Genomic DNA, 57,671 nt, shown 5'->3' on the forward strand with positions numbered 1-57,671 from the left:
GCTCCCAAACCTACTGGTTCGATGCCTCACAATATGTCCCGCCATCAGTCGACGAATCCCTGTATTTACTGCCCGCTTTCGATGAATACACGATCAGCTATAAAGATCGTAGTGCTGTTCTTTCTGCCGATGCTCATCAGATGGCGATTTCAGCTAATGGGATATTCAGCCCAATTATTGTTTATAATGGCGCGGTTATTGGGCTTTGGAAGCGAACCCTAAAAAAGGACAATGTGATTCTTGAACCCAGCTTTTTCGAAAAACCGACGCCGTCGATTCTGCGCCTGTTCGAAAAAGCAAGTGCCGATTTTGGCCGATTTCTCAACCGCAACCCTGAACTAGCCTACGAACAAAACAGCCCCGAAGCTTGACACTTCGGGGCTGTTGATGATAAGCCAGATCTTAGCATTCTACGGCTGAAGCCAGATCAACCGAAGGCGTTGATATGCTTCTGGAAGATCGCTTCATATTTATTAGCCGCAGCCGTTTGTTTAGCATCCTTACAGGCTTCAACAATCGTTTGCAGGATGTACAGATCTGAATCAGGACTGCCGAATCGATTGCCGTTTCCGCTTTTATCGTACGTCAGATTCTGGTCGGCACGCGTAGCCATGGTTTCGGCAATATCAAGGGCTTTCTTGGTATCACCTACCTCAAACAGGAACCGCACATAGTTTGACGAAATCTGGTCGTAGGGAATACTCTTGTCGGGAATCACCCGCAGCGAATAGTCGAGTACCTCACGCGCCTTATCTTTTTTGCCTTCCCGCATCAGTTGGTCAGCCAGTCGGAAGAAGGCAATCCGGGCCGAGATAACCGGCGGCCCTTTATACGTTTCGTCGTAATACGTGTTCGGATTATCAAAATCACGCCAGAAAGTTTTCTTCAGCATGTTATTGTACATGATATCGGAGTTCACGTATCCATCCGTTGCGCCCGGAATAGCCACCGGCATCAGACGATAAGCATAGCCTTCCAACTGCATGTAGTTTTTCAGGCTCAGGTAGTTATCGCTGGCCAGCGTGCTGGAGAAATAAATAGGTCGTTTCCAGTTGTTGGTAGCAATCATATCGAGCATGATCAGATCAGGCTTGTAGAGGTCCTTCTTGCCGATGGTCCACTGCAAGGTATCTTTCATCAACGGACGCAGATTAGCCGGAACGAAATTAGCCTGATCAACAGCCGCTTTGTCGATGGGCAGAAACAACACCGACGAGGGCAGAATGCTGGTCATATCACCACTGGTCAATGGCACCTGAATGGCCGGATTGTTGGTTTTGATGAGGCTGATATATTGCTTCAGATCAATACCATTCTTCACACCCGCCATTTCGTAGAAGGGTACAATGTCGTTTTTACCCTTGTTGAAGTTGTCGAACTCCAGCGAAATCGGTAGGGCATCCGACTCATACGTTTTACGTTTCATTTGCTGGATATACCATTCCGTGCCCAGCAAACTCAGGTTACACACCCGTACATCACGCCGGAAACCTTCTACCTCCTGAACGTACCAGAGTGGGAAGGTATCGTTATCGCCACCCGTAAACAGAACGGCATTGGGCGCACAGGAATTCAGCAGGTTTTTAGCAAAATCGACCGATTGATAGCGGTGATCACGGTTATGGTTATCCCAACTTTTGGCCCCCATCATAAGAGGCACCAACAAACATAGGCCAACAACCAGACCGTTTCGGGCCATATCAGATTTCAATGTATTGCGTATTCCTTCGGCTAATGCCATTACGCCCAGGCCAAGCCAGATTGCAAAGAAATAGAACGACCCTACATAGATGTAATCGCGTTCGCGGGGCTCAGTCGGTGGCGAGTTCAGGAAGACCTGTAGGGCAATACCCGTAAACAGAAACAGCAATCCGACAATCAGGAAATCACGACGCCGACGGAAATACTGGAACGCAATCCCAAACAAACCTAAAGCAAACGGTAGCATGTAGAAGTTATCGCGGGCTTTATTGGTCTTCAACAAATCGGGAGCACCGTTATCCGACGACCAGGGTAGCAGATACCCAGCGCCTTCTTCGTCACTCTCCCGTCCGGCAAAGTTCCACATCAGGTAACGCCACCACATGTGCCCCAGCTGATAGCTAAACAGAAACTTCAGGTTGTCGCCCATAGTCGGCTTCTGTCCTTCGGCCAATCCCAGCATCTGGCGATAGAGAGCCGGGTGGTTTTGCTGACTGCTATATACCCGTGGGAACAGCATTTCGTCGCCAGGAGCATAAACGTATTCAGGCTGATAGTCGAAAATAACGTACTTATTCGCTTCTTTTTTCCACATCGGTGCACCACGCTTCTGATCAATAGGACGCGATGTGAAGACGGGGCCATACAACAGTGAGCGACTTCCGTACTGCTCCCGTTTCAGGTACGACAGGAAGTTCAGAGCATCGTCAGGGTTGTTTTCGTTGATAGGCGGGTTAAAATCGGCCCGCACCAGCACCTGCATGTACGAGGCATAACCAATCAGTACGAACGCCAGGGCCAACAGAGAGGTATTCAAGACAGCGCGACGCTGCCGTACCGACCAGATGATTCCATACGTGATAGCACCAAGGAATATCACCGTAAAGAAAATAACCCCGGAGTTGAAGGGTAGGCCAAACGAGTTGACAAAGAGCCGCTCTACAGCAAACGCCATACTAGGCAAACCAGGAATGATACCAGCATTGATGATTCCCAGTATAACCAGCCCAATACCGGCCGCAATTACCCCACCCCAGAATGTTGGTTTCGGCTGCTTTTTGAAATAATAAATTAGCGCCAGAGCGGGCAACGTCACCAGGTTCAATAAGTGAACCCCGATCGATAAGCCCGTCAGATAGGCGATCAGAATAAGCCAGCGATTAGCAGCAGCCTCATCGTCGATACGCTCCCATTTGAACGCAGCCCATACGACAATGGCTGTAAAAAACGACGACATCCCGTACACCTCTGCTTCAACGGCTGAAAACCAGAACGTATCGGAGAAGGTATAGGCCAGTGACCCAACGGCACCCGCACCCAGAACCAGAAGCGTGTCGCTTGTCGTGTATTCACTTTCAGCCTTCCCAAATACTTTCTGAGCCAGCATTGTTATGGTCCAGAACAGGAAAGCGATAGTAAATGCACTGGCCAGTACCGACGCCATATTGACCCAATAAGCCACATTAGTCAGGTTGCCAAACGACAGCATCGAAAACAACCGTCCTAACAACAGGAAAAACGGAGCACCAGGTGGGTGAGGTACCTGCAGCTTGAACGAACACGCAATGAATTCGCCACAATCCCAGAAACTAGCCGTTCGCTCAACTGTCATTGCATAGGTGATCAGTGCAACAACAAATACGAACCAGCCTGTCAGGGTGTTCAGGCGTTTAAATGATTGCATACAAATGAAGATTAACGAATTACTTTTTGTGTAAGTAGGGTCTTCCAGACCGGACCAAAATTACACAAAAAGCGGCCGGGCCGGGTCATGAAGGGCTGTTAAAGTTTGTTAATGCACTTGTAATTAAACCCACTATTACAAGCTATAGAAAAGGGTAGATTACTACGTCGACATATAACCGTACTACTGAACTACCTCTTTTTTTATCAGCACAATTGCATGAAAGATAAAATTCGCAGTAAGATTTTATCGACAATCATTTAAATAAAATAATTTCAATTCAAGCCTATTCATCGTATCAAAAAAAGAGCAAATACTCAATAGTAATTTTAATAACAAATCACAGTAATTAAATAAAAAATCATTAACTTTTTACCTAAATGGACCTAATCATATATTCATTATTTATTTAATCAATATAGGCTCAAAAATAATCAACAATATTTAACAACAGTAAATTTATTTTTAAAAGCACAGAAAGCCTATATTTAGACTTTCTGTGCTTTTAAAAATAAATCTTATTCAACTAAAACTCTCAAATCAATTTCTTTCTGCAACAAAGCATCTTTTAGCTCTACATAATATTTCGGATACGATCTTCCGAACGAGTGCCAATAGTCTGGAGGTAGTTGATATAATAAATGCTGTATTGTAATATTTTCAACAGATACGGCCGTATCTATATGCCTTTTTATATCTAGAAGAAGTGTAGACCGTGTTACTGCTCTAAGTGGTAAATCGCGGATTTTCAGACGTTCATCGATAGCTAGCGTACGCTTTTGCCTACGGATTAATTCCTGATTGATAAGTTCCTGCATGATTAATAAGTTAGCCGTTGAGCTTGATTTTAATTGTTGATTTGTTTTCATAAATAGTGAGGGTGCGAAATTTTTTCTTTGATTAACTACACAAATAAAATCAATTTTTCTGTAACAAATTTCTTAGTATTTCAAGTATTATTTAGTTTTTTATTAAGCGTAATTTTTAAAATACAACAATATTATAAATTAAAAATATTACCCAAAAATAATATATATAAAATACAAATTTCAATAATAATAAAATAACATTTCACTTAACTATAATTCAATATTTCTATTGCAATATTTATATAATTCACACAAAATAATTTCAATTTATCATAAAGTGTTTTACATATTTTTATTTAAAATAATTTACGTAGTTCTGAATAAAATTCATTAAAATTTTCGCATTATCTACTATGCATTATTTAAAATATGACGATTTAAAAAATTAAAAAATCTATTTTCTATTTTCAAAAGTGTGAATATAAATTCTAAGCTAATACTGGTGAACACGCAATACTGAGCAATGGGATGCACATGCTTAGGCGCAAAACCTATCAGGAAAGAAGGAGGGTAACTTCGTGGAGGGTACTCAACGATGAACGATGTAATCCTATACAGGGCAGGACCCTAGCCACTATGACACGTCTAAAGTATGTCATCACCTGCCCAAGGGGTATTTCAAGAGAGGCTAAGACAAGACAAAACCCTAAAAATCAATAGATTATTCAATTTCGCACATTTCTATACCCATTCGCAGGAATCAGGCTAAGTCGGATAATGCGAGTGTGATAGATCGAGTTAACGGAATGTCTAGCTATTCTCGGATCGTTGTCTGAGAATCACCATTTGGCTTCTGGCAATGCATAAAAAACCCGACAGGATGCTATCCCATCGGGTTCAACCGGCTTACGCTATAAACTTCGTCTAATAGACGCAGATAGAATCTGAGCTGGCCTTATCTTAATAGATTTCTCCTCGCGCAGCTTTCAATGTGTTTTGCATCAGCGAGCATATCGTCATCAACCCAACTCCACCCGGAACGGGCGTGATGAAGCTTGTTTTCGGAGCGACTTCGTCAAATTTCACGTCGCCTTTCAACGCAAAACCGCTTTTCTTACTAGCGTCTGGCACACGTTCCAGGCCTACGTCGATCACCACAGCGCCTTCTTTAACCATGTCGGCCGTCACAAATTCGGGTTTGCCGAGAGCAGCTACCAGAATGTCGGCCGAACGGCATATTTCGGCCAGATTTTTAGTACGGCTATGCGTAAGCGTAACGGTACAGTTGCCAGGATAGGTGTTTCGTTGCATCAGAATCGACATAGGAAGCCCAACAATCTGACTTCGCCCAACCACAACACAATGTTTACCCGACGTTTCAATGTTATAGCGTTTGATCATCTCCAGTACTCCCTGTGGAGTCGCTGAAATATAAGCGGGTAAGCCCTTCGCCATGCGCCCAATATTGATGGGATGAAACCCATCTACATCTTTGGCAGGACTGATGGTTTCCATAACCCGGTCGGGATTGATATGGTCGGGAAGGGGCAGTTGCACGATCAGGCCATCCATATCCGGGTTTTCATTTACCTCGCGAACTTTATCCAGCAATTCGGCTTCTGAAACCGAAGGGTCGAACCGAATCAGGGTTGAGTGCATCCCAACTTCCTCGCAGTTTTTCATCTTCGAGGCTACGTACGTTTCAGAAGCGCCATTGTTGCCAACCAAAATAGCTACCAAATGAGGAATTTTGCCTCCTTTCTCACGAATCTGAGCGACCTCAGCCGCAATTTCCTTCTTTATTTGAGCAGACAGGAGCTTACCGTCTAACAGTTGCATAGGAATTAGTAATATCTGAAAATCTGGTGCGAAAGTACCACCTTATCCAGTATTCACCAGCACAAAGATTGAATAGTTTGTCGTTTATGATCTACAGTTTTCGGTATACGGTTTTCAGTACGCGAAGTGGGCATGCGCAGCCTACCAAACACCATACATCCTAAACCGAATCACCGACCATAAGCAAATTTGAGGATATAGCCTTTCTTGCCATCGCCTTCGCTGGCAATGTACAGATCGCCATTGGGCGCAAAACAGATGCCTTCGGGCTGACGAAACAATTTGGGGTCAAGTGGTTCTGAGTATTTGATTTTTGCCTGTCGGCTAGTAATGACTAATCGTTTTCCAGCCGACGTAAGAATATACCAGTCGCCCGTTATGGGGTGAACGGCAATACCCGATGGCTTGTAGGTTTCCGGGTCGATACCAGCCGCTTTAAGCTGCTCATCATTGAGACTCATATCCCGGAACACCGCTTTGTTCAACAGGTCGAACGAATAAACAGCTTTATCGGCCGATCCTTTTCCTTGTTTAACTGCAATCAGCAAGCGTTTCGTTTTAGGGTCATAGCCAAGCCCTTCGACTTCTGTTTTTTCGGGCAAATCCGTTTTTGTACGGCCTATTTGCGTCGATTCTGGTTTGAAGCGAAATAGATTGCCGTTGCTTTCGAGGACATACACTTCGTCGTTGACGTATTCTATGCCCTCAAAATCACCGTATCCACCGAAACCATAGTCGCTGGATACCTTACCTTTCTTCGTATCGAACACGTACACAACCGCTTCTTCATCCTGTACACACAGCAGTTTATCGTCTTTAAAATACGTCAGTCCCGATATTTCCTTTAATTCTTTAGGAAGGGTGTAATTCTCAGCAGGTTTGCCGAGTTCATAGGGAAGCTTGAAAGGTGCTTCGAGCGTTTCAGCCTCGGGTTTATCAGTCTTTTTTGAGGAGGGGCCGCAACTGGTCAGCAGAAGCAACAGTCCGATAATCAGACGATTCATAGTCGATCAGAATTTGAGAAGTGACAAAAATGCGCCATTTCCGACAATACCCTACAGTTTTACGACCCATTGCTGAATTTTTTGTGTGATCTTTCAAATTTTCGACCATATTGCAAGTACGAACCAAAACCGCTCTACCACGATTAATACCATTTACCTGTAATGCCCAATTTAGCTTCCGTAAAACGATTTCCAGGAGTTCTTTACGGCATAGTGATTGGCCTGCTGCTGGGGGCAATTAGTTATGCCGGTACGCTAGAGAGTGCTAATTTTCAGCAATATTATATTCTGGTCCAGGCACTTGCGCTGGGCATTGGTATCCTGCATGTGTGGTTAAGCCCCCGCTTTGCGCCCAATCTGGTTATGACGTTTGGCCTCGGGTTCATGACAACCCTGTTAATCCTGCTGGCAGGTATCGGCTTTGCCCTGCTACTCTATGCGCAAACGGGCTATCTGGGCAGCCGCTGGCCATTCGTTTCCAGCCTGTTACCATTTCTTATTCCATTTTTAGTCGTTCAGGCTTATCAGTATTTCATTCAGATTCCTCCTGCCCAATACAAAAAATGGTACTATCCGATCAATGGTGATATGCCCGATCTGGATCTGCTTGACCTCTCGAAGATTTTAGTGATTCAGTTTGAGTTCTTTAAAACGCCAGCCGATACGAACTACACCAATTTTAAAGCCAAAGCACCGGTAGCCATGTCGCTGGGCGATTTGTTTCTAGTGTTTATCAACGATTATAACGAACGCACACCCAACAGTCCCATTCAATATACCGATGCATCTGGCCGGCCTTATGGGTGGGTATTTACGAAGAAAACAGCCTGGTGGCAGCGTCCGGTGTATTTCGACCCGGCACTCGATTTTTCGCAGAACCAGTTGGTTGATAATGCCACGATTATTGCCCTGAGAGCCGAGTGATGGCCTGAGCGCTTACCGATAAAAAGAGTATCTCGTTTGCGTTAGCTCCCCCAACCAGAGCGCCGATTATTAGGACATTATGATTAATTAAGTTATTGACAATCATAATGCCCTAACAATCGGCGCTCTGGTTATTTTTACATAGACTCTGCCTGTTCCCTGCCGTATGAAACCCTTTTTACTGCTCGTTTGTGTCGTATTTGCCAGTTACGCCAAAGCCCAATCGCCTGCCAGCATTACCATCGGTAAAATTGACAGCCTTACATCCAGCATCCTGAATGAAAAACGGAAAATCTGGGTATACATTCCTGAAAGTGCAGGTGGAGATGTATTTGCGAAACCACGGTATCCGGTGGTTTACCTACTCGACGGCGATGCCCACTTCTCGTCTGTTGTTGGTATGATCGAACAACTGAGTCAGGTGAATGGCAACACTGTTTGCCCCCAGATGATCGTTGTGGGCATTCCTAATACCAATCGCACACGAGACCTGACGCCCACACACGTTGAAAACGATCCGCCTTTCATGGGTGGCGAATTTGCGAAGCCTTCGGGCGGAGGGAATGCGTTTCTATCCTTTATCGAAAAAGAGCTGATACCTCACATTGACTCGTTGTACCCTACGCAGCCGTACCGGATGTTGATTGGGCATTCTTTCGGTGGACTGGCCGTAATGAATGCGCTGATCAGTCGACCACAGGTATTCAATTCCTATATCTGCATTGACCCCAGCATGTGGTACGACCGCATGAACTTTTTAAAGACAACCGAAAAAGCACTCACTCAGCAAAAATTCGCAGGCAAATCGCTTTATCTGGGTATTGCCAATACGATGGGCGACGGCATGACACTCGCTAAATTACCGAAAGACACTTCGGCAACCAACCGCCATATCCGCTCCATTTTTGAACTGGACAGGCATATCAAGAGCAATTCGCAAAACGGTCTCCGCTATAAAAGCAGATACTATCCTGACGACACCCACAGTTCGGCTCCTCTCATTACGGAATACGATGGACTGCGGTTTATTTTTGATTCCTATAGCTTAAAACTCAGTTCAAAAGACTTTACTGATACCACAACTGCCCTGGCCGACAAATACGCTGCCCATTATGCCCGTCTTTCGAAGCAAATGGGGTACGCAATAAGCCCCTCCGAGGGCCAGATTAATGCATTTGGGTATCAGGCACTTCAGGGTAAGCATTACCGAAAAGCGGAAAGCCTGTTTAAACTCAACATCGCCAACTACCCCAATAGCTACAACGTGTACGACTCGTATGGCGATTTTTTCATGGCCTGTAATGACCCAAAGAACGCCATTCTGCAATTTCAGAAAGCCCTGTCACTGAAAGAAAATCCCGCGTCGCGGCAAAAGCTGGAAGCCTTGCTCAAACCCAAACCTTAGCCACGTATAAAACACCTGCATCTATCCCAGTCGTCGGCTTTTCTTAAACCTAAACCTTAATTTTTCATGAAACGCTTACTTCTCCTTATCGGCTGCCTGCTACTGGGGCGGATCAGCTTCGCCCAATCCAGTAGTACACTCATTGACGCAACGAATCGGTTTCTGTCTACGCTCAGCACCGACGAACAAGCCAAAACCCAATATGCTTTCACCGACAGTCTTCGGTTCAAATGGACCAACCTGCCTGTAGGTCTGGTGCCCCGGCCGGGTATTCAGTACGGCTCCCTCTCCGACAAAAGCCGTATGGCGTTTCACCGGGTTCTATCGGCGATATTGAGTTCGCAGGGCTATCTGAAAACGACCAGTATTATGCAACTGGACGACATTCTGAATACACTCTACCAACAGGCGTTCGATAGTGGCCAAATCGACCAGAAAATGCTTAAAATGATGCAGGATCTCAAATGGTCGCATGGCAACTACTATATTTCTGTATGGGGTAAACCGCAAGCCAGCGAACCGTGGGGGCTAAACTTTGGCGGCCATCATATAGCCCTGAATCTCACCTGCGACGGTCGTAATGTGTCAATGTCGCCGTATTTTATTGGCACCGATCCCTCTGAAGTCAAATCAGCGAAGTATGCCGGATGGCGGGTGCTCAGTAAGGAAGAAGATTACGGCTTTATGCTGATCAATGCGCTGAACGACACGCAGAAGAAAGTGGCGATTCTCCAACAGAAAATACCGGGCGATATTATTACCAGCCCGCAGAGTAACCAGCGCATTACCAGTTATTATGGCATTGCTGCCAGCCAGTTTACCAATGACCAGAAAGATTTACTGAAACTGCTCATTCAGGAATATACCCACAACTTCGAGCATCAGAAAGCCCATCAGCTTTTCAATAAAATTCTCAAATCGGGTATCGACAAGGTTTACTTTGCCTGGATCGGTAATCAGGAAGCCAACAAACCGCATTACTACATTATCAATGGCCCTGATTTTCTGATCGAATATGACAATGTGGGTTTTCAGAACGATGGCAACCATATTCACGCCATTCTGCGCGAAAAAGGTAGCGAATTCGGCGAGGATTTACTGAAGCAGCACTATTTGCAGAGTCATAAGTAATTGGTATACCGCAAGGACGCTAAGGCGCAAAGAGTAGGTTTATACGTCTTTGCGCCTTAGCGTACTCGCGCTGTAATTCAATGATACCTAAACTTACAATGAATATGATTTCAGATAAAACTGCGCTAAGAAATAACCACCACCAACAATCAGAAGCGGTACCGCCACAGCCAGCCAGATGACCGCCCAGCCGAAAGCGCCAAAATACGTCAGGATAACCGGATTTTCGGGATCGCTGGCCTGATAAACAATCGTTGCTTTTTCGCCTACCTCCCAATCGGGGGGCGAAGCAGCAAACATGTAGGAATGCCAAACTTCCTGACCACTCATGGTTTGGTATTTGAAAATGGGCCGGTAAGTGTATCCTTTTTTCGATTTTTCTTTTTCAAGCCGATCCACAACAGCCATGACCCGATGGCCCGACTGGATGAGGTTAATTGCTTTGGAAAACTTTGATACAGAGAGGATGAGCAGGCCAGCCCCAACCAAAAATGTGATTAAATAACCCATATCGTTTTTGTGTTGTGATTCGCCTGGCGACCTATTTTCCCAAAAATCATTAGTTCAGCATGATAACACCACCTTTTACCTCAACCATCGCATCGCCTTTAAGTGAAGTCTGCGTTCCCTGAAGCGAGAGTTGGCCGTTGGCCTTGACTTCGGCCGTAGCATCGGCTTCGGCACTGACCTGAGCGCCTTTGACCTCGACCTTAGCCGTTCCCTCAATCTTGACTTCATTGGTGGCTTTCAGTTCGATATTGTTCTGCGCTTCGAGGGTGATATTGTTCTGCGCCTTTACTTCAATGTCTTTCCCCTCAATATGGACAACACCCTGCGTTTCGATCGTAATTTTTCCGTCATCGGCGAAGGAGAGCAGAATGCGGGTGTCGCTCTTATTAACGTTGGTCAGTTCAATTTTTTCTTCGCCCCCCTTATCATAAAGGCTAATCTTGTTGCCTGCTTTCGTTTGTATGGTTTTCTGAATATTGTCGCGGTACGTATAGTCTACCCCATCTTTTTTCGGATACAGGCTAGTCATTACGTAGGGGTACTCGGCCAGGTTCGACTCATATCCAATCATAACCTGCGCATCAATTTCAGGAACGAACAGCATGCCTTCGCCATCGGATGTGTAGGCATGTGCCACCCGAATCCAGTCTGATTCCTTACTATCGCCCGGCCACATGAACTCCACCTTTACCCGACCCAGTTTGTCAGGATCTTCATTATCAACAACTTTGGCTAGTTCTGGCAGTCCGATAGGTAACCGAAACGAGGGATTGGGAGGTGGATACGCTACTGAATCGGGAACAGCCCGAAATGTATTGGAATAGTTGCCGCTGCTGTCCAGGGTATGCGATACGTGCGTAACCCGATAACTACCAAAGTTTTCTTCCGACGAGCCTCGTTCGGTTATGCGCGTGCCTTTCACCGAAATAACCGTACCGACCGACACATCAGGATTTTCGCCAAAACCCTGAAAATCGACCAGTCGGCTGGCTTCCATCGCCTTTTGCGTTTTGGTCACATCGTCCAGCTCTTTTTGGGCATACACAAGTTTAGGCAGCGGCACCTGCGATTCCTCGCTAAAAATCTTCTCCGACTCATCAAGAGTAAAGTCGCCCCACTGTCCCAACCCATCCACTTTCTGATCTTTGGAATGGCTCTGGTAGGTTTCGTCGGCCAGGTAGTCGTAGCGGTTGAAGAGGAATTTGGCGGGTTTCACGCGCAGGCTCATGGCAAACGTCTGCATACCGTCGACGTTGAAGTCCACTTTCTGATCATTGGGTTTGCCAAAAATCAACTGCTGACCGTCGTAAAAACACCACTCTCCATACTCAGCCGCCAGCCGCGCCAGAAACTCAAATGCGGTTTCGTCGTACTGAACCACGTACCGTAGTGAGTCGGAGTGCTTCGGCCTGATGGATCGTTTAAGCAGGTTACTAGGGTACGGGCTCAGCACTTTATCGACAATATCGGACAAGCCACATTCCAGAAACGACCGACGTAACCGACTATCTTCCAGCAGAATAGTTAAGCCATAGCCCGTCAGAACAAATACATTGGACGTATCGCTGGTATTCTTTAGCGCGAGTTCGGTAATGATTCCCTTAAACTTGAAATCGAAGGAGCCTTGTTCGAGCAGTGGTTCAAACGAGAACTGAATCGTTTTGCCAATAACATTTTTGTGCGACTCATGAAAAAACAGTTCGTTGGCATCTTCCAGGTCCTCGAATGGCACTGACAGGCTAAACTGATGATGGCCAAACAAGTCCTGCTCAATGCTCAGCGATCGAACGTTTTTCAGTTCTTTACCGCCTTCGAGTTCAATATGCGGGACAACCTGTTTCGCCATAGACTAGGTGTTTTGATGGTCAATACCATCCAGCTTAATTTTCTCCGCCGACAATCGGATCAATGTACAGTAGCTGCTCCCTGTTCGTTCCACGAAGTGTAACAGCCGTCTACGATTTGTAATTAATCGCGCCTTAAAATCATCATCATGCGGCCCAATATCCGTATTGACGATGTCCTCCACATCGGCCGAAATACTGGCATGGTCAAGGGTAGCTGCCGACATAAACTCACTATACATCGTAGCATAGGCATCCTCAAACTCAAGTTTTTGCAAGGTTGATTGCTGGTCGGTGCGGTTAAAGGTGATATCACCATTCTTTTTTGTGGTTGCCCCCGTCGCCCAGTCACCCAGCAGGTCTTCGTCGGAGCCATCCAGAATCAGTAAAATTGATCCCCCCCGTACCCCCGATGTTGGCCGACCACGATCATATTTTTGCGAAAGTGTATGCTGGCACTGCAACACATTGAAGGTTTTTCCTTCAACCGTTAATGTAGCTAAAAATGACATATCATTTGGGATAAAATCAGGTAACGCGCAGGGTCGCTTTATTAATAACCAGTTCTCCACCCGTTATCAATATTCGGGTATTCATGTAGTTCAGATCGGCCATAAAAAAATCCGAGTAATTGACACAAACCGACTGCTTGAATTCAATTTCCTTGAACGTGGCCGATTCATCAATTCGGCTCAGGATAACCTTTCCATCTTTCTGCATGTGCGGATCGATCATCCAGTTTTTAATGGTTTTATCATCCATCACATCCAGGCAAATCACCATTGCCCAGGAAGGTCGGGACGCCGGTTTACCCCGTTGGTCCTCCTTCCGACCAACTTCCAGCATCATCCAGTTGATGTTGTAGGGATTACCGTCAATATTTAATGTTGCTTCAAAAGCCATAGCGTACTCATTAGTAAAATTTGTGTCTGGAAATCAACACATTCCAGACACAACCTGGTTAGCTACTTCTTCCCCCACTGGTTATCATGTTCGACATCTCGCACCCGAATTTTTTCGCAGGATAACGAGAAGTACGTAACGTAGGCATTACCCGTACGGCGCTGAAAGCCTCGAGCCGTATCATAGGCACCCAGCAAGGGGCGATAGTTTTCGTCTCTACCCCGAATCTGATTATGAACCCGATGCCCGATGTTTCCATTATCATCCTCTTCTGCTGATACTAGATTAAACTCATTGCGAATGCCCATAGCATCATCAATAAAGTTCTCGTTAACGTCGGTTATAAAGGCATTCTCAAAGGCATATTCAACGAGTGTACTTCCAGAATCGTCGATGGTCTTGATCTTGCCACTTTCGGTTCGGGTAGCTTCACAAAGCCATTCGAAGAAAGTATCATTACCCCCTTCTACAATTAAAAAAATATCACCTGTAAATACGCCGGAAGCAGGGCGTCCCTTGTTATCCATCGCCTGTTGAAACGAAATAGCAAATTCATAAATCGGCAGTTCTTCGAGGCCGGCAACCGTTAAGTTTGCTGTGTATGCCATAGTGTTACAAGGTCTTGTGGTTAGCTCCAGTTATGGGTCAGGGTTGCATTTCCATTGCTTATTTCTGCTCCAGAAATAACCAGCGTGGTCATAAGGATAGACGAGTCAGCGACAAATCCTTCTATCATTGAATAACAATGGGCATCTTTTAATGTCCATTGCTTAAGCACCGACCCTTCTTCGTCGATCTTGTAATATTTGACGGTAACAGTCTTTTGCATCGTTGGATTGACCATCCATTCCGTAAACGTACCATCTTCATCCGTATCAATAGCGACAGCAATAGCCCACCTGGATGCCGAAGATGGCCGCCCCTTTGCATCCCGCTTGCGGTGGCAGGTGACAAAAACTTTTCTCAACTCAATTGGATCGCTAACGCCATCGATCTCTAACTTGGCATTAAATGAAGCCATACGAACTAGTGTTAAAAGGGTGAATAAAAGACCTTACTGTTGATCATAATCTGCTTTCCACTCGGCCGAATCGGGGTCGTCGCCCTTCTGTCCGTCGAGTTTGAGCAGGAACGTTTTAGCGGGAAAATAAGGAACCATATGAATGTCGAGGTATATCCGATCTTTCTGTTTGGGGTCCTGCTCAAAGCGCAACAGCTTGAACTTTTCGATGAGCTTACCCGGCCCCGTTACATTGTCCAGAAACTTCACGATCTGCTTCTGAATATCGGCTTTCGTGTTGTAGTTGAAATTCTCAAACGCCCGTCGGTTCAGGAAATCAATCAGCACTTTGGTGATGTAGTCGAATACACGGACTACGGAGTAGGTCTGCAGCCCGAGATTATCGCCATTGAAAAGCGTCTTGGCCGAGAAGGGCATCACCTTGCCGTATTCGTTGACCATCGGAATCAGACCCATTTTTTCGAGCGTCGATATTTCGCTTTTCTTCAACGGGAACCGCACGCCGTCGGCTCCATTCAGCGAACCGTGTTTCCGGCCAGCCGACACCTGCGACATGACCGTAGCGTATAACTTACCGGCCAAGGCACTCGACCCGGGCACATACAGGTCTTCTTCCTCCCCAACGTCCTGGTGTCGCCCACGTCCGGCCAGCCAGTTGCAGGTCATCATCACGTTGGACAGGTAAGCATCCCCACCTGTCAGATCAGCCGATTCGAAGAGGTCAACCACGTCGTCGGGCGCATCGAGGTGCTGGAAGTCCGTCACCATCATTACCTTGTTTTTATGCGCAATCTGGGCCCAGGTATCCACCACCTTCTTCGACCCCAGATAACCGGGTAGCACCATCAGGGCATAGCTATCGCGAAGATCAAGCCGGTCGTAGTTGCGGGCAAACTCTTCGGCAACTGCATCGATAAAGGTGGTGTTGTCGAGGTCGGTGAGTTGCTCCGGCTCGGCATTCATAATATTCACATTCTTTACCTTATCCTGGTCGGTATTGACGTAAAAGCTGGCAACCGACCGATAGGCCTGTTCCAGTCCGCGGCTGGCTTCGAAGGCTCGACGTAAGTTTTCGCTCAGCAACGTTTGGGCCGCTTCGGCCTTCGACTGGGCAGTTTCGGCCAGCTCAGCTACTGAATCGGCACTGGTGAGCAGGTCAAGCATGAGTTGAAGTCGTTTGCTCAACTGCGCCCGTTCCTGTTGCTTCGATTGCTCGGTAAGGAAGATTTTCTTACGGGCCTTTTTTTCGGGATTCAGGTTCTGAACGCCCTCCAGGGTCGTTTCCAGAATAGAAAACCCACCGTATTTGGCCAGTTTGGCCGAACTGGCGTCAAGAGAGGGTATATCTTCAGCGAGCTTTTCGCTGGTTTTGAGTGGTTTATCCTGTGCTTCCATGTTATGTCTTTTCGGTGTACAGTTTATTGCGCTTCTTCCAGTTCGCGAATCATTGCCTGAATAGCGGCTATGTAAGCAGCTTTCCCATCGGGATTTTCGAGCATTGTTTTCAGTATTTTGTTCGATTTCAACTGCTTCACATAGCGCTGAAAATCTTCAAAAGTCATGTTCAGTTCCTGGAGGTATTCGCTTTGGGCAATGATGCCTTTTCGGCCAAAATCGGCTAATGACATAAACTGGAGGGTTTCGCTGGTGCTGCCTCCTTCGTCCGTTTCAAATTCGACCTCTACTTCGGGTCGGAAATGGGCAAACACTTCTCCTACTGTTTTCAGGCCTTCGACCACTTCCGGGCGAACAGGAGGGTCGGATGTTAACTTCTCAATGAGGAGGGTTTTATTCTGTGGGATATCGACGATGCTTTCGCTGACATTGAGCTTTCGCTCCTGCCCACCAATTCCGTAATCGAACATAATGTATACTCAGTTAAACGGTTAGAAATCAATCTTTACAACCTTCATCTCACCCACCAATCAGCACGGTCGGGCAACCAACGACGATGCTTCCACCATGAGCGGTGGTATCCCCCATTCGAGCCGCAGGCTTCCCGCCAATCAGCACCGACGTGGAGCCCATCACAATCACATCAGGAGGGCCTACGCAGGTACACAGATCACCGACTACGGAAGCCGGTTGACCACCGATCAGCACGGTTGGCATTCCAGGACCCATTATGGGACCGCCCACGTGCGGAATCGGGACTACGGCAGGTGTTTGCATGGGGCAAACGTGCATATCGGCTAAGCGTGCGGCAGGTTGTCCCATTCGTTATGCGGTTTGCACTGAGCGATCAGCAGGTTGTTCAACAGAAGCGGTTAGAGCCGTTTCTTCATGGGTTATCGTCCATTGAAGCTCTTCATTGTTCACATCGACATGAATGGTAGACCCTTTAGTTACATCTCCGGCAATGATCATTCGGGAAATGGGTCGCCGAAGCTGGTTCCGAATGACACCTTTCAATTGCCGGGCTCCATACTGCGGTGTAAAGCCCGAAAGCGCCAGGTGCCGACGAGCCTCGGTCGTGAGATCGAGCACAATACCTTGCTTAGTCAATTGATCGGTCAGGCTGCGCAGATGGAGGTTGAAAATCCGAATGGCGTTCTCTTCCGAGATCGGGGCGAAGGGTACGATTTCGGTCAGCCGGGCCAGAAATTCGGGGCGAAAATGGCGGCTCATGGTTTCCATCAGTTCCGTATTGGTCGGAATCTGGCCTTCGCCAAATCGCTGGATAACCAACTGACTTCCAATATTTGACGTAAATAACACCACGGCATCCGAGAAATCACCTTCCTTGCCTAATCGGTCGTGCAGACGGCCTTCGTCCAGAATTTGCAGGAAGATGTCGAACACAGATGGATGGGCTTTCTCAATTTCATCGAACAGAACGACTGAGTAAGGTTTCTCACGGATTTTATTCACCAGCAAGCCCCCTTCTTCGTAGCCGACATAGCCCGGAGGAGCCCCGTACAGCAAAGCCGCTGAATGTTCTTCCTTGAACTCCGACATATCGAACCGAATCAGGAACGACTCATCGTTGAACAGGAAATCGGCCAGTGATTTGGCTAGTTCCGTTTTGCCGGTTCCGGTGGGTCCAAGCAAAAAGAACGAACCGATGGGTTGCCCTGCTTTGGTAAGACCAGAACGAGACTCCAGAATAGCATCGGCAACGGCTTTCACAGCATGATCCTGCCCGATAACGCGCTGTTTCAAGACTTCATCCATCGCCAGCAGTTTATCCCGCTCTTTGCTTTGAATTTTCCCCAGCGGAATACCCGTTTTGTGCGAGATCACGGCCGCTACGTCATGCCGATCAACGGTTGTTTTTTGTACGTCGATCAAGGCAGAAAGCCGGGTTAGTTTCTGCTGAATATGTTCGGCCAGTGTCGAAACCGATTCAAAGGGATCATCCGTCGATTCGTCGTCGTCGCGTTCCGCAGCCAGATTCGCCAATAGAATAGGGCTTATTTTGGCTTCAAGCTCCTGATGCAAATAGCGTAGATTGCTCAATGAGCCGCTTCCATCAAACGAATTGGTCAACTTGTTCAGCTGTTCGGTTAGTTGAGCCACTTCGGCGGGGGTTCGTTCGCTGATCATCCGAACGGCCGACAACGTACGGTCGAGGAGGTCAACGGCGGCATCGGGCAACCGACGATTTCGACTATAACGCTTGGCAAGGGTGACGGCTTCCGAAACCGCATCGGTCCCGACGGTGAGCTGATGATGACTTTCGTAGAAGGGAACCAGCCGTTGCACCATCCGAATAGCCATATCGACCGAAGGCTCTTCTACCCGCAACACATCGAATCGGCGGCTAAAGGCTTCATCTGTTTCAATGTATTTTCGGTATTCATCGAGCGTCGTAGCGCCAATCACCGTCAGATTCCCTTTGGCCAGTTCAGGCTTGAGCAAGTTGGCAACGCCCGTTCCAAGTGGCCCCCGGCTATCCAGTAGCTGGTGAATTTCGTCAATGAACAAAATGATTTTGGCATCTTGTTTTAGCTCTTTGAGAATGCTTTTCAGCCGATCTTCTACCTCACCTTTGTACGAAGCACCAGCTACCAAAGCGCCCAGATCGAGTTCGAGGAGTCGGGCATTTTTCAGATGACCCGGCACATCCCCCGCTACAATATTGAGCGCAAAACCATCGGCCAGCGCAGTTTTCCCTACACCCGGTTCGCCAACCAGAATCACATTGGGTTTAGTCCGTCGTCCGAGGGTTTCGGTCATCATCCTGACTTCCCTGTCGCGGCCCAAAATCGGGTCCAGACGTCCTTCTGTAGCCATGGCGGTTTTATCGACACAATACCGCAACAACGCCTGCTCCGACGTCGGTTTAGCAGCTCCGGCTGTTTTTGGCCCTCCCTCTGAACCAGCCGCTGGCGCAACCGCTGTCTGTACATCGGCATCAGCCAGAGCCGCCTGCATCAGTTCGACCTGTGTCAGTGGAAAGCTCTTCAACTGTTCTGGCGTAAACGCAATGCCTGGCTTGAGCAAAGCGGCCAGCACACAAACAGGGTCGGTTTGTACTTTTCCTAACTGCATGGCAACCAGATCGGCCAGTTCCATAGTGGCTTTCACCTGTTCATCGCCCGGTGGGTTGGTCGATAATCGGCTGGCTTTGGGGCTAGCTTCAATCCGTACCTCGGCCCACTCACGCAGGTAAGGAACATCCTGACCCAACACACCTAACCATGAAGCCAGTCCTACCTCATTATGAAGCAGGCCCATGAGCAGATGCGCCGGAGCGAACAGCTCATTCTGATACTCCTTCGAAAGAGCCTGGGCAATCTGTATCGCCCGTTTTACTTCTTCAGTATATGCCATCAGAATTGGAGTTTAACTAGTGGAGGTCATTGGGTAGTCATTGATAGTCAATCATCGTTTTTGAGTGCTATACACCACTTGGCCCAGCTACCATTTGTGCCAACGAATGCCTATGACAATCAATCAGAACCTAATCGGCGCAATTTTGCATTGATGGCCGTGATACGCTGCTGAGCGTCGGGACGGGTATTTTTTTCCAGCGTTTCTACCGCAAATTCATAAAGCGGACGACGCCAGAGCGGGGGGCGGTTTGTGGCATCGGCTTTTTTCTCACATCGGTCCACAATCTCCATTTCCACATCGGCACGCGATACCCCTGCTGAGGTGGGCGCGGAAACGGTCGGAGCAGGACTGCTGCCAGCCGCTTTCAACTGGGCCGTTAAGTCATTGATCCGTCGTTGGGCATCGACCAGTTTGCCCGTGCATTCCTGAAACTGCGACAGGTAATTGGGTCCGCCACCACCCGATGGGGCCGGAGCGGCCGCTGGTGCTGCGGATTTGGCCGCCAGCAATTTCAGCATTTCGTTTTCCTGCCGTGCCTGCGTAAGAGCGGCTGTCAGTTTGTCAATCTGACTGGCATCGATCCCCTCTTTCTCCAGTAGTTCGCGCAGGTAGCTGATGCTGTTTCGGTAGGTAAGCACAGCGTCGTAGGCATTGATAATACTATGCGACAGCTGCTTATTCATGGGCTGCAATTGCACGGTATCGGCTTTCAACGTGTTTACCTGCTGCTGAATCCCACTTTCCAGCCCCGAGAGTTGCGTCTTTAAACTTCCCTTTTCAATATCGGTCGCTTTCAAATACGCCTGATCGGTGGTCTGGAGTGTTTTCAGATTCGCCGTTACGCCCTCCATCGGCTTCATCAGCTTTTGCGTTTGCTCGTTCAACGTTTCGGTCAGGCGGGCGTTTTCCTGCTTCAGCACATAATTTGGCGCGCTGAATAACAGATAGACGGCTAGTAAAGGAATACTGAGGGAAAGGCAATACACACCCAGAAATCGGCTGAAGGCTTGCTGGCGTTCCGGTTTATTGAGAGGTTCCATCGATTATATAGAGAGGTTTTTTCCAGTGGTTCGGGCAGACCGTCGAAACGGTTGATTCAATCAATGTTAACTTATTTTCGGACAGCTACTTAGAATGACTTATTTAGCGGTTCTACCCAAGTGGGCTCCAACGCGAACGGGGCTTTTCGGGTGGTGTTTCCTTCACTTCGTGTTCGATGATGAATACGTTTTGCCCTTTGCGTTTGCCGATAAAATCCAACTGAGCCAGCTTGTAAAATACATTCGAAACGGTTCGATAAAACGTATCCAGTTCGGCCAGCAGTTGGGTGAGTTCCGTATGTTCATAAGGTAATTGCAGAACTGCATTGAGCTGTGCTTCCAGAGCGCCCGGCGTCAAATCGGCCCATTCGCTGATGTAGCCAATAAACTCTTCCCGTTCGCGGCCACTAAGCATAGTCATCACCACACGCATGGCCTGAATAGGCCGTAGAAGAGTTTCGGCCATGTATACAGGTGGCTCGTAAGGAACAATCCAGCTATAGCGCGTACTGATGTCGCCCAGCGTAAAGGCAATGCGTTCGGCCATCAGTAAGGTACTGGTTTGCAGGGCGTTTTTAGAATCCCGCTCCTTAGTACGCTGCAGGATTTTGTACGCATTCGTTTCCAGCGATTCCAGGTGTTTACCAAATTGCTGGTGCCATTGCTGAAGCCGGGGCAGGCTGTAGACCGATGTGCAGGCCGGAATATAATCGGGGTCCTGCTGAACTTCGCCATTCCCGTATCGAATCCGGCCAACAATCAACTGATAGTTTAATTCCCCCGCTCGTACCTGCGCTGATGGCACTACATCGAGCCGGTATTCGGGACGGGTATGCGGATGTCGTGGGGGTGTTTCGGTCAGGATCGGCTCGCCAGTGGGTACGCGTTTGAACGGATCGACTGTCAGCAGTACATCGAAGGTTTGTGGTTTACCCGTTTGCAAGCCATAGGTAGCTGCCAGTGTTGAAAACGAGGTCGTACAGGTCAACGAATCCGCCGGGTTATGGTAATCGATTCGCCCCCCATGTGGGCTGACCGCCCGACAGGTTCGAAGCTGCACCTTTATATTTTGGTTGTAATCGCATTGAATCTGCATGTCGAGGGCATTCGAAGCAGGCAGAATGCCATACCGAAACCGCGACAGACCCACGGCATGGCTATCCCGCAGTTGATCGTGCATGAAATTTTCCCACTCCGTAAAATGGCGTCGGGCGATCTTCATACCATCCACCCAGTTGACGGGTAGATAAGAGAGTTCTGGTATTGTCATAATAGAGAGGGCAATTATTGATGTATGGTATAGGATGTATGATGGCTACATGTACATTAAAATACATCCTATACCATACATCATACATTCTAATTATACGTGTGTTGTAAAATCCAATCGTCCAAATACCTCGTTTTCAGCCAGTAGAAACGCGTCGTTCAGAGCTGACGTATCCAGTTCAATACCTACAGCAGCATCCAGAGGAACCAGATAGCCCGCGAGCCACTCAATCATCCGACGCCCATCACTACCGGGCAGGTAGTTGGCAACCCGTTCGGTTCGGTCGATATGCACGATTATTCGCAGCAACGGTTCTTCGTCGCATAACCAACCATCAAACACCGAGCTTTCGCCTAACTCCCACTCCCCCAGTGAGGCAGTGTCAGTCTCGACAAGCGTCATGCCACCTGGTTCAAGCTGTAGGCTTACACGCTCTTCCATCAATTGTTCGTAGCAGGCTTTCATCGCGGTCATATCGCCTACCATATGATGTACCACTGGCAGGATGTACAGCAGCCGTTTTACCTGCTCCGATGTCAGGAAATTGGGGAGGTTCCAGAACCAACTCAGTAATTCATTGGGTTGCTCGGTATCGGTATGAACCGGGTACGCTCGCTGCTCCTGCTCAAGTCGAATACGCTGCCGAAAAAACTCCTGCTCAAACGGCAGAAAAAACGTGCGGGCCGCTTTTTCCCGTTCGCGTTGAATGCTCATTTCGCGCAGGATAGCCTCTTTGGACGTTGCCACCTCATTTGCCGTTGGCTGATGAAAAACCCCTTCCGGCAGCAGATCGTATAAACCGCTACGGTTCAGATCAATCTGCAACCACCGTTTCGCCATATGCTGGGCTTCCTTCCATTCGGTCTGGCTGATGTCGCGCCCAAAAGTCCGTTTACCCAGGCCCATCGGATTCAGCACTAGTTCATCGAGCGAAATTCCATCTTCGAGCATATCCGCCAGTACTACCTCGGCTTTCAGGTCGATGGGCAGGTGCTTAAGGCGTTCGGCGTAGATGGAGAGCATATCCATAAGTTACTGAATTAAAGGCAATTCAACCAATCTTCACATTGAATACCAAGCGAATGACTAGTTACGTTTTACCCGGACAGCACAACGACCTCAAATGGCAATGCTGACACCGACTGCGTTTCCAGATTTCGTTGTAACAAAACGGCCTGCTGCTGCCAATCGGCCGGAGAAAAGCTACTTCTGGCCGAGGGCTGTAAACTGACTCGAATACACCGCTGAAATCCATTGGTTGGTAATGGATCAATCCGAAATGATCGCTCGACATGAACCGACTGGAGGTGATGGCCCAGTTCGGCCTGACACGAAACCCGGACATCTTCCAGCGTTACGACACGATTGCGGGTCAGCAAGGCCCGTTTATACTGGGTAATTTTCTCCGATTCTTTCGGTCGCTCACGCCCGCCCGTAGTGGTCGTAATCAGAAATCCCCCATCTTTCCGAAGATTGTTGTCGGCGTATGGTGTCAGGCGGCTTCCGGCCGGAAGGCGATTGGCGGCCTCCCCGTCGCAGGTCCAGTATTCGATGTAAACTGTATCTCCCGGCTGCTTTGGTTTGATAATCAGGTATGGGATCGTGTCCCGTTTCTGTGTTTTCTGATCTACTTTTGCTTCAAGCCGAGCCAATGCCTGATTCAGTTCCCGAATGACTGACGTCAGAAAATCTTCGCCCAGGGCCGCAAAGGAAGCGCTTTCGTCGCGCAGTAAATCCTGTAAATTCGTCAATGCCTGACGGGCATCCCGTTCATCGAATCGACTGACACCGTATTGTACTGTATAGGTTTCAGCTTCTACACCAGACATAGTTCCCAGTGGAATGGCCGTTAACGAGCGGTTTTGGCTGGTTCGTACGTCTCGTACCGCCAGGAAGCATCGATCGGTTTCGAGTGGGATAATATTGAGGTTCTGCTGGAGCCGGTAGGTGATTCGATGCAATCGTCGGTTAACTACTGGAAAGCAATTGATTCCACAGACTATACCTGCCAATGTCTGCACACTGACTGTGTGCGGCAACCGCACTTCGATCCACCAGTATGATTCACGAATGGTCCGCAACTCCCGGTCTGAAAACCACTGAGCCATAGCCGACGAGTAGGGCTGGCGATGCTCAGGCATTGATTTAAACAATGGCGCCGACTCAACGGTCACAAAATGGCGTTCATAGCTAGAGGCAGCCTGTTTTTCCACTTTGTGCATGACGTTGAATTCCTGCTCCAGCAACGAACCTGATGAAGTACCAGCACCATTGGCTGGTAAACCCGCCCGAACCTGCACAGTTTGTCCGGCCAGCCACCAGGAACTCATGGTTAATACAGCTAAATTCTCCTGCCGATCAGCTTCAGTTGGCCAGTCAAAAAAGAACGAGACGCCCTCCAGCGATGGAACGTCCTCGTCCAGTTCCAGGCCCAGCCAGAGCGATTGATAAGGTAACACAGCCGCTACGCCCTGATGCTGAGCAATTGGTATTTTCTGAATGGCTTCATCGACCCGAAACAACGTTTCGGTAGTCGCTATATACCGCACAGCACCATCGACAATGGGGAAGGTGCCTACGGGCGAAAAAAAAGCTTCAAGGGCATTACCCGAATCAGTACGGGCGGCTCCGGTACGCTTAAAACTGAGCTGGGTAGCCGCCGACAAGATGACCTTAGGTTCTACCGGACGCGCCTGCGCGATGGCAAAAGCTGGTCGGGCGACATCCGGCTCAGGGTGTAACACCTGCGCCAGCCGATCTAGCAAACGGGTTTGAGTATTGCCGATCTCGACCGATACCCGTTCAAACTCCATGGCACAGGCTTCGATCAACAACGCCACCAGTGGATCAAAGCTATCCAGATCTGTTTCGGCATACCCCCATAGCTCAGCTGCCCGGCGTAGCATCCGGGCTTTGACTCGCTCGCGGGAAAAACCTTCTGCAACAAGATCGGTAGCCATTTGATACGGGTTAGTTAGTCGTTGGTACTCCGATTTGCAGGATTCAGTTTAGGTTGACTACTGTAACCATAGTCCTCCTAAACTGACTCCTGTAAATCGTTACTCGGTTGACAATGGAGCCAGAAACAGGCTCCGCTGAAACGAAAATTGTTCATTAGTACGGACCAACTGACCATCAATCCAGACCGTCAGCCGCCGTTTTACTCGTTTGCTTACTCGGCCAAGCTGCATCTCCTGATCGTTCAGATCCACACGTACCCGCACCTGGGTGAGTCGCTTTTCATGCTCAGCTATCGACGCTTCGATGGATTGGCGAACGTCCTCTTTCCACCGGCTATTAGCCTGATTCGAAAAATCTTCGTCCCACAGGCTACAACCAAACGATTCATCGAAACGCGACTCGGCAAAGTGCGTTGTCAGCATCAGGTATAAATTCTGAGCAATGGATTGCGGCAGCGAACAGGTTGGATGCGGTTTATGCTGCAATACATCGTCGAACCGCAACGGCAACGCATAATAAGGTTGTGACATACCAGCCGTAGCTTAAAACCGGAATAAAATACCCGCGCCAACACCAACACTATTCATAACGACATTCGAACTGGCAGACTGATACACATCCACGCCATCCTGCTTGGTCGTGGTATACTCCCCCTCCGTTTTATACTGATAGATGTACGTAGACTTGGTTGGCGTTGATCCAGACTTGGTGCTGGTAGACGTATACAGAGACTCCTTTGGCCGGAATGACTGGTTGTAGGCCACAATCTCGGAAAACCCACGCAAACTCTCTCCCAAACGAAACTGAATACCTAAAGCAGCCTGATAGCCAATCGCCAGCGAATTTTCACGGTAGTTGGTTTCACTAATGGTGGTCGTGCTGGCACCCGTTGTTGGCGCATATAAACTATTCGACGTAGTTTTATAATCCATCACAATGCCCCCTACCAGGCCCAGTCGGTTATAAATGTAATAGGCAGGGCGTGATAAGGCTTTAAAGGTAATGTTAGGCGTGATGGACAATACCCGTAAGGTTGTTGAGGTTGTACCTGTAGAGGTATAATTGGAGCCTTTATAGTTGTTTTCCGTTGTTAGGGTAGACCCGAATAGCATATCGGCATCAATACCTAAATTGATAAATTCACTGACAATTACGCCAACACCAATGCCAGCCCGAGGCCCCGCCCCTAAGCCTGTAGCATTATTTTTGAAGCCTGTGTTCGTCATACCAGACTGGCCTGACGTATAACTGGTCGTCACCTGAGATCCAGGAGTGAGCAAACCATAAAACCCATAGAGCTTTACATAATAAGGAGCCTCAATTGTTGCTTTAGGCTGTCGTGGCGCTTTTGCGGTATTTACTGGTTCCGATGATCGACTTGCTGTGTTTAAGGATGCTATTGTCTGAGCCTGTACAGTACCCATACTGGCAAGCAGACAGGTTAGTAGAAGAAGATGGCGATGAGTAGTCATTGGTCATGTTATTTAGCGAGGTAAAACGTACACACAATGAGCCATTTAAACGGCTCGGCAACGAACTGTCCACCGATGAAGTGAGAGGCAAAATAAATCGTTAAAAGGACAGCGTCATAGCGTATAACTACGCGTCTCACCGGGCAAAAATCCGGGTTTTACGGGCAATCGTTACCTGTACCGAATAAGTACACAAAACCCAACCAGACTCCCTCAACTACCTACACACTAACTAATGACTATACAAACGATACAATGAGACACAAATCACTGATTTACAAATAAATAACCACAACCTTGTCAGTAAATACGCATTTTCAACTTCTATATATATTTAAAAATATACCCTACTCAATATGTTCTTAAGTACCCCAGCAATCAATATCCCAAGTGGCCTAACTTACTCAGCCAATTGAACCCGAATTTCCGATAGAGAACCGTTTTATAAAACCACCTCTTCTTTCGTATCGGGGGTGATAATTCGTTCGGCTTTGCCGACCATAAATATGTAGGCACAGGCACCGATAAACTCAACAATACCAATAAATACGATGGCGGGTTTAAAATCAGTGCCCGTTATCAGATGCCCAATGGTAATGGGCACCACAATAGAAGCCAGATTCCCCATGAAATTAAATACGCCACCCGTTAGGCCAATCAAATGCTTCGGCGATAAAATGGAGACAAATACCCAGGAAATCAACGCCATACCAACGCCGAAAAAGGCTAGCGACATGAAGAAAATAATCATGGCGACATCATCGGTATAATTGGCCCCGATAATCACTACCGACAACAGTAATCCAGCAATAATTGGTGTTTTGCGGGCCATACTTACGGATTTCCCCTGCCTTACCAGCCGATCCGATACAAAGCCCGATAGCAGCAGGCCTGCGCAAGCCGCCAAAAATGGAATGGAACCCAGATAACCCGACTGCCTGAAATCGATGCCCCGGTATTTGACCAGATAGGTTGGAAACCAGGTTAGAAAGAACCAGAGTGTGGCATTGACCGAAAACTGACCGATGTAAACACCCCACAAGGTTCGTTTTGAAAAGATCAGTTTGAAATTCTCCCAGCGCCATAACGACGGGCTATCCACTCCCGATTTTTTGCCATGAAACAACCCACCCCCTTCTTCAATATAGTCCAATTCGCTCTGATTCACACGCGGATGATCTAACGGGTCGCGATAGAACAGATACCAGACAACACCCCATACCAGCCCAACCAGTCCCGTGACGATAAACAGCCCTTTCCAGCCTGCATAATACTGAACCGTCACTAAAACCGGCGTCAGGAAAGCCAATCCAATGAACTGCCCGGACACATACATAGAAATGGCCGAAGCCCGTTCGTTGTCGGGAAACCAACTGGTGACAACTCGGTTGTTAATCGGATACGATGGGGCCTCAAACGTACCTGTCGCCAGGCGAAGCGAAAACAGACTCAGAAACCCACTGGCAACTGACTGCGCCATGGTAGCGATTGACCAGGTAACTAGGCAAAAAGCATATAAAATTCGTGGACCAAACCGATCGGCAATAATCCCGCCTGGAATCTGTAAAGCAGCATACGCCCAGCCAAAGGCCGAAAATATATTCCCTAACTCAACAGTCGATAGCTCCAGATCTTTCCCCAGTTCGGTAGCCGCTACCGACAGGTTAGCGCGGTCCAGGTAGTTAATCGCTACGTTCACAAAGACGAGTGCTAACATGCCATAGCGCACACGGGTTGGCTTTTTATCAGTTGAGAGGTTCATTCGTTCGGTTAAGGTTTCGGTTTATACGTAAGCGGTTTATAACCTTAGCGGGCCGTCCAGCCGCCATCGACAGTAAGCATCGAGCCAACCATGTATGTCCCGGCATCGCTAGCCAGAAAAATAGCGGCCCCCTGAATTTCCCGTAGTTCGCCCCAGCGCCCCAGGGCCGTTGCGCCCACAACAAACTTTTTCCCTTCCTCCGTATCTGCAATCGGAACATTCATGGCCGTTAAAAATGGACCGGGGCAAATGGCATTGACGTTGATATTAAAAGGAGCTAATTCAAGCGCCAGCGCACGGGTCATCTGCACGACAGCCCCTTTGCTGGCCGTATACGGCGTACGATTCGATAAACCAACTAACCCGAGCGTACTGGCCAGATTGATGATGCTGCCCCGACCGGCTTTTTTCATATAAGGCGTTACCGCTTTAGAACTCAGCCAGGTACCTGTTACATTGATGTCCATCACGGCTGTAAAATCATCCAGCGTGAGTTCATCAATAGGCCCCCGGATGTTGATACCCGCACTGTTGATCAGAATATCGATTCGGCCAAACGTGTCGATGGCGGCTGTTGCCATCGCTTCGGTTTGTTCTTGTTTCGTAATGTCAGCGGCAAAAGCGACGGCTTTTACACCAAAATCCTGGGTCAATTCCTGGGCGGCTTTTTCGCATTCATCGGCATTCCGGCTCACCAGCATCAGATTGGCTCCCGCCGACGCCAGCCCAGCGGCCATCGCCAGCCCCAATCCTTTCGAACCACCCGTCACGATGGCAACTTTCCCTGTAAGATCAAACTGTTTAATTCCCGGTAATACGTCTTTTGTCATACGGTTGTAAGTGATTCTCAATTCAGATGTGTTCTATCCAGCTATACCATTCCTAATTTCCCTTTGCTGTAATTGATACAGGCAACAATGTTTTCTTCTTCAAGCGCCAGTTTCTCGTCGGCGCTCAACTGCGACACGCGGGGTAACCCTCCCGGATATTTGTGCTGCCGAACCGTACGAAGCGAACGGGCCAGATCGGAACCAGGTAAAGCAGGAAACGTTTCCCAATAGGCTTCTGTCAGACAGGGGATTTCCAGCGGGTCGCGGGTAATCATTTCCAGACTGAACGTGCCCGATGGATTGTACTTTCGGCAGAGGTCGACCATTTTTGGCAGGTCCAGAATCCCTTTACCCATAGGCACTTCCGACAGCAGAAAACCGTTCGGATACTCTTCAACAGCCATGTCTTTTACATGAGTGCTGAATGTGTAGGGCGCTAACGTCTGCACCACTTCCATGGGGTCTTCAAGTAGGGCCATGCTGTTGCCAAAATCCAGCGTTACGCCTATCCACTCGCTATTAACCTGTTTCAACAAATTGACCAGGTCCGGTGCCCGCCAGTCTTTATGGTTCTCGACGCCCAGTTTGACTTTGTGTTTACGAAGTACAGGTTCCGCCAGTTGCAGGGAAGTCAGCGCGTTTTTTTTCAGTTCCTCAAAAGCAGCAACAGAGTGATAGGTTTCGTATCGGCGCCCACTCGAACAAACCGTCCGAAGTACCTGCGCACCAGCCTCGCGTGCCCCAATTACATCCTGCTCAAACTTGGGCACATCCTCCGCTTTTTTGGGCAGGCCGATTGATCCTTCCAAGTAGAGGCCCAGCTTCTCCCGTTTTTCGCGCACTTGTTTGGCAAAATCGCTCGACCAGCCATTTACGATTACCTGCACCCCACCGGCCCCTAGCTGATGGCAATGGTCCAGCAATTGAAGCGCGTTGGTGAAGGGTGGATATTTCTTACTATCCACTTTCGAGTTCCACCGACTCCAGTACGAGTGCACCACAATACCCATGCGTTTGTCGGCCATAAAGCTGGGCAACTCAGGCAATGAAAATGCCACTGCCCCTACCGAAGCCCGCTGTAAAAAATCTCGTCTATCCATTTGGTTAAGGAGTTTAATGCACAATGAATAATGGACAATGTGTACTGAATAATGGGCAGCACATCCTCTAAATACACACATTATGCATTGCCCATTATTCATTGCCATATCAATTCCCATTTGCCGGTGCTTTGGCTTCAAGTACATACTTGTTTAGCTCTTTAGCCGTCCAGGGCACTACCCTACCCTGCGACGTCACGCGGGTCATGCCTACGGTTCGTCGTCCTATTGGCCCTGCGTTGTTTCCCCATTCGTTTCGGATGTAGGTCAGAATGGCGGTGATAACGCCATCGTCCATGGTTGAGTGCGAAGGCATAACAGGTAGAATATCAGGCGCATCGTACATTTTCTTATTCACTTCAATGGGTCCCTCAATACCGTGGAGAACAATGAGCGCCAGCCGTTTTTCGTCGCCCAGTACCCAGTCAGAGCCAATGAGCGGAGGAGCAAAACGGGCTAGTCCAGCGCCATCGGTTCCGTGACAACCCGAGCAGGTACTCAGGTAATGCTGACGACCCAACACAAACAGTTTTTGTTCCTCATCGTTCAGCAGGCTTTTGGTCTGTGCAACGGCCTTACTGGCGGCATGTCCGGGCCATTCAAACATCGTATTCAATGTAACCAATCGCGCCGGGTCGACTTTCGCGGCTGACCGGGTGAGCAGACTAGGGGCCGATACCAGTTTAACCGGTTTCATTTTGCTGTTGCTTCCACCCATCGACAAGCCCGTAAGAACGGCTTTTTGTTGCCAACCCAACGGTTCTTTACCCGTATCGAGCTTCGTGAGGAGTGCACTGAGCTGAGCCGCATTCCGGTTACGAGCAATCGATGTCGCTAACATTTCGAGGAAAATTTCTTTCGTAGGCTCATGCGTCTGCCACTGGGGAGAAGCCAGTAACCGCTGCAAAAACGCGGCTTCCAGGTTCGATAGACTACTCATTACCGCATCGCGAATGAGTGCCGAATCACCATAGCGTTGTACAATATTGGCCAGTAAAGGTTGGGCATCGGCAGGGTCAAGTGCACTTGCGGAGAGCGCCATCTGAAGAATTTGTTCGATAGGGGCCTGTTCCCAAATGCCCAATAATTGCTTGCCCAATTTTGCCCGAACGGTTTTATCTGTTTTAGCAAACGGTTCCAGCAATCGGACGGCGGTGGATTTGACAAGCGTATTCTGATCGGCCAATAAACTTAGCAACAAATCAGGCTTGCTTAGCTTTAACCCATCCAGTGTCCATAAAGCATGAAAACGGCCTAGCGACTCAGTGCCTTTCAAAACAACATTGGTCAACGCGGCCTCCACCCGCTTATCAGCCCGATCGATCAGTAATGCCTGCGCCATATCCCGGTGCCAGCCATCCGGGTTCGACAACTCGGCCACTAACTCGTCACCCGAAACCTCCGACAACTTCCTGGCTTTCTGGCCTTTCCAGTTTTGGGGCACTACCCGCCAAATACGTCCCCGGTTAATGGGTTGTACCAGATCGCGCGATAGGGATTGTTCCCGCAAGTATGGCGTCACATACGCCTTATGCTGAATTACGCCCCGGTACATATCGGCGATGTATAAAGCGCCATCGGGGCCTGTTGCCATATGAACCGGCCGGAATCGCTCATCCGTCGAAGCCAGAAACTCTTTTCCGGGATGTGGGTCGTGAGCTGTCAGAGATAGTCCTTTCGATTCGGTCACATTGCGCTTGACCAGATTACCGGCGGGTTCACAAACGAACACATTGCCATAGTAGGCAGATGGAAATGCCGTGCCGCGGTAGAACAGGGGTGAACAGGCGGCTGTAAACTCCTGCAAACGACCTTCCTTATCCAGCGTGCCGGGAATATACCCCCGATTAACGGCGGGGTTTGGTCGGATCGGATACACACGTCGGTCAATGGTCAGCCCATAGTCGATACCCGTTGTGGGTTTATGGTTTTTATTGCGTGACAGATAGTTGGGTGGAACCAGATCGGCGTGGAGCTGCGACCAGTTGTAGTTATAGTACAGACGTCCCTGGTCATCATGGCTGATGCCCCACTGCCCACGAAACTCGGTACTATCGCGAAGCCATTTTCCATTGGCCAGTTTGTAGCGCACCCGCGCTTTGGCATTATAGTACCAGTTGTCCATGCTACGCCAGAGACCATTCGGTGCGTGTTCGGGAAGCCCTGTAGCGGCATATTGATCGTCGATGAGGGTTTTCGTATCGGCCTTCCGATCACCATTGGTATCTTTGGTGAGCCAGAGTGCTCCGTTTTCGGCAATCAGTGCTCCATTGGGTATCAGGGCAATAGCACGGGGCATCACCAGACTATCCAGATAAACATTGCTGGCATCCATCCGGCCATCGCCATTGGTATCCTCCAGAATCGACACCCGGCCAACCTTTTTCTCCTCGCCCGCTCCATCGATGTTCATCATGAATCCGCGCATTTCAACTACCCACAGCCGACCATCTTCATCGAAGGTAATCGCAACGGGATCTTCGACCATAGGCTCAGCCGCTACCAACTGAATATCCAGTCCGGGTTCAAGCTGAAACGTACTGAGTTCTTCGGTGGGTGTTTTAGCTGGTGACGGCCCTTCTCCTGGCTCCGTTCGGATGTTTGTTTTAAAACTCAGCAGGCAGAAAAGTCCAATACAAATCAGGCAGAGATAATAAGCAGGCTTACCCATGATACATAACGTAGCATTATTACCAGAAAAAGCATTATTAGCCGGATACTACTTGTGTACCAATCGGGTTTTAATACCATCCTACCAATTGACCCGGTAAGCATGCAGGCGTAAATCAACGGTTTTGATTCGTTGGTATCGTTTTGTAGATTTGTTCCTAACGAACGACGTACTCAATCATGCAACTGCCCCTCAACATTCCCCAAATCGACCGCTTCACCGATGAAGAGTTAGTCCAGTTCTGTCTGGCTAATCCCAACCTTCGTGTTGAGCGCGATGAAACTGGCACTGTATATATTGATATGTCTCCTACCCATTTATTAACCAGCGCGAATAACAGCGAACTGAACGGTGAATTTGTCATCTGGAACCGTAAGACGAAGGCTGGTAAAGTTATTGACTCGAATGGTGGTTTTTTCCTGAGCGATCAATCAATGAAAGCACCGGATGTAGCCTGGATTCGGCGCGAACGCTGGGATGCGCTGAGTAAAAAGGACAAGCACTCATTTCCGTACCTGGCTCCCGATTTTGTGCTCGAACTCGTCAGTGATTCCGATCACCTCGACGCGGTTAAAGCGAAAATGGACAAGTGGCTGGCCAACGGTGTTCGCCTTGCCTGGCTGGTTTCGCCCAATGAGAAACTCACCTACATTTACCACCCCAATCAACCCGTCGATGCTAAAACCTTTTCAGAAACACTATCGGGCGATGATGTGCTGATTGGCTTTGAAACCGTGTTAGCCGATATCCTGGAAGATTGATGGAATAGGCGAGCCATCGCTTCGCTCTCTACCCGTTCAGTAGTCCGGTTAAAACAAAACCGCCAGCCTCTACTGACTAGCGGTTCATTCATTTTCTTCCAAAGTTCAGCTTAGTTAGCGCAAACGTAGGTTTCGGCCACGGCATTACTGCTTGCATCGGTATAGGCTATTAAGAAAGACGAAGTGCTGAGAAAAGATAACGTCTGACTAATGGGGCCAATCGGATTGAAACCGCCAAAGGTGACCGTTTTCGAAAGCGTTACCGTACCATTGTTGCACGTATAGGTTCCCCCTCCTGCGCCCCCCGTGCCGCAATATTCGGGGTCTTTCAGCAAAACAAATTGACCTGCCAGTTTTCCGCCCGGAAACGTAAATATCAAACCTTGCTGGCATGGAGTAATCGCTTCAACTTTATTAACCGTTCGACTTGTCAATCGCCAGTGGGCACAACCAGCGACTCGGGTTGCAACATCATCGCAGGAAATGGATGGGGGAAGGCGGTGGTCGGCGCACGACCATACCACGACTAAAAAGCCGTACAGAAAAAAGCGTAATAGGTTTTTCATACTATGTAAGTGTTAAGTGGTTTAACCTATTCATATGTAGGCACTTACAAAGCTAATCATATGTTTTAAAGTTCCAACAAATTGTAGTACTATAAAAAATGAAGTCTATTTCAACGCCAGAAATAGTCAGATATAACTATAAAACGCTAGTACTATACACTACGATAGTTTTGCTGTTTACTCCAGTTTACCAGTACGGAATGAGCATCCATTTAGTGCCTGATCAATTAAAAAACGCCGGGTTTATAAACCCGGCGTTTTTTAATTGGTTCTCACGTAGAACTCCATTCCTGTATTTCTCTGTGCTATTTCTTTAATGCATTTATGCGGTAGCCAGAGCTTTGCGCTCACCGATTTGCTGACGCCACATAGCGTAATACAGTCCTTTCTGTACCAGCAATTCCTCATGACGGCCCTGTTCAACAATGTGTCCTTGCTCCAGCACAAAAATGCGATCGGCATGCAGGATCGTACTCAGGCGGTGGGCAATCAGAATAGTAATTTGCTGGTTCATAGCCGATACGGTGCGAACAGTATCCGTAATTTCCTCTTCAGTGAGCGAATCCAGGGCCGATGTTGCTTCGTCAAATACAAGCAACGAAGGTTTACGAAGCAGCGCACGGGCAATACTGAGCCGCTGCTTTTCGCCACCCGACACTTTTACTCCTCCTTCACCAATGACTGTATCGAGTCCTTGCGGGGCACGAGCCAGCAGCGAGTCGGCGGCTGCCTGATGTAGAGCCGTTAGGCATTCTTCGTCCGTTGCATTGGGCGCTACAAAACGGAGGTTCTCCCGAATGGTTCCGGCAAATAACTGTGTATCCTGCGTGACGAAGCCAATTTGCTCCCGAAGCTCATCCAGATTCACATCTGAACCCGGAATGCCATTGTACAAAATCTGTCCACTTAAGGGCCGGTATAAACCAACCAATAGCTTAACAAGTGTTGTTTTACCCGACCCACTCGGCCCGACAAAGGCCAGTGTTTCGCCTACCCGTGCATCGAACGAAATACCATCGAGAGCTGGTTTGTTGGCCGTCAGGTGTTTGAAATGAACATTGTCAAAGGCCAGTGTCTTGAGCGAATGAACCGGCTGCGGAAGCGCTGGCTGTACGTCGCGGGGCGTGTTCAGAATCTGCTGGAAATTGGCCAGTGAGGCTTCCGTTTCTCTATATACGTTGATGATGTTGCCTAACTCCTGCAATGGTCCGAAGATGGCAAATGAGTAGATGAACAGCGAGAAAAACTCACCCACCGTAATACGTTCCTGCACCACCAGAAACAACATAAACAGCATGATGGCATTACGGAGCAGGTTCACAAACGTGCCCTGGATAAACGACAACGACCGGATATAGCGAACTTTTTTGAGTTCCAGCTTCAGAATTTTTTCGGTCGTAGCATTGAGTCGTTCGGTTTCCTGCTGTGCCAACCCGAGGCTTTTCACTAGTTCGATATTGCGTAAACTTTCCGTCGTTGACCCCGCCAGAGCTGTTGTTTCGGCAACAATCGTTTTCTGTACGACCTTAATTTTTTTGCTCAGCAACGAACTCAGGATACCCAAAAGTGGAATAGTCAGAAAGTACACCGGAGCGATTGGCCAGTAGACAGTGGCCGCATACCACATCACGAACACGATGCCCACAATTGATGTAAAGAGCACATTCACAAACGACTGGATCAGCTTTTCGACATCGGCCCGTACTTTTTGTAATTTACCCAACGTCTCACCAGAGCGTTGATCTTCAAACACCTGATAGGGCAATTCGAGCGAATGCCGAAGCCCGTCAGTATAAAGCTTTGCACCCAGCCGCTGGGTGATTACGTTGACATAATAGTCCTGAAAATTCTTGGCGATTCGGCTCACCATCGCCACACCGAGCGCCTGTAGAATCAGCAAACCAGCTCCATTTTCCAAGAAGCTCCAGAAACTAAGTGGCCGAAGGGCTCCACCAGGCTTAACCACATACTGGTCAATAATTTTCCGAAAGATGTACGGATCAAGTAATGAGAAAATCTGGTTGATAGCGGCCAGGAAAAGAGCCAGTGCCAACAGACCCCAATAACGCCGTAAATAACTGTAAAGAAGTTGCATAGGTATTTGTGTAGGAAGTAAACGAGCAGCGTAGGAATGCAGAGCTGCCTTGTCGAATAACACAAAAACAATCAATTTAGGTCGCTAACTCTGCGTAAAGCCTATCGATTTGTAAACTTTATGAACGCTTGGCAGCTTGGCGTTTAAGCCCGAACTTTACCCCATGAAAAACACATCTCTACTCCTCCTGACGATTGGTTTATTAACGGCCTGTGGGCGCTCTGAAAAAACGCAGGAAACCCAAACTTCATCAAAAACCGACTCAGTAGCAACCGCAGCCCGCAAACCCAAAGACTGTAAAACTGTTGTCGATGCTGATAAGCTAGGGAAGTCAGATGTGTATCAGGAATCAGGTAAGTCGATCAAGGTGACCTTAACCCTGGCGCAGGATACCAGCTCAACTGAAACGTCGAGTGGCTGTTATTTCAATAACACGATCACTGTGCTCGCAACAAAAAAATCGGGGAGCCAGCTATTTAAACGTACATTGCTCAAAGATGATCTGCTCTATTTTATCAAAAGCGATGAGGTAGTAGAACGCTCAGTCCTGAAAACCGTCACCTACAAACCAACCTTCAACGGCCAGCGCTACATTAACCTCGTCATGCGCGTGATCGACCCTGTCAGCCAGAAAACCGCCGACTACACCCTGTTCATGAATTACTTCGGGGAGATTGTGAAGGTGAAGTAGTACTCTCCCCCCAACTTAATGAAGTGCCGTAAACAATCTAGTAGCAAGGTCAAAAATGTCCTGCTTTCGGGCAATAGCATCCACCCAGGATTCTGGTATAGCTTCCAAGCCATAATATAACCCGGCAAGTCCTCCCGTTACACAGCCAGTAGTATCTGTATCATTACCAAGATTTACTGCTTTCAATACGGCATCAACATAACTATTTGTTGTAAGGAAAGACCACATACTAGCTTCCAGGGTGTGTATGACATAGCCTGACGACGCAATTTCAGCTTCGGTATATTGATCGATAGGCCTTATCTCATAGTCGCCAATTGGATTTTCCAATAATCTGTGGAAGTGATTCAGTTCCTTTTCTACAAGGGCTGCATGCTTCTTAACAAAATCGTTTACTTCTGCCTGCATGGCTTTGAAGGCCTGGCGCTTTTCAAATCCTTTGATTAGTAGTAACGCATATTCACAATAAATAAAACAAGCAAAAACTGATCGAATATGAGCATGAGTCATCCCGGACACCTGTGCAATAATCCGAAAACGCTCATGAATAGCTTTATCTTTAAGATAAAATACGATCGGCAAAATACGCATCAATGACCCGTTACCATTATCCTGCTCTCCAGCACCCCCAGAAACTAACGGATCAACACCACTCGCTACCCTATGCAAAGCTCCCGACGTAGCTATACCTATATCAAACACAGAGCCATGTGGGGTCCAGAGTATCCCTTCGTACCACTGCACAGATTTCACTGCAATATCATTCAGATTATACCCGCCACATAAGCTTTCCGCTAAGCAAAAAGCCAATGAACTATCATCTGACCAAGTTCCTGGCGGCTGATTGTGTGTGCCATAACCCATCATGTCAGTAAGAGTATGGTCTCTTAAATAACTACGAGTCAAAAATTCAACGGGCACTCCCAGAGCATCGCCAACACAAAGCCCTACAAGCGCATCTAGTATATAATTTGATGAAACAACAACGCTATTCATTGATTCTACAAGTCCGTTAAAAAGCTGATTGTATTATGACAATTCATTGAATTCAGGTAATCAATAACAATATAAAAGCGGGTTACAACTATCGATCAATGGTTGTAACCCGCTTTTATATGCGAAACTCAGAAAAGATTTACAAAGCTCCCGCTTTAATCTCTTCTACAACCGCCGGATCGAGCAAGGTAGTCGTGTCGCCGAGATTACTGGTATCGCCTTCGGCAATTTTGCGCAGGATTCGACGCATGATTTTCCCCGAACGGGTTTTAGGAAGCCCCGTTACAAATTGAATTTTATCGGGCTTGGCAATCGGACCGATTACCCGACTTACTGTTGCCAGAATGTCGCGTTTAGTTAAGTCGGCATCGTGTCCGTTCGGTTCCTGATCGGTGATTACATAGGCATAGATGCCCTGCCCTTTGATGTCGTGCGGGTAGCCAACTACGGCACTTTCCACCACACCTGTGTGCATATTGATGGCATTTTCGACCTCGGCCGTCCCAATCCGGTGACCCGATACGTTCAGCACATCATCGACCCGACCTGTAATACGGTAATACCCATCTTCGTCGCGGAGGCAACCATCGCCGGTAAAGTATAAGCCCGGGTAGGTGGCGAAATAGGTTTGGCGGCAGCGTTCGTGATCACCATAGGTTGTCCGTAAAATACCCGGCCAAGGGAATTTCATGCACAAATTGCCGCTCACCCCATTGCCTTCGATTTCCTTGCCGTTTTCATCCACCAATATCGGCTGAACACCCGGCAAGGGTAGCGTGGCATAGGTTGGTTTAGTTTTGGTGATACCAGCCAGAGGGGAAATCAGAATGCCACCCGTTTCGGTCTGCCACCAGGTATCAACAATCGGGCAACGGCCTTTGCCAATGTGCTCGTCGTACCAATGCCAGGCTTCCTCATTGATTGGTTCACCAACGGAGCCCAGCACCTGTAAGCTGCTCAAATCGTGGTTTTCGACTTTTTCCAGTCCAAACCCCATCAGCGACCGAATCGCCGTGGGAGCCGTGTACAGAATATCAACCTTGTATTTATCGACAATATCCCAGAATCGACCCGCATCAGGATAGGTTGGAACACCTTCAAAAATAATCGATGTGGCACCACAGGCCAGCGGCCCATATACAATGTAGCTATGCCCGGTAATCCAGCCAATATCAGCCGTACAGAAATGGGTTTGCCCTGCCTCATACTGAAACACATTCTGGAACGTGTAGGCCGCATATACCATGTACCCTCCGCAGGTATGGACAACGCCTTTGGGCTTTCCCGTTGAGCCTGATGTGTACAGAATGAAAAGCATATCTTCGGCGTCCATTTCTTCGGCCGGGCATTCGGCTGTTACTTGTTTCAATTCCTGCTCCCACCACACATCCCGGCCTTTCAGCATCGAAACAGGCGTCCGGGTACGGGTTAGCACAATCACTTTCTCAACACTTGGGCAGCCAATGAGCGCATCATCGACTGTACTCTTCAGCGGAATTTCTTTATTACCCCGGTAAGCTCCGTCGGCCGTTACCACGACTTTACATTGTGCATCATTGATCCGGTCAGCAATACTTTGTGCCGAAAATCCGCCAAAAACCACGGAGTGAATAGCACCAATTCGGGCACAGGCCAGCACAGCGATAGCTAGTTCCGGCACCATTGGCATATAAATACAAACCCGGTCGCCTTTTTGTACACCATTGCGTTTCAGCACATTGGCAAATCGGCATACCTGGTCGAACAGCATCTTATAAGTTAGTGTAACGCCCGCTTCCGCTGGATCGTTAGGCTCCCAGATAATAGCAGGCTGATCGCCCTGTTCGGCCAGATGACGGTCAAGGCAGTTTTCCGTAATGTTGAGCTTACCGCCTATAAACCACTTTACATTGGGTTCCGTAAAATTCCATTGCAGGGTTTTAGTCCAGGGTTTACGCCAGTGAAAATTCTGAGCAATTTCGGCCCAGAATTCTTCCGGGTCTTCTACGCTTTTCTGATAAGCAGCCTGGTACTCGTCAAAGGTTCGGATACGCATAATCAAATGAGTGATTGAGCGAATGAGTGATTGAGTGAAAAAATTCGCCGACAAAGCTATTTACTCATTTACGCATTCACTAATTCATACGCTAGATTTAATAACTGATGATAGCGATGGTTCCACACCATGTCAGCATTGCTCGTTCGCGAGCGGTTAGCAGGCAAACGCTAGTAAGCCCGCTTACTCTTTCGCTCTTTCATTCGTTAAATAAATAGCCCCGATTATCAGGCAAACACTGGCAACCAGCATTGGATACCAAAGTCCTTCCAGATACGGTTTGGAGACAGAACCCGGAACAGCTTCGTTGGCTTTAGTAGCCGACGCCACTAGGGCCGTTGCAATAAATGGGGTTAATCCCCCAAAAATCCCATTGCCGACATGATAAGGCAACGACATAGATGTGTAGCGAATACGCGTCGGGAAAAGCTCGACCAGGAAGGCAGCAATGGGCCCATAGACCATCGTCACGTACAACACCTGTACAAATACCAGAAGAATCATCAACCAGAAGCTATTGTTCGGTAATACAACGGCTTTGGTAAGATCAGGCTTTATCGTTGGCGAGGCCGAATCGGGTCGGGTAACGGTCCGTTCGATGTCTTTGGCAACAAGCCCATCCGAATAAAAATGGGTCGTTGTCATGGTCGTTACCAGATTCCCGTTATCCTGTCGGCTTAGTTTCCGGTCAATGGTACGGGCATCGGTAAACTCCTCCCGCTGGCTCAGATCAGCCAGATTATACATTTTGTCATAGATGGGTCGGTACGTCAGAACGCCCAGCGCCATACCCGCCAGCATAATCGCCTTCCGGCCAATTCGATCCGAGAGTCGCCCGAAAATAACGAAGAAAGGTGTAGCACCTAACAGCGCGATGGCCACAATCACATTCGACTGAACAAACTCAACGTTGCAGGCTTTTTGCAGAAACGACAGCGCGTAAAATTGGCCCGTATACCAGATCACGCCCTGACCAGCCGTAGCCCCGAACAAGGCCAGCAACACCATTTTCAGATTCTGCTTCTTACCGAAACTTTCGGCCAGGGGATTTTTCGAGATTTTCCCTTCGGTTTTTAGTTTGGCAAACAGAGGGGATTCGGCCATACGCATCCGAATGAGTATGGATACCCCCACCAGCACAATGGACAGCAAAAACGGCACACGCCAGCCCCAGTCCGAAAATTTATCAACTCCCAGCGATTCACGGGTAAGCAAAATCACACCCAGCGACACAAACAGGCCCAACGTGGCCGTCGTCTGAATGAAACTAGTGTAATACCCACGTCGTCCTTCGGGGGCATACTCGGCCACATACGTAGCCGCTCCCCCATACTCCCCTCCTAGCGCCAGCCCTTGTACCAGCCGTAAGAAAAGAACCAACAAGGGAGCCCAGAAACCAATGGTTGCATAGCCCGGAATCAGGCCAATAGCAAATGTAGAACCGCCCATCAGCACCAGCGTAACCAGAAACGTATATTTACGCCCTACCAAATCCCCAAGTCGCCCAAATACGAGGGCCCCAAACGGACGAACCACAAATCCAGCCGCAAACGTCGCCAGGGTTGACAGCAGCGCAGCCGTTGGATTGTCGGTCGGAAAAAATTGCGTGGAAAGAATGGCGGCTAAACTGCCAAAAATGTAAAAATCGTACCATTCGATCAGCGTTCCGACCGACGAGGCCGAAATAACGCTGAATAAGGTACGATTGTCGATCGCCTTTTTGGCGCTGGCTTTCTTGGGAGGCATGAAACGAGTCTTTTGCCAATAAGCAACCCAACTATAAATTTTACCGTACTACTAATTGACTGATCGAATTGTTGAATGATTGAATTGTACCCTCGCCAGGTATTTATTCAATTATTCAACAATTCGATCAGTCAACAATTTATGGCGAAAGTCGCTCGATGATCCATGCTCCCTCCACTTTACTATAGCGAATGCGGTCGTGTAATCGACTGGGACGTCCCTGCCAGAATTCGATGGCGTCGGGCACTACACGAAAGCCCCCCCAGTAAGGTGGTCGTGGTATGGCCTGCCCTGCAAACTGTGTTTCGAGCTCACGCTGCCGGTTTTCCAACACCTCACGACTGCCGATCACCTCCGACTGGTGCGACACCCATGCACCAATCTGACTACCACGAGGGCGGCTGCTAAAATAGGCGTCCGAATCCTCATTACTTACTTTTTCTACCCGTCCTTCAATCCGAATCTGGCGTTCAAGTTCAGGATAAAAAAACGTCAGGCTGGCAAAAGGATGATTGGTGAGTTCACGCCCTTTACGGCTTTCGTAGTTTGTGTAAAAGGTAAATCCCTGGTCTGAAACATCCTTTAAGAGCACAATTCGTCCATCGGGTCTACCTTCGTTTGTCACGGTACTTACGTGCATGGCGTTCGGTTCTGGCACCTTAGCCTGCAAGGCCGCATCGAACCAAACCCGAAACTGCGCTACCGGGTCCGGCAAAACATCTGCTCTATCCAACCCGTTCAGGGTATATTCATTTCGTAACTCACTAATTGCTGAGGGCATTATATTAAGGCCTTTAACGGCTTTTCAATTTCTGTACTACAAGAAAATCCGTATATTATCGTACTTTTGCAAAAGTAATCGGTACGTTCCCAACATGGCAAACCAAGAACAGGAAATTAACCAGCAATCAGAAACCACCAATCAGGCCACTGAGTCGCTGGAAGTGAATACCCCCGAAGATACCAATACAACCCCCGAAACCACCGTCGAGGGCCAGGAAACTACGCCCGAACAGGCAGAATCTTCAACCACACCAACCGCTGAAAGCCAATCAGAAACTGGGGTTGACAGTGCTCCTATTACCGAACCGACTGCTACAGCTACTCCCGAAGACGCTGCAGCAAATCAGGAAGAAACGCCATCGGATTCGGCATCAGTTGATGAAACACCTGTTATAGAAACGCCTGTTGCAGAATTGGCAGATGAACCCGTGGCAGAAACGACGGAGAATCTAGTTGACCCTGAGCAGCTCCCAGCCGAGTATACCGATTTGGCGGAAGCTGAAGAAGAGGCCACAGCCCCAGAAGCCGATTACAGCCATTTTTCGAAACAGGATTTTGTTAATCTGCTCGAAACCCAACTGGCCTCCGTTAGTCTGGCGACCGTAACCCCTGGTGATTTCAAGAAAGCCGATCAGGTTCTTAAAGAGGTAAAACCTCTGTTCGACCAAATGAAGCGGGCCGAGCGTGAAGCGGCTTTGCAGGCTTACACCGCCGAAACAGGTGCCGATGAAGGATTTGAATATAAGTTTGACGACGCTGTTTTGCGGTTCGAAGAGCTATACAAGCAAATCAAGAGTCTGAAAAATACCTATTTCCAGAACCTCGACAAAGCAAAGGAAACCAACTTTGCGTCGAAAACGGACTTACTTACCCGATTGCGCGAACTAGTCGAAAACGACGAAAACAACGCAGGGGATCCAAAAGCCAGTTGGAATGAGTTCAAGAAAATCCAGGACGAATGGAAGGCGGCCGGAAACATGAACTCGCCACACAATGCAACGCTCTGGGCTACCTACCATGCGCTTGTTGATCGGTACTACAGCAATCGAAACATCTATTTCGAGCTGAAAGAGCTGGATCGCAAACGCAATACCAGCCTGAAAACGGAGGTCATTGAGAAGGTCGAAGCCATGGCGAAAGCGTCGGAAGAAACCCCGGTTACCCGGCAAACCATCGACGAAGCCAATGCCTTGTTTGAAGAATACAAACACATAGGCCCGGCTCCTAAAGCCGAGCAGGAAGTACTGTGGGGGCGAATGAAGGCTGCTCTTGATGTTCTTTACGACAAACGTCGGGATCAGACTAACGAGCAACGTAAGGAGTCGGCCCAACTCTACGAAGAGAAATCAGCAATCTACGAAGAGCTGGTTCCTATAACTTCCTTTACCTCCAACAGCATTAACGACTGGAACGACAAAACGAAGGTTGTTATGACGTTGCAGGATCGCTGGAATGCTATCAAAGGACCTATGCCTCGTGAAGAAGGCAAGGAACTTAGTAAGAAGTTCTGGGCAGCCCTGAAAACCTTCTTCCATAACAAAGGCGAATTTTTCCGGCAGCTCGAAAGCAAACGGGAGGAAAACCTTCGGGCTAAAACACAGCTTTGTGAGCAGGTAGAAGCCATTCTGGCTTCGGGCGAAGAGTCGCCTGAAATTACCCAAACCGTCATTGAGCTACAACGTCAGTGGAAAGCCATCGGCCAGGTTCCTGAGAAGCAGAAAAATACCATTTTCGATCGGTTCAAAGCGGCTTGCGATGCATTCTTCAATAAAAAGCGGTCGAAAAATCAGGAGACTGAGCGTGAATTTGAAGAGAATTTAGCGCAGAAAATCGCTCTGATCGAACGAATTGAAGCAGCCGCCAGCGCTAATGCAGACCTCTCTGAATTGAACGAGTTCAAAAAAGAGTGGAACGCGATTGGCTTCGTACCCAAAAAGGATATGCAGGCCACCCAAAAACGCTATATCAACGCTATCAATGCACTGGTTGGTGCAACGGGTAAGATTCCTGCTAAAGATAAAGAACGCATCATGCTCCAGAGCGAAGCAGAAGCGACTCGATCAGGGAATACGCGTGGTGGACGTGATTTCAACCGAGGTGATCGCGATGGAGGAGGTAATAAGCGTGAGAGCGACATTCGGCGGAAGATTACAGCCATTGAAAATGATATTGCTACCTATAGGAACAACATCGAATTTTTCGCCCGTTCGAAGAATGCCGATAAGTTACGGGCCGATATAGATAAGAAAATTGCCGAAGCCGAAAAACAACTGGACGAACTTCGCCATCAGTTACGCGTAGCGCAGGCTTAAAAGATGATTTAGTTTCACTACCTATTGGCTAATTGAAACTAAAAAAAAAGAATTGGCTTGCATAGAATAGAAAATAACCCTATTTTTGCACCACAATTCAGGATCGCCAGTGTCGGATAGCGGTCGATTCCGCCTGATTTGTAATCAGGATGCGCAAGCGCGTCGGGGGTTCGAATCCCTCCACTGGCTCTCTCAAAATCAGATAGTTACAAACAAAAAACCGTCTTCAGCAATGTTGACGGTTTTTTGTTTGCATACGTATTTGCATACAGAGCGTTTTATATTGACTAACAATAACCCTACCCTTTACTCATAAAGTTTGCTCAGATTACTCGCATTGTACAAATGAAGTTTCTGAATGCCCATTGCTGAAAGCGCGGTTACTACTCCTGAAGCGTTAGTCGATGGGAGATTGTAGATTACTTTCCAACCATTAATTGAATAGGTGTACTTCTAGAGTATTTGGACCAATAGAGTTGAATCATATCCTTTTCTTTTAATCGCTTTCACTGCTGGCTTAATAAATGGCTCTAGGACACATGATTATGGGCTACTACTATCTTGGCTATATTAGCACAAATTATCATGTAGTGTTTTTTTGTAATAAGCGTACCTCCTCTTTTAAATGAAGCAACTTTCCACGTTTCTTGTACTCACACTACTTTCCTTACTGCTTTCCGACTGTTCAAGGAAAGATATTCCAAGGCCCAATCCCAAAGCCTCATTCATCTGGGCAAATTCTGGTGAGGGAACAATTCAGTTTACGGACCAGTCTACAGAAGCAGATACTTACAATTGGAACTTTGGTGATAATTCCACTACAAGTTCAGAGAAAAGCCCTAGGCATACTTTTCCCAGTAACGGAAGTTTTTCAATTCAATTAACAGTTAAAAACCCTACTGGGACAGATCAGCTTACAAAAGCTATTGACGTCTCGTCCTTTTTAGCACCTGTTGCAAGCTTTTCTGTTAGCCTTGGTAATGATGGGCTTGTCAATTTTGTAAATACTACAACTAAAGCTAACATTTACCAATGGGACTTCGGGAATGGTACGGCAAGTTCAGAGATCTCCCCTTCAGTTAAATATACAGAAAACAAGAAATATACAGTTAGCTTAACTGCCGTTGGGCAGGGAGGTCAAACAAAGGTTAGTCAAGAGGTTACTGTTACGTCAATCAAACCAAGCGTCGATTATTCCTGGACAGAGTCAAACGGCTTAGTTTCCTTCGTTAATAAGACGAGTAATGCAGAATCCTATGAATGGGATTTTGGTAATGGACAGAACTCAACAGATATTAACCCCACAATACAGTATCAAAGAGGTGGGACTTACACTATAAGTTTAACTGCTACTGGCAAAGGAGGACAGGTTATAAAAATGTTTACGATCACCTTTAATTCGGCAAATGCTACTAATAGTATACATCTAACTTTAGGAGATCTAAGTGATAAAACGAATGGCACTACTATCACGCCAAGTATTGATAAGGCAGATGATTATTTATTGGTAAAAGATCAATACACTATTTCGTATAATAAATCGCGCGGGCAGGCTAATTGGGTGGCCTGGCACCTTCAAAAGAGTGACTTTGGTTCCATAGAACGTAAAGATGATTTTCGGCCAGATGGTGCTTTGCCGATCGGTTGGTATCAAGTTAAGCCCACAGATTATTCCAGTGTAGATGGTTTTGATCGAGGGCATCTTTGTCCAAGTGCAGATCGAACTGATGCCCAAGTAAATAATTCAGCTACTTTTTTAATGACCAATATTATCCCTCAAGCACCAGCGCTAAACCGGGGTGCTTGGGCTAATTTCGAAGAGTACTGTCGAGAGCTAGTTTGGGAAGGCAATGAACTATACATCTATTCTGGCGCATACGGTACTCAAGGAACAGGCTCTAATGGCGCAAAGTCAGTATTAGCAAGCGGCAAAGTTGTAGTTCCGGCTCGCATTTGGAAACTAGTGGTTGTATTGCCACAGGGAGACAATGATGCATCACGAATCAACAATCAAACGATTGTTATTTCCATCGACTGGCCCAACACACAACTTTCAGAAGATAAAGATTGGGATGATTATTTAGTCAGCCCATCTTCAATTGAATCAGCAGCGAATATTAACTTCCTTTCAAAACTACCTCAAAGTTTAAGAAGTAGTTTACGCACGAAAACTTACAAGCCTGTACGGACCGACTGATACTCCATGTGGCTTTGATGCCAAAAACCGAAAGCTATATAAAGGGCCACAAGGTGGATGCTATTACATCAATAGTAATGGAAATAAAACCTACGTTGATCGCTCTTTATGCAAGTGTTAGTCTGCCTTACGTAGATTTTTGGCCTTTTTAAGGGTTTACGAATGTCTTTTTGACCTGACAGGTACAAACATATCCGGTATGCCCATTAACTTCAGCCTGATAATAGTTCTCGTCGTACTTAACTATTTTCACCAATGAGCCTTTGGGAATGGCATAAGTGGAATTAGCCAGATAACTTGGGTCTTTTCTCAGAGCAGCATTCGGTTCCACTTCTGCATACAGATACTTTGACGGTAATGTCGAATTTGAAATTGAATTGCTTGAAGCAACTGGCTTGATAGGAACTGGTTCTGAATAAGTGGTGGTCGTAGCTGAATAGCTTGGGCGGGGTGATGGTTCTGGCAGTTCCGAACGGCTATTGTATACAGAACCACCAGTAATCTTACCCGTGTTTGGATTGTAATTGCCAGGGTAGCTATAATTATCAGTGACAGTGTTATTGGGTCGCGTTCGTTCGTGCGGCCGAACATAAGTACCATCTTTACGATAGTAACCTCTAACGTGTACCTGAGCCCAGGATAATGGCCCAGATAATATAAGGATCAGGAAAAGAAGGAGACGATTCATCTTATACAATTTTAAGCAGAATAGGCTAATCACAAACTCAAGAAGCTACCGGCTTCTCATAGGCTGATAATGATTTGATCAAGGCAGCACTATGAAGAAATATGTCATCAATGCTGCTGATCTCATAGCGTTGTTCTGCTTTGTTTTCATCGAAAAGCGTGATCGACTTTTTGCTTCCATTTAGGTGAAGTCGACAGATCGGTTTCCGGTTATTATCATCAAGCAGAATCGCAAAATAAGACTGGGCATCACGGTGCACAATTCTGTTAGCATCGATTGTGTTTCGGAGAATAGCCCTAACTATGTAGAAGCCTTCTAGCTCTTCTTGGGTTGTGATAATAGTAGATCCTTTCTTTTCTTCCGCAGGGGGTAAATTCGGCGATTCTATGGTAACTGGCTTAAGTACTACTTTCTCTTCCTGGTCCAAAGCACTCTTTAGGCGATCTGTTATTTGATCGGAAAAAGTATGCTGAAAAGACTTGCGCACCAGATTTGTGAAATAGTCCATCATTTTCGCAGTAAGCTGACCCCCGTATACCTGTTTAGCAAAGTGACGGACAAATGGATCAGATGGGCTTGATAACTCCTGCTGAATCAGAGCTCTTATTTCACTCGTATATTTAAGTTCGCTAGCTGTCGAAATTATTGTTTCAACGTCAAAATAGGGCTTACTGAATTTCTTTAATTCTTCTACCTGGTTATCTCGAAGATCGAGCATATTAATCTCTAAAAATGGTTTCTCATCCATTTTGTTGGGTTCAACCAGATCGGTATAGAAACGATAGACAATCCCGTTAGTTAGAATACCAAATCTGGCTTTTGTAACGTGGAAATAACGTAGTAGCTGATTATCATGTAGAGTAAGTGACTGTTTCCAGTGCTTACATTCTATTAGCATACACGGCTCAGGTTTACCATTGATTTCACGCATGATCGCGTAATCAACTTTTTCTCCTTTCTTGGTACCAATGTCGGAAATAAACTCAGGTACTACCTCAAATGGATCAAATACATCGTATCCAAGTGTAGTTAGGAAGGGCATTATTAAAGCCGTTTTGGTAGCTTCTTCGGTAAGGATTGAGTCTTTTAACCGTGTAACTCGATCTCCGAGCTGCTTAATCTGATCTTTAAAATCCATTTTCTTTTGAAGGTTTAGGAAGGTTTGGTTGAATTATTTTATTCTACAAGCGCCAGTCGGTTTCCTGATTCACCGCATTCCATACGATAGGTCTTGCCTTTCATTTCTATGGTTTTCCCACAGGGGCAACAAGTAATTGAATTTTTTTCTTTTACCTCATGAATCCGACCGAGGTTATCAGTCGCGCTATAATATCGAGTACATAAATCACATCCCTCACTGCCTTTCATTATTGTAAGGTCTCCATTAATACCTGTTAATGTACTCACAACTTTCCCCTGACGGCCTATAGTGGGTTTCACCAACTGTGGACAGGAAGTAGTGTAATTGATTTTCCTCGTGATTTCACCCTGTATAGCTAAAAAATTAAATACTTGGCCTTTTCGCTGTGATTTTGGGATTATAAATTCATTATCATGCGAACCTTTTTGTAAACCATCGGCGCTGAATCTTATTGAACTCCCATCTCCTCCAGTAGTTACTAAGGTAATTTTGCCAGTTTCGCAGTTAACCTCTTTAATGTCTAGAGTAAGCGGTACTTTCTGTTGTTCATTGAGCGTAGGCGGATTTATAAGGAAACTAAAGTTCGTTTTTGGGCTTTGACATAAAATACTGGTAATGTAATTTCTTACATCAGCAATGGTTGTAAATATTCTGTATTTCTTGCCATTTAAAATATAATATTCTAAAGAGCTGTTTTCGTTGAAAATTATGATTGAATCAAGAAGAGAATTAATTTTCAGAAAACTATTTAGCTGCTCTAAAGACGTTTTGCTTGACGAACTTCTTTCTGTAAATATTTTTGGTATTTCAAGCTCTTCAAAATGTTTCTGTATTAATTTTCCAATCACTTTTGGATTGTATATGTTCTTGGCCCCACCTTTTTCAATAGTAGTTTTCAAAGATAAATTTTTTTCTAAATCTATACGGTAAAGTGTTGGCTCCAAAATAAATGTATGTTTACAATCTCTAGTATCTGAAACTAGAACATCACATAATTCACGTAAATTTTCTGGAAGCCTTCTTGCATCATCTTCATAATCAACGGCTAAAGAATCAAATAATCCAATTTTCATAATCGATCTTATCGGAACTCCATTATCATTGGTTCCTGTGCACATACTGGCAATAAGAGCTAATAAAATTATCAAGAAACTATAAAGTTTTTTCATCCTAAAGCAAAATTTAATTAGTTTGAAGAATTTCCATTTGCCTTGCTAAGCCTCTGCTTGCAATAAATCCTTGTGCGCCGTATGGTTGCCTAACAATTAAATTTGCTAGCTCATTATCAGTCAAAACTCCACAAGTTTCCAAGTAATAATACCCGTCGTTTCCCTTGAAAATTCTATGGTTTCCTGAAGAATCAGGCTGAACCTGAATAGTCATACCATCAGCAAAAAGCGGCTGCACAATCTTACCTGTCTTATCCTTAAAGGTCACCCCTCCTGATGAAATATATCTACTATACTCAGATTGAATCTTAAAATTGAACCGCGATGTATAAAGAAAATAACCAGTATAAGCTATATGGAGAATCGCACCAAGAAGGTAGCATACTAAAACAGCTCCTGCAATTGCATCTGTAGTCATATATGCGTCAAAGAAGAAGTAGAATTTAAGCACACCTGAAGCGATTATGAGGATATAAAAAATATATGTATACATATTATATGTATTAATCTTCCTTCTCAAATCTTCTTTCATGACCTCACTATTAGCATTTACCATTTCATTTTTATGTCTGCAAATTTTATCATGCCATAAGTGCGATACAATTGCTAAGAATATATCAATAAATATTGCGGCTAAAATGGCTTGCCATAGTACACCTTGATCAATACCGTATATAGTCGGTATAATCTCCAATAATAGAATTGTAAAAAAAGCGAGCATCTGCGTTGGGTAACCTATCGTTTCAAACAAACCAGGCAAAACAACGCCACCAAATGTTCGCTTACTTTTTTTTGTGTAAAGCCAAAAGTTTTTAGTCTCTTTGGAAGGAACAAAATCTTGTCCAGGAGGAAAGTTAAATTGCTTGAAACTCAGCATAGAGGATGATTTTTTAAGTGTTAGATAATATCTACTAAAGCTTCAATATACGTCGAGTTATTTCGCCATTCTTTGATGTTTTCACTTTTAAAATATACAGTCCAGAAGGAAAACTATTCATCTTAAAGGCTTCGCTCTGCAAGGCATTAGACGCCTGTCTGAATACCTGTTCAATATGTTTACCTTCAGGACTGAAGAGTTGAATCGTAATTGATTGTGGCATGGGTGAACTCCAATCAACATACAACTCGCCATTGGTTGGATTTGGGTAGACGTTCAACGAAAGGGGCTCTGTCTGCGATTGTGTGCCGAGTGGTGTTCGAACCAGTAGCGTATAGCTATTTAGTATATCTCCTGTTCCGCAAGCACTTTTTAGATTGGTGATCGCGTAGGTACGAGTAGCTGTTGGCCTTTCCCACTTCACATAGAGCGAATCTTTCGCGGTAATCTGTTGCCCACTCCAGTTATTGAAGGTCCAGGGCCCATCTCCACTCAGATAGACGCGAATCGCTGTACTGTCTCCAGGATAGATTTCACCATCGCCAGAGAGACGAGCTGTTGATTTGGCAGAAACACGAACTTCAACAGAACTATTCAGGCTCTCACATTTATAGCTGTCGGTTTGAGTCACGTAAAAAGTAGCAACGTTAGCCTTAGCCGTGTTGGCGAAAACCTGTGTTGATGCCGGGCCTGAATGGTCAGCGTTTATGTACCACGTTAGCTGATTATCGGCAGTAGCTGAAATAGCAGAACTTGTTTGACCAATGCAAAAAGCGACGGGTGATACAACTTTAGGTGGATCAGGTAATTTACGAACTGTGTACGTGATGGAGGATGGTGTACTAACGCAAGTACCTGACTTCTGAGACACAGAGTAAGTAAATGTAGCTGGCTGAGTTGTGTTAGGTGTAGGCGCTGTATCGACTATGCCTGTAATGCCTGTCCCCTGCCACTGTAATCCAGTATTAGGAGACGCCGTGAGCGGATTGGCCTTTGCAAACTGGCAAACGATCTGATTCACAATAACGGTTGGTGGAGAGGGAGGAGCAACTACAGAAACGGAAACAGGCTGCCGTGCACTTTCGCAGTTGTTGTTATCTGTTTGGGTGACGTAGAAGGTAATTATAGTTGGTGATTCCGTAAAAAAGGCTGGTGAATTGCTTGAGGCTGTTCCCCCTGTTACTGACGTATACCACTTTATATTAGAGCCACTGGCAGTTAAGGATTTAGGGACATCTCCAACGCAGTATCGTACAGAGTTGGCTACGGGATTGGCTGGAGCTGGTCTTATTAGCTGTTCTACAAACGACTTAGGGCTTTCACATCCATTGACGGTCTGGGTAACGGAATAAGACTGTACACCTGTTGTTGAGGTGATTGGAGTAGGTATTCCAGATAGTTTACCAGACTGGTCGTACCAGCTTAGATTCTGCCCTGTGGCCGTTAGAGGAATACCCGTTGCGTTCTGGCATATAGGAGCTGGGGGCTGTACGACTGGAGCCAGTGGAATCGGAAAGACAGTAGCTTTAACAGCAACTCGTGCACTTTCACAACCATCAACAGTTTGGGTAACATAAACAATCTGATCGCCAGAAGCCTGATTATTTAATGTTGGAGGTTGCGTGGAGCCTGTTCCCCCTGTAGCCGTTGTGTACCATATTGGATTAGGTATAGAAGTTGAAAACTGCCCCTGTGCACCCTGGCATAACGTTAAATTACTGACTGATGGGGCCGATGGAGTTGGCTTCTGATAGACATTTATGGCTACTGAAGCGCTTTCACAGCCGTTTATTGTTTGAGTTACCCAGTAACGACTGGATCGATCATTAGGCGGTATAGGGGCATTGGTTAGCGGTTGATTACTTCCATCATTGTACCACTTTAAGCTGGTGCCAGTTGCAGTTAGTTGGCTCAATGTAGTACCAGAACAGAAATATACGTCCGTGACCTTAGGGGAATCCGGGCGACTAATTATAAGCGATGTAGGAGCCGAATTAAGTGCATCATTATAATTGATTGTTCCTGAAACAATGGGATTCTGAAAAACGATTTTGATGTAATACCCAGCTCCTGTCGCAGTATTTTGAGGAATTGTTGCGCTGATTGGACTTGTTCTGCCACCAGTACCGATAACTTGTCCGTTGTCGAAGTTGCCATTTCTATCAGAAAGCAATACCTGGCAGATTGCATCTGATGGCAAGTTTCCATTTGTTGCAAAAGGGACTGAAATCGTTGTACCAGGACAGTAGCTTGCCGATAAGCTACTAGTAGTAATAACAAGTGGAGAAACCGTAATTTGAGTTGCACCATTTATCGTTTGACTTGTGCCGCACCCACTATCTTTAAAGCTTCTAATAAACGATCTGTCGTACGTCGTTGTCGAATAAATTGTTGGGTTGATGACCAGCGAGTTAGTTGACGATGTAGATGTACGAACATACGTAGGGGCGAAAGCAGGCCCGTAATCGACAAAGGTGAATGAATAGGGCGGGGTACCTGTAAATGTCAGTTGAACAGGAGCCTGGGCACCAGCGATGATGCTGCTAGTCCCTGAAATAGTAAGTGATGGGGCAGTCAAAAGGTTGATCGTACTGGTCGTACTAATTACTCCAGTAGCTGCACTGACTATCCGAAACTTATAAGCCCCTCCTACTAAACCATTGGGTATTGTAGCGTAGATTGGAGAGGTAGTACTAGATTCGTCCAGGTCTTGAACAATTGCTCCAGATGAATTGATCAACTGAACTTTAAATTGATCCCCAACTGGAAATACTCCCGTTGTTGAAAATGGAAAGGTCACAACTGTCCCAGGGCAATAGCTACTTGTACCTACACTACCAGGAGCAATTGTTGGAGCAATAGCTTTGACGGTAAATTGGCTACTTGCACTTCCAATAACATCAGAAGTTAACCCTTGCGTGATGACTCGAACCCGGTAGATACCAGAAGGTGTAGTTGTGGGGATTGTTGCTTTAATTGATCGTACATCCCCCCGACTTGAGCTTGACTTTTCGTTGGCTGTATATTGATCCGTAGAATTTATCAAATCACTAATGAGGCTACCACTATTGTCCAGAAGTTGAACCTTAAACTTACCAGAAGCCAATACAGCAGGAAAGGCTCCCGCACCAGTGCGATAGGAAACAGTTATGTCTGATCCAGGGGCAATATCGGTAGCAACATTGGCACTAATTGTCGTGATACTTAAGGGCTTAACGGTTATTGTAACTGTTCCACTAATCGGTCCGGAAAAGTTTAAAATTTTGCTTTTGTCGACCACCATGCTGCTCAGCGGTCGTATGGTAAAATAGCCGGATGAGGTAATCGTTTTCGTAAGGCTTTCGGCTGGCGACACGATCTGAAATGATTGTGCCCCTCCACTTAACAATGCATAAATAGTAGCATCGCCAAATTGATTACCGGCCTGAAATACATTTCCGTCGAAGGCGTCGTTTGAACTGCCATTTGGATCAACATTGGACAGTGTCAAACTCTGTCCTGTCACTATGTTGAGGCTGGTTACTACCAAGCATATAGCCAGCCAAATTCGAATTGGTATTGGGTTCATATCGGAACGGCTGTTTGTATTAATGGGTGGCTAGTTTACTGTATTGACGTTTCATTTTGCCCGCTTTCAATAATTGTCTTATACCATTGACGATCAATCCACTGCTGACAGCCCCTCCACCGTATACGCCGTATATACCAGGTGTAGAATAGTCATTAAACGAAAGAGTAGTTGGCGGACCACCTCCAGATTGTTGCGTTAAGGTCTTCCAGAGATTATACTCTGCATTTAGGGAAGTTAGTTTGGCTGTATAATCATTGTAGCTATTCTGGAGCGTAGAATACCCTGCATAGCTAGCCCCTAAACCAAGTAAGCCCGCAGCAATCTGAGACCACCCAGATAAACGGTGACGGCGTATCAATTTTACAGGATCTTCAAATTTTGTAAATACGGTTAATACCCCGTCAGTCTGTTTGAACGTGAGTCGTTTTTCATTTCTGGAGAAGGTGAAACTGATGTCATTCTGCTTATCACTCGTTGTCGTGCTACGTCGGTAAAATCCCAGAGGAGCAACTTCATTTGTAGCTCTGGCAATTTTCAGCCACTGTGAGTCCCAATTGATGATGAGCGTATCGGTAGCACTCCCCGTTTTAATAAATGGAATGAGTTTGCTGTTTATGGAACGACTTGGGCCCTGCTCCTGGGTAACAGTTGGCTTGGTAAGCTGGGCCATTCCTTCACCAGGCCGTAGAAAAGCCAGGCGAGTAATAAAGGTTCGCCATTTGCCATCGATGAGCTCAGCTTTTAATTCTGCTACTCGATGTACAGGCTGATATGCACTCTCAACCTGATTATGCTTACCTCTAAAGCTCGATGAGAAGAAGACTTTTATGTACGGGTATTCCGGTCCATCGATAACCGCTGAAGTCAGTACCTGAGAAAAGAAAATAGTATTCGTATCCGCTTTGGTATAAAATAGATCCAGGTTACGTAGATACCTGTCAACAACTAAATCGGCTGTGTTATCCGACGAGATGTGCCTGGGGTCTATGTCATCTTCAATAACCACCCCATCATTGTAGAAAATCTGATTTTGATTAGGCAGATAACTGTTCTGAGTGACAGAGTTTCGTTCTGACTCTGTAAGACTACTTGATGTAAGTGTGTTAAGCAGATCAAGGAGGTTATTAACTTTATTCTTCGCCTGAAAAATGATCTCATCGTTACGACGTTTCAACTGCGCACCCGTAGGTGCCTTTGTATTGCCGACGCTGGCGACATAGACTTTCTGAGATTTTTTCTGAGCATAAGCGGATGATGCAAGCAGCCACATGCCCAATAACATTAGCGTAAAAAAGTATTTCATAGGCAGTTGCTGTAATAGTTTATCTGACGCATTCCATCGCTACGACCATATCCCAGTGAGTATCCTTCTTTTGTGTAGGCATGATTGAGAATAAGCTTTTGCTCACTTGCTACCTGGCCATTTTGATAGATGCGATAAGTAGATGTTATGAGGTTATGCACCGGCATATGTTCTCCAAGGTCAGGCGAGGGAATGCCTCTCAGTAGTAACTGGGTCTTGTTCCAATAAGGCTTCGAGTCATAGCTATAAGCGTACTGAGACTTTCCTGAGGGAGATATAGTAGTCTGTAATGTCACTTGCCCTTCATTGTCGTATTCATAGGAAACCTGAGTACTATCTCGAAAAAGTCGGCTAACGATTTTCCCCTTCGTGATTTGCACCGACAACAGGTTCGAATTGGGCTCCTCATAGTTGATTAGCTTGCCTCCATTATCAAATGTATATCGCTTAATCATGCCTTTCGACCCGTTTCGTTCTTCATAGGTTTTTAACTGGTTATTTTCATAGGTGTAGTTTCTGTAGCCAAGTTTGGCATTGGTCAAATTATCGTTGATAGCGATTTCCTGAATCAATCCATCCTGGTAAGTAAAGGCGTATCCTTTATTTTGTTGAACCAGAGTTCCATTAGGGGCCCTTGTGCTCGTCTGATCAATCTGCGAGAATAGATAATAGTCTGCTGTGTAGGTATAACTTTGATCTGTTTTGGAAAGTAGTTGGCCGTTTACCCACTTCCGATAAGTGCTTTTTTCAACCAATCCAAATTTGTTGTAGTAATAGGTGGTTGTATCTCGTGCCCCTTCATTTATGGTTATAAGCTGATATATACGGCAAACGGCCGGTATGGCTGATTGAGGAACAGCTGGATCCTGATGACAACTAATAGTGCCATTGCATAGCATTAGCATACAGTAGAGAAGTCTGCGTCTGTATAATTGCTTCATTGGGCAGCGATAAGTTTTAGCGAAACACGGCGATTAAGCGATTTATTGGCTTCCGTATCATTGGGAGATATAGGATACTGGCTTCCGTACCCCACTTTTTGGCAACGGCTTTCTTCGATACCCTGACGCGTTAAAAAATGTACGACGACGGCCGCTCGGAACTCAGAGAGGTCTTTATTCAATCGTTCATCCCCCACATTATCTGTATGCCCCTCTACTTGCACCAAAAAGCGTTGATGACTCTTGAGATACAAGGCAACCTGTTTCAGGATTTCCTGGGAATCGGTACGGAGGGTATAACTACTTTGCTCAAAATAGATCATGGGCAAACTATCAGGCCGAATGGCCACAGGGGTTGCCGGAGCTACGGCCTTAGGAGTTTTCTTTGGAGTTTCGGTGGGCAAGGTGATATAGTTTAGCCCTGTTTGCAACTGAACTGACTGACTGGTGGCAGCTCCAGATTGTTTGATTATTAGATCATAGGTACCTGGCAACACTTCGAATGTGCTATACCAATTCGCCTGCCCAGGCACCTGAGTCAATTTGTAAGTCTTTGTTCTTGTAGCTAATTCATATTGAGCACCTTTGTTTGCCTGAATAGCCAAAATTGTCAGTTCACGCTGAAGGGCAATAGGATGAGTTACATGGCGGCCATCCAGAGATTCGATAAGCAGATTACCTTCATAGCGTTGATAATTATCTGCTGATACCTCTACAGCGACGATATCTCGTTCCGTAAAATCTATGTCAAGTTTGCCGTTCGGGTCGGTATCAGTACATTTCTTCTCGGCATTTTTGGTGTAAATAAAACAGACACTGGCTTTGAGTGGCTTGTCTCGTAGCGCATCAATTATGTTAAAATGTCCATGTTGACTGGCCTTAGTTTCTGTAGAGTTATTTGAGTTGTTTTGCTGAACGTATTCCTTTTGCTCGGATTGCAGATAGGCATGATCGTTTTGCTGACGATCTACTGCAAGTAAAGGAACTTGAAAGGCTATTACGTTTGGTTTGGTATCTAAAGCACGTATGGTTATGCTTTGGGGCCTGTACCCGTTTTTTTCTATTTGAATAGTCATCGCTTCACATGGTATTCCGACCGAAAACCTTCCTAACTCATTACTAGTAGTAATTTTCTTTAA

The 57,671-nt window shown here is 46.8% G+C and carries 47 protein-coding genes and 1 tRNA gene (2 of these 48 running past the window's edge); 10 read left to right on the forward strand and 38 right to left on the reverse strand.

Going from position 1 to position 57,671, the window contains the following annotated elements:
• A protein-coding gene (locus tag BGO59_RS23810) for a winged helix DNA-binding domain-containing protein (RefSeq protein ID WP_293687419.1) crosses the window boundary here: on the forward strand, window positions 1–371 show its end. The gene continues 727 nt to the left of window position 1, outside the view; 371 of the gene's 1,098 nt are visible here — the last part of the coding sequence; its start codon lies off the left edge, out of view; its stop codon occupies window positions 369–371.
• 56 nt (window positions 372–427) lie between these two features.
• Here the strand turns inward: BGO59_RS23810 and BGO59_RS23815 are convergent, their stop codons facing one another.
• The 4 genes from BGO59_RS23815 to BGO59_RS23830 all read right to left on the reverse strand — a co-directional run bounded on the left by BGO59_RS23815 (window position 428) and on the right by BGO59_RS23830 (window position 7,037).
• Entirely contained in the window at window positions 428–3,385 is a 2,958-nt protein-coding gene (locus tag BGO59_RS23815) for a DUF2723 domain-containing protein (protein ID WP_293687421.1), read from the reverse strand.
• Window positions 3,386–3,903: 518 nt separating this feature from the next.
• The gene (locus BGO59_RS23820; RefSeq protein WP_293687423.1) at window positions 3,904–4,254 is read right to left on the reverse strand and encodes a hypothetical protein; all 351 of its coding nucleotides are present in this window, start codon (window positions 4,252–4,254) and stop codon (window positions 3,904–3,906) included.
• A gap of 900 nt (window positions 4,255–5,154) precedes the next feature.
• On the reverse strand, window positions 5,155–6,033 hold the full coding sequence (locus BGO59_RS23825) for a bifunctional 5,10-methylenetetrahydrofolate dehydrogenase/5,10-methenyltetrahydrofolate cyclohydrolase (protein WP_293687425.1): 879 nt from the start codon (window positions 6,031–6,033) through the stop codon (window positions 5,155–5,157).
• A 170-nt stretch (window positions 6,034–6,203) separates the two neighbouring features.
• Window positions 6,204–7,037 (reverse strand): SdiA-regulated domain-containing protein, encoded by an 834-nt coding sequence (locus BGO59_RS23830; RefSeq protein WP_293687427.1) that lies wholly within the window; start codon window positions 7,035–7,037, stop codon window positions 6,204–6,206.
• Between the two features lie 162 nt (window positions 7,038–7,199).
• On the opposite strand from BGO59_RS23830, the gene BGO59_RS23835 reads away from it, so the two are divergent.
• From BGO59_RS23835 to BGO59_RS23845, 3 genes are all read left to right on the forward strand, one after another.
• Window positions 7,200–7,961, forward strand: coding sequence for a TssN family type VI secretion system protein (locus BGO59_RS23835; RefSeq protein ID WP_293687428.1), 762 nt, complete (start codon window positions 7,200–7,202; stop codon window positions 7,959–7,961).
• Window positions 7,962–8,127: 166 nt separating this feature from the next.
• Window positions 8,128–9,366, forward strand: coding sequence for an alpha/beta hydrolase-fold protein (locus BGO59_RS23840; protein ID WP_293687430.1), 1,239 nt, complete (start codon window positions 8,128–8,130; stop codon window positions 9,364–9,366).
• A gap of 66 nt (window positions 9,367–9,432) precedes the next feature.
• Window positions 9,433–10,497 carry a DUF3500 domain-containing protein gene (locus BGO59_RS23845; RefSeq protein ID WP_293687432.1) on the forward strand — a complete coding sequence of 355 codons (1,065 nt, stop codon included), beginning with the start codon at window positions 9,433–9,435 and terminating at the stop codon, window positions 10,495–10,497.
• Between the two features lie 93 nt (window positions 10,498–10,590).
• Here the strand turns inward: BGO59_RS23845 and BGO59_RS23850 are convergent, their stop codons facing one another.
• From BGO59_RS23850 to BGO59_RS23945, 20 genes are all read right to left on the reverse strand, one after another.
• Window positions 10,591–11,007, reverse strand: a complete 417-nt coding sequence (locus BGO59_RS23850; RefSeq protein ID WP_293687434.1) for a DUF3592 domain-containing protein — start codon at window positions 11,005–11,007, stop codon at window positions 10,591–10,593.
• Window positions 11,008–11,056: 49 nt separating this feature from the next.
• Complete coding sequence (locus tag BGO59_RS23855) at window positions 11,057–12,853, reverse strand: phage baseplate assembly protein V (protein WP_293687436.1); 1,797 nt, start codon at window positions 12,851–12,853, stop codon at window positions 11,057–11,059.
• 3 nt (window positions 12,854–12,856) lie between these two features.
• Window positions 12,857–13,363 carry a type VI secretion system tube protein TssD gene (tssD, locus tag BGO59_RS23860; protein WP_080055690.1) on the reverse strand — a complete coding sequence of 169 codons (507 nt, stop codon included), beginning with the start codon at window positions 13,361–13,363 and terminating at the stop codon, window positions 12,857–12,859.
• Between the two features lie 16 nt (window positions 13,364–13,379).
• A complete protein-coding gene (gene tssD, locus BGO59_RS23865; protein WP_293687439.1) occupies window positions 13,380–13,754 on the reverse strand; it encodes a type VI secretion system tube protein TssD in 375 nt (124 codons plus the stop codon).
• Between the two features lie 62 nt (window positions 13,755–13,816).
• The gene (tssD, locus tag BGO59_RS23870; RefSeq protein ID WP_020599744.1) at window positions 13,817–14,362 is read right to left on the reverse strand and encodes a type VI secretion system tube protein TssD; all 546 of its coding nucleotides are present in this window, start codon (window positions 14,360–14,362) and stop codon (window positions 13,817–13,819) included.
• Between the two features lie 20 nt (window positions 14,363–14,382).
• Entirely contained in the window at window positions 14,383–14,775 is a 393-nt protein-coding gene (tssD, locus tag BGO59_RS23875; RefSeq protein ID WP_020599743.1) for a type VI secretion system tube protein TssD, read from the reverse strand.
• Window positions 14,776–14,808: 33 nt separating this feature from the next.
• Window positions 14,809–16,170: a DUF5458 family protein gene (locus BGO59_RS23880; RefSeq protein ID WP_293687442.1), complete on the reverse strand. Its 1,362-nt coding sequence runs from the start codon at window positions 16,168–16,170 to the stop codon at window positions 14,809–14,811.
• A 23-nt stretch (window positions 16,171–16,193) separates the two neighbouring features.
• Window positions 16,194–16,640: a hypothetical protein gene (locus BGO59_RS23885; protein WP_293687444.1), complete on the reverse strand. Its 447-nt coding sequence runs from the start codon at window positions 16,638–16,640 to the stop codon at window positions 16,194–16,196.
• A gap of 49 nt (window positions 16,641–16,689) precedes the next feature.
• On the reverse strand, window positions 16,690–16,992 hold the full coding sequence (locus BGO59_RS23890) for a PAAR domain-containing protein (RefSeq protein WP_293687446.1): 303 nt from the start codon (window positions 16,990–16,992) through the stop codon (window positions 16,690–16,692).
• Window positions 16,993–16,995: 3 nt separating this feature from the next.
• Entirely contained in the window at window positions 16,996–19,551 is a 2,556-nt protein-coding gene (locus BGO59_RS23895) for an ATP-dependent Clp protease ATP-binding subunit (protein WP_293687448.1), read from the reverse strand.
• 119 nt (window positions 19,552–19,670) lie between these two features.
• Window positions 19,671–20,594: a hypothetical protein gene (locus BGO59_RS23900; RefSeq protein ID WP_293687450.1), complete on the reverse strand. Its 924-nt coding sequence runs from the start codon at window positions 20,592–20,594 to the stop codon at window positions 19,671–19,673.
• A gap of 112 nt (window positions 20,595–20,706) precedes the next feature.
• A complete protein-coding gene (locus BGO59_RS23905; protein WP_293687452.1) occupies window positions 20,707–21,864 on the reverse strand; it encodes a hypothetical protein in 1,158 nt (385 codons plus the stop codon).
• 93 nt (window positions 21,865–21,957) lie between these two features.
• Window positions 21,958–22,887, reverse strand: a complete 930-nt coding sequence (locus BGO59_RS23910; RefSeq protein WP_293687454.1) for a hypothetical protein — start codon at window positions 22,885–22,887, stop codon at window positions 21,958–21,960.
• Between the two features lie 74 nt (window positions 22,888–22,961).
• A complete protein-coding gene (locus tag BGO59_RS23915) occupies window positions 22,962–24,824 on the reverse strand; it encodes a hypothetical protein (protein WP_293687456.1) in 1,863 nt (620 codons plus the stop codon).
• A gap of 99 nt (window positions 24,825–24,923) precedes the next feature.
• Complete coding sequence (locus BGO59_RS23920) at window positions 24,924–25,355, reverse strand: GPW/gp25 family protein (protein ID WP_293687458.1); 432 nt, start codon at window positions 25,353–25,355, stop codon at window positions 24,924–24,926.
• A gap of 12 nt (window positions 25,356–25,367) precedes the next feature.
• Window positions 25,368–26,297 (reverse strand): hypothetical protein, encoded by a 930-nt coding sequence (locus BGO59_RS23925; RefSeq protein ID WP_293687460.1) that lies wholly within the window; start codon window positions 26,295–26,297, stop codon window positions 25,368–25,370.
• Between the two features lie 442 nt (window positions 26,298–26,739).
• Complete coding sequence (locus tag BGO59_RS23930; RefSeq protein WP_293687462.1) at window positions 26,740–28,059, reverse strand: MFS transporter; 1,320 nt, start codon at window positions 28,057–28,059, stop codon at window positions 26,740–26,742.
• Between the two features lie 44 nt (window positions 28,060–28,103).
• Entirely contained in the window at window positions 28,104–28,889 is a 786-nt protein-coding gene (locus BGO59_RS23935) for an SDR family NAD(P)-dependent oxidoreductase (RefSeq protein ID WP_293687464.1), read from the reverse strand.
• Between the two features lie 41 nt (window positions 28,890–28,930).
• Window positions 28,931–29,989, reverse strand: a complete 1,059-nt coding sequence (locus tag BGO59_RS23940; protein ID WP_293687466.1) for a TIM barrel protein — start codon at window positions 29,987–29,989, stop codon at window positions 28,931–28,933.
• A gap of 109 nt (window positions 29,990–30,098) precedes the next feature.
• Window positions 30,099–32,660, reverse strand: a complete 2,562-nt coding sequence (locus BGO59_RS23945) for a c-type cytochrome (RefSeq protein WP_293687468.1) — start codon at window positions 32,658–32,660, stop codon at window positions 30,099–30,101.
• Window positions 32,661–32,839: 179 nt separating this feature from the next.
• On the opposite strand from BGO59_RS23945, the gene BGO59_RS23950 reads away from it, so the two are divergent.
• Complete coding sequence (locus BGO59_RS23950; RefSeq protein ID WP_293687470.1) at window positions 32,840–33,421, forward strand: Uma2 family endonuclease; 582 nt, start codon at window positions 32,840–32,842, stop codon at window positions 33,419–33,421.
• Window positions 33,422–33,531: 110 nt separating this feature from the next.
• Here BGO59_RS23950 and BGO59_RS23955 read toward each other — a convergent pair whose 3' ends face one another.
• Entirely contained in the window at window positions 33,532–33,987 is a 456-nt protein-coding gene (locus BGO59_RS23955; RefSeq protein WP_293687472.1) for a hypothetical protein, read from the reverse strand.
• Window positions 33,988–34,309: 322 nt separating this feature from the next.
• Window positions 34,310–36,082 carry an ABC transporter ATP-binding protein gene (locus tag BGO59_RS23960; RefSeq protein ID WP_293687474.1) on the reverse strand — a complete coding sequence of 591 codons (1,773 nt, stop codon included), beginning with the start codon at window positions 36,080–36,082 and terminating at the stop codon, window positions 34,310–34,312.
• A 163-nt stretch (window positions 36,083–36,245) separates the two neighbouring features.
• Here BGO59_RS23960 and BGO59_RS23965 point away from each other — a divergent pair, with 163 nt between their 5' ends.
• The gene (locus BGO59_RS23965) at window positions 36,246–36,773 is read left to right on the forward strand and encodes a hypothetical protein (RefSeq protein WP_293687476.1); all 528 of its coding nucleotides are present in this window, start codon (window positions 36,246–36,248) and stop codon (window positions 36,771–36,773) included.
• 15 nt (window positions 36,774–36,788) lie between these two features.
• On the opposite strand, the gene BGO59_RS23970 is transcribed toward BGO59_RS23965, so the two are convergent.
• The 4 genes from BGO59_RS23970 to pdxH all read right to left on the reverse strand — a co-directional run bounded on the left by BGO59_RS23970 (window position 36,789) and on the right by pdxH (window position 42,331).
• Entirely contained in the window at window positions 36,789–37,769 is a 981-nt protein-coding gene (locus BGO59_RS23970; RefSeq protein WP_293687478.1) for an ADP-ribosylglycohydrolase family protein, read from the reverse strand.
• Between the two features lie 139 nt (window positions 37,770–37,908).
• Window positions 37,909–39,804 carry an acetate--CoA ligase gene (acs, locus tag BGO59_RS23975; protein ID WP_293687480.1) on the reverse strand — a complete coding sequence of 632 codons (1,896 nt, stop codon included), beginning with the start codon at window positions 39,802–39,804 and terminating at the stop codon, window positions 37,909–37,911.
• A gap of 183 nt (window positions 39,805–39,987) precedes the next feature.
• On the reverse strand, window positions 39,988–41,550 hold the full coding sequence (locus tag BGO59_RS23980) for an MFS transporter (protein WP_293687482.1): 1,563 nt from the start codon (window positions 41,548–41,550) through the stop codon (window positions 39,988–39,990).
• A gap of 139 nt (window positions 41,551–41,689) precedes the next feature.
• Window positions 41,690–42,331, reverse strand: a complete 642-nt coding sequence (gene pdxH, locus BGO59_RS23985) for a pyridoxamine 5'-phosphate oxidase (protein WP_293687484.1) — start codon at window positions 42,329–42,331, stop codon at window positions 41,690–41,692.
• Between the two features lie 94 nt (window positions 42,332–42,425).
• On the opposite strand from pdxH, the gene BGO59_RS23990 reads away from it, so the two are divergent.
• From BGO59_RS23990 to BGO59_RS24005, 4 genes are all read left to right on the forward strand, one after another.
• Window positions 42,426–44,645, forward strand: a complete 2,220-nt coding sequence (locus BGO59_RS23990) for a DUF349 domain-containing protein (RefSeq protein WP_293687486.1) — start codon at window positions 42,426–42,428, stop codon at window positions 44,643–44,645.
• Between the two features lie 105 nt (window positions 44,646–44,750).
• Window positions 44,751–44,834: transfer RNA gene (locus BGO59_RS23995), tRNA-Thr, on the forward strand.
• Between the two features lie 436 nt (window positions 44,835–45,270).
• A complete protein-coding gene (locus tag BGO59_RS24000; protein ID WP_293687488.1) occupies window positions 45,271–46,842 on the forward strand; it encodes a DNA/RNA non-specific endonuclease in 1,572 nt (523 codons plus the stop codon).
• A complete protein-coding gene (locus tag BGO59_RS24005; protein ID WP_293687551.1) occupies window positions 46,826–46,963 on the forward strand; it encodes a hypothetical protein in 138 nt (45 codons plus the stop codon). The genes BGO59_RS24000 and BGO59_RS24005 overlap by 17 nt, the downstream gene beginning before the upstream one ends.
• A gap of 27 nt (window positions 46,964–46,990) precedes the next feature.
• On the opposite strand, the gene BGO59_RS24010 is transcribed toward BGO59_RS24005, so the two are convergent.
• The 8 genes in view from BGO59_RS24010 to BGO59_RS24045 are tightly spaced (at most 38 nt apart) and all read right to left on the reverse strand, a layout consistent with a single transcriptional unit that may run on beyond the window.
• Window positions 46,991–47,530: a hypothetical protein gene (locus tag BGO59_RS24010; protein WP_293687490.1), complete on the reverse strand. Its 540-nt coding sequence runs from the start codon at window positions 47,528–47,530 to the stop codon at window positions 46,991–46,993.
• Between the two features lie 37 nt (window positions 47,531–47,567).
• Window positions 47,568–48,668 (reverse strand): type I restriction endonuclease, encoded by a 1,101-nt coding sequence (locus BGO59_RS24015; RefSeq protein ID WP_293687492.1) that lies wholly within the window; start codon window positions 48,666–48,668, stop codon window positions 47,568–47,570.
• A gap of 38 nt (window positions 48,669–48,706) precedes the next feature.
• Window positions 48,707–49,840, reverse strand: a complete 1,134-nt coding sequence (locus BGO59_RS24020; protein WP_293687493.1) for a hypothetical protein — start codon at window positions 49,838–49,840, stop codon at window positions 48,707–48,709.
• 13 nt (window positions 49,841–49,853) lie between these two features.
• The gene (locus tag BGO59_RS24025) at window positions 49,854–50,717 is read right to left on the reverse strand and encodes a hypothetical protein (protein ID WP_293687495.1); all 864 of its coding nucleotides are present in this window, start codon (window positions 50,715–50,717) and stop codon (window positions 49,854–49,856) included.
• Window positions 50,718–50,751: 34 nt separating this feature from the next.
• Window positions 50,752–54,285 carry a T9SS type A sorting domain-containing protein gene (locus BGO59_RS24030; protein WP_293687496.1) on the reverse strand — a complete coding sequence of 1,178 codons (3,534 nt, stop codon included), beginning with the start codon at window positions 54,283–54,285 and terminating at the stop codon, window positions 50,752–50,754.
• Between the two features lie 19 nt (window positions 54,286–54,304).
• Window positions 54,305–55,591 (reverse strand): hypothetical protein, encoded by a 1,287-nt coding sequence (locus tag BGO59_RS24035; protein ID WP_293687498.1) that lies wholly within the window; start codon window positions 55,589–55,591, stop codon window positions 54,305–54,307.
• The gene (locus BGO59_RS24040) at window positions 55,588–56,496 is read right to left on the reverse strand and encodes a hypothetical protein (protein ID WP_293687500.1); all 909 of its coding nucleotides are present in this window, start codon (window positions 56,494–56,496) and stop codon (window positions 55,588–55,590) included. The genes BGO59_RS24035 and BGO59_RS24040 overlap by 4 nt, the downstream gene beginning before the upstream one ends.
• 32 nt (window positions 56,497–56,528) lie before the next feature.
• Window positions 56,529–57,671, reverse strand: the 3' portion of a protein-coding gene (locus tag BGO59_RS24045) for an OmpA family protein (RefSeq protein ID WP_293687502.1). 165 nt of this gene lie beyond the right edge of the window; the window shows 1,143 of its 1,308 coding nt (coding positions 166–1,308); its start codon lies beyond the right edge, outside the window — the gene reads right to left on this strand; it ends in the stop codon at window positions 56,529–56,531.

It is taken from the genome of Spirosoma sp. 48-14 (genome assembly GCF_001898575.1).
GTDB lineage: Bacteria > Bacteroidota > Bacteroidia > Cytophagales > Spirosomataceae > Spirosoma.

What these genes read in the sequence shown, in the direction of transcription:
- BGO59_RS23815 (WP_293687421.1), bottom strand. Translation starts at nt 3,385, where the DNA reads ATGCAATCATTTAAACGCCTGAACACCCTGACAGGCTGGTTCGTATTT.
- BGO59_RS23820 (WP_293687423.1), bottom strand. Translation starts at nt 4,254, where the DNA reads ATGAAAACAAATCAACAATTAAAATCAAGCTCAACGGCTAACTTATTA.
- BGO59_RS23825 (WP_293687425.1), bottom strand. Translation starts at nt 6,033, where the DNA reads ATGCAACTGTTAGACGGTAAGCTCCTGTCTGCTCAAATAAAGAAGGAA.
- BGO59_RS23830 (WP_293687427.1), bottom strand. Translation starts at nt 7,037, where the DNA reads ATGAATCGTCTGATTATCGGACTGTTGCTTCTGCTGACCAGTTGCGGC.
- BGO59_RS23835 (WP_293687428.1), top strand. Translation starts at nt 7,200, where the DNA reads ATGCCCAATTTAGCTTCCGTAAAACGATTTCCAGGAGTTCTTTACGGC.
- BGO59_RS23840 (WP_293687430.1), top strand. Translation starts at nt 8,128, where the DNA reads ATGAAACCCTTTTTACTGCTCGTTTGTGTCGTATTTGCCAGTTACGCC.
- BGO59_RS23845 (WP_293687432.1), top strand. Translation starts at nt 9,433, where the DNA reads ATGAAACGCTTACTTCTCCTTATCGGCTGCCTGCTACTGGGGCGGATC.
- BGO59_RS23850 (WP_293687434.1), bottom strand. Translation starts at nt 11,007, where the DNA reads ATGGGTTATTTAATCACATTTTTGGTTGGGGCTGGCCTGCTCATCCTC.
- BGO59_RS23855 (WP_293687436.1), bottom strand. Translation starts at nt 12,853, where the DNA reads ATGGCGAAACAGGTTGTCCCGCATATTGAACTCGAAGGCGGTAAAGAA.
- tssD (WP_080055690.1), bottom strand. Translation starts at nt 13,363, where the DNA reads ATGTCATTTTTAGCTACATTAACGGTTGAAGGAAAAACCTTCAATGTG.
- tssD (WP_293687439.1), bottom strand. Translation starts at nt 13,754, where the DNA reads ATGGCTTTTGAAGCAACATTAAATATTGACGGTAATCCCTACAACATC.
- tssD (WP_020599744.1), bottom strand. Translation starts at nt 14,362, where the DNA reads ATGGCATACACAGCAAACTTAACGGTTGCCGGCCTCGAAGAACTGCCG.
- tssD (WP_020599743.1), bottom strand. Translation starts at nt 14,775, where the DNA reads ATGGCTTCATTTAATGCCAAGTTAGAGATCGATGGCGTTAGCGATCCA.
- BGO59_RS23880 (WP_293687442.1), bottom strand. Translation starts at nt 16,170, where the DNA reads ATGGAAGCACAGGATAAACCACTCAAAACCAGCGAAAAGCTCGCTGAA.
- BGO59_RS23885 (WP_293687444.1), bottom strand. Translation starts at nt 16,640, where the DNA reads ATGTTCGATTACGGAATTGGTGGGCAGGAGCGAAAGCTCAATGTCAGC.
- BGO59_RS23890 (WP_293687446.1), bottom strand. Translation starts at nt 16,992, where the DNA reads ATGGGACAACCTGCCGCACGCTTAGCCGATATGCACGTTTGCCCCATG.
- BGO59_RS23895 (WP_293687448.1), bottom strand. Translation starts at nt 19,551, where the DNA reads ATGGCATATACTGAAGAAGTAAAACGGGCGATACAGATTGCCCAGGCT.
- BGO59_RS23900 (WP_293687450.1), bottom strand. Translation starts at nt 20,594, where the DNA reads ATGGAACCTCTCAATAAACCGGAACGCCAGCAAGCCTTCAGCCGATTT.
- BGO59_RS23905 (WP_293687452.1), bottom strand. Translation starts at nt 21,864, where the DNA reads ATGACAATACCAGAACTCTCTTATCTACCCGTCAACTGGGTGGATGGT.
- BGO59_RS23910 (WP_293687454.1), bottom strand. Translation starts at nt 22,887, where the DNA reads ATGCTCTCCATCTACGCCGAACGCCTTAAGCACCTGCCCATCGACCTG.
- BGO59_RS23915 (WP_293687456.1), bottom strand. Translation starts at nt 24,824, where the DNA reads ATGGCTACCGATCTTGTTGCAGAAGGTTTTTCCCGCGAGCGAGTCAAA.
- BGO59_RS23920 (WP_293687458.1), bottom strand. Translation starts at nt 25,355, where the DNA reads ATGTCACAACCTTATTATGCGTTGCCGTTGCGGTTCGACGATGTATTG.
- BGO59_RS23925 (WP_293687460.1), bottom strand. Translation starts at nt 26,297, where the DNA reads ATGACTACTCATCGCCATCTTCTTCTACTAACCTGTCTGCTTGCCAGT.
- BGO59_RS23930 (WP_293687462.1), bottom strand. Translation starts at nt 28,059, where the DNA reads ATGAACCTCTCAACTGATAAAAAGCCAACCCGTGTGCGCTATGGCATG.
- BGO59_RS23935 (WP_293687464.1), bottom strand. Translation starts at nt 28,889, where the DNA reads ATGACAAAAGACGTATTACCGGGAATTAAACAGTTTGATCTTACAGGG.
- BGO59_RS23940 (WP_293687466.1), bottom strand. Translation starts at nt 29,989, where the DNA reads ATGGATAGACGAGATTTTTTACAGCGGGCTTCGGTAGGGGCAGTGGCA.
- BGO59_RS23945 (WP_293687468.1), bottom strand. Translation starts at nt 32,660, where the DNA reads ATGGGTAAGCCTGCTTATTATCTCTGCCTGATTTGTATTGGACTTTTC.
- BGO59_RS23950 (WP_293687470.1), top strand. Translation starts at nt 32,840, where the DNA reads ATGCAACTGCCCCTCAACATTCCCCAAATCGACCGCTTCACCGATGAA.
- BGO59_RS23955 (WP_293687472.1), bottom strand. Translation starts at nt 33,987, where the DNA reads ATGAAAAACCTATTACGCTTTTTTCTGTACGGCTTTTTAGTCGTGGTA.
- BGO59_RS23960 (WP_293687474.1), bottom strand. Translation starts at nt 36,082, where the DNA reads ATGCAACTTCTTTACAGTTATTTACGGCGTTATTGGGGTCTGTTGGCA.
- BGO59_RS23965 (WP_293687476.1), top strand. Translation starts at nt 36,246, where the DNA reads ATGAAAAACACATCTCTACTCCTCCTGACGATTGGTTTATTAACGGCC.
- BGO59_RS23970 (WP_293687478.1), bottom strand. Translation starts at nt 37,769, where the DNA reads ATGAATAGCGTTGTTGTTTCATCAAATTATATACTAGATGCGCTTGTA.
- acs (WP_293687480.1), bottom strand. Translation starts at nt 39,804, where the DNA reads ATGCGTATCCGAACCTTTGACGAGTACCAGGCTGCTTATCAGAAAAGC.
- BGO59_RS23980 (WP_293687482.1), bottom strand. Translation starts at nt 41,550, where the DNA reads ATGCCTCCCAAGAAAGCCAGCGCCAAAAAGGCGATCGACAATCGTACC.
- pdxH (WP_293687484.1), bottom strand. Translation starts at nt 42,331, where the DNA reads ATGCCCTCAGCAATTAGTGAGTTACGAAATGAATATACCCTGAACGGG.
- BGO59_RS23990 (WP_293687486.1), top strand. Translation starts at nt 42,426, where the DNA reads ATGGCAAACCAAGAACAGGAAATTAACCAGCAATCAGAAACCACCAAT.
- BGO59_RS24000 (WP_293687488.1), top strand. Translation starts at nt 45,271, where the DNA reads ATGAAGCAACTTTCCACGTTTCTTGTACTCACACTACTTTCCTTACTG.
- BGO59_RS24010 (WP_293687490.1), bottom strand. Translation starts at nt 47,530, where the DNA reads ATGAATCGTCTCCTTCTTTTCCTGATCCTTATATTATCTGGGCCATTA.
- BGO59_RS24015 (WP_293687492.1), bottom strand. Translation starts at nt 48,668, where the DNA reads ATGGATTTTAAAGATCAGATTAAGCAGCTCGGAGATCGAGTTACACGG.
- BGO59_RS24020 (WP_293687493.1), bottom strand. Translation starts at nt 49,840, where the DNA reads ATGAAAAAACTTTATAGTTTCTTGATAATTTTATTAGCTCTTATTGCC.
- BGO59_RS24025 (WP_293687495.1), bottom strand. Translation starts at nt 50,717, where the DNA reads ATGCTGAGTTTCAAGCAATTTAACTTTCCTCCTGGACAAGATTTTGTT.
- BGO59_RS24030 (WP_293687496.1), bottom strand. Translation starts at nt 54,285, where the DNA reads ATGAACCCAATACCAATTCGAATTTGGCTGGCTATATGCTTGGTAGTA.
- BGO59_RS24035 (WP_293687498.1), bottom strand. Translation starts at nt 55,591, where the DNA reads ATGAAATACTTTTTTACGCTAATGTTATTGGGCATGTGGCTGCTTGCA.
- BGO59_RS24040 (WP_293687500.1), bottom strand. Translation starts at nt 56,496, where the DNA reads ATGCTAATGCTATGCAATGGCACTATTAGTTGTCATCAGGATCCAGCT.